This window comes from Nesterenkonia flava, from assembly GCF_031432335.1.
GTDB classification, from domain to species: Bacteria; Actinomycetota; Actinomycetes; order Actinomycetales; family Micrococcaceae; genus Nesterenkonia; species Nesterenkonia flava.
In genome coordinates this window covers 1-43,967 of record NZ_JAVKGT010000026.1, presented here as the reverse complement: position 1 = coordinate 43,967, position 43,967 = coordinate 1, and the positions used below count along the sequence as shown (strand labels likewise).

The 43,967-nt window shown below is 67.1% G+C and carries 38 protein-coding genes; 18 read left to right on the top strand and 20 right to left on the bottom strand.

What is annotated here, in order from left to right; all coding sequences use genetic code 11:
- Positions 1–163: 163 nt before the first annotated feature.
- On the bottom strand, positions 164–955 hold the full coding sequence (locus RH857_RS10185; protein ID WP_310537866.1) for a hypothetical protein: 792 nt from the start codon (positions 953–955) through the stop codon (positions 164–166).
- Positions 956–1,173: 218 nt separating this feature from the next.
- Here RH857_RS10185 and RH857_RS10180 point away from each other — a divergent pair, with 218 nt between their 5' ends.
- The 5 genes from RH857_RS10180 (at position 1,174) to RH857_RS10160 (ending at position 8,351) form a co-directional block, all read left to right on the top strand.
- The gene (locus RH857_RS10180; RefSeq protein ID WP_310537865.1) at positions 1,174–2,463 is read left to right on the top strand and encodes a hypothetical protein; all 1,290 of its coding nucleotides are present in this window, start codon (positions 1,174–1,176) and stop codon (positions 2,461–2,463) included.
- A 41-nt stretch (positions 2,464–2,504) separates the two neighbouring features.
- On the top strand, positions 2,505–5,153 hold the full coding sequence (locus RH857_RS10175) for an MMPL family transporter (protein ID WP_310537864.1): 2,649 nt from the start codon (positions 2,505–2,507) through the stop codon (positions 5,151–5,153).
- A complete protein-coding gene (locus RH857_RS10170) occupies positions 5,146–6,237 on the top strand; it encodes a flagellar basal body-associated FliL family protein (RefSeq protein ID WP_310537863.1) in 1,092 nt (363 codons plus the stop codon). The genes RH857_RS10175 and RH857_RS10170 overlap by 8 nt, the downstream gene beginning before the upstream one ends.
- Before the next feature lie 146 nt (positions 6,238–6,383).
- Positions 6,384–7,367 (top strand): hypothetical protein, encoded by a 984-nt coding sequence (locus RH857_RS10165; RefSeq protein ID WP_310537862.1) that lies wholly within the window; start codon positions 6,384–6,386, stop codon positions 7,365–7,367.
- A 3-nt stretch (positions 7,368–7,370) separates the two neighbouring features.
- A complete protein-coding gene (locus tag RH857_RS10160) occupies positions 7,371–8,351 on the top strand; it encodes an N-acetylmuramoyl-L-alanine amidase (RefSeq protein WP_310537861.1) in 981 nt (326 codons plus the stop codon).
- A gap of 6 nt (positions 8,352–8,357) precedes the next feature.
- Here the strand turns inward: RH857_RS10160 and RH857_RS10155 are convergent, their stop codons facing one another.
- Positions 8,358–9,938, bottom strand: coding sequence for a variant leucine-rich repeat-containing protein (locus RH857_RS10155; protein WP_310537860.1), 1,581 nt, complete (start codon positions 9,936–9,938; stop codon positions 8,358–8,360).
- Between the two features lie 358 nt (positions 9,939–10,296).
- Between RH857_RS10155 and RH857_RS10150 the strand changes: the two genes are divergently transcribed.
- From RH857_RS10150 to RH857_RS10125, 6 genes are all read left to right on the top strand, one after another.
- Positions 10,297–11,061 (top strand): hypothetical protein, encoded by a 765-nt coding sequence (locus tag RH857_RS10150; protein WP_310537859.1) that lies wholly within the window; start codon positions 10,297–10,299, stop codon positions 11,059–11,061.
- A gap of 290 nt (positions 11,062–11,351) precedes the next feature.
- Positions 11,352–11,978, top strand: coding sequence for a hypothetical protein (locus RH857_RS10145; RefSeq protein WP_310537858.1), 627 nt, complete (start codon positions 11,352–11,354; stop codon positions 11,976–11,978).
- 101 nt (positions 11,979–12,079) lie between these two features.
- Positions 12,080–12,916: a hypothetical protein gene (locus tag RH857_RS10140; RefSeq protein ID WP_310537857.1), complete on the top strand. Its 837-nt coding sequence runs from the start codon at positions 12,080–12,082 to the stop codon at positions 12,914–12,916.
- 81 nt (positions 12,917–12,997) lie between these two features.
- The gene (locus tag RH857_RS10135; protein ID WP_310537856.1) at positions 12,998–13,969 is read left to right on the top strand and encodes a hypothetical protein; all 972 of its coding nucleotides are present in this window, start codon (positions 12,998–13,000) and stop codon (positions 13,967–13,969) included.
- A gap of 17 nt (positions 13,970–13,986) precedes the next feature.
- Complete coding sequence (locus RH857_RS10130; protein ID WP_310537855.1) at positions 13,987–15,042, top strand: serine hydrolase domain-containing protein; 1,056 nt, start codon at positions 13,987–13,989, stop codon at positions 15,040–15,042.
- Between the two features lie 74 nt (positions 15,043–15,116).
- Positions 15,117–16,052 (top strand): DsbA family protein, encoded by a 936-nt coding sequence (locus RH857_RS10125; protein ID WP_310537854.1) that lies wholly within the window; start codon positions 15,117–15,119, stop codon positions 16,050–16,052.
- 86 nt (positions 16,053–16,138) lie between these two features.
- On the opposite strand, the gene pdxT is transcribed toward RH857_RS10125, so the two are convergent.
- From pdxT to RH857_RS10105, 4 genes are all read right to left on the bottom strand, one after another.
- Positions 16,139–16,738 carry a pyridoxal 5'-phosphate synthase glutaminase subunit PdxT gene (gene pdxT / locus RH857_RS10120; protein WP_310537853.1) on the bottom strand — a complete coding sequence of 200 codons (600 nt, stop codon included), beginning with the start codon at positions 16,736–16,738 and terminating at the stop codon, positions 16,139–16,141.
- Positions 16,739–16,850: 112 nt separating this feature from the next.
- Positions 16,851–17,768 carry a pyridoxal 5'-phosphate synthase lyase subunit PdxS gene (gene pdxS / locus RH857_RS10115; protein WP_310537852.1) on the bottom strand — a complete coding sequence of 306 codons (918 nt, stop codon included), beginning with the start codon at positions 17,766–17,768 and terminating at the stop codon, positions 16,851–16,853.
- A gap of 123 nt (positions 17,769–17,891) precedes the next feature.
- Positions 17,892–18,698 carry a PspA/IM30 family protein gene (locus tag RH857_RS10110; RefSeq protein ID WP_310537851.1) on the bottom strand — a complete coding sequence of 269 codons (807 nt, stop codon included), beginning with the start codon at positions 18,696–18,698 and terminating at the stop codon, positions 17,892–17,894.
- Between the two features lie 105 nt (positions 18,699–18,803).
- On the bottom strand, positions 18,804–20,411 hold the full coding sequence (locus tag RH857_RS10105; protein ID WP_310537850.1) for a TPM domain-containing protein: 1,608 nt from the start codon (positions 20,409–20,411) through the stop codon (positions 18,804–18,806).
- A 109-nt stretch (positions 20,412–20,520) separates the two neighbouring features.
- Between RH857_RS10105 and RH857_RS10100 the strand changes: the two genes are divergently transcribed.
- Together RH857_RS10100 and RH857_RS10095 are read left to right on the top strand one after the other, a co-directional pair.
- Entirely contained in the window at positions 20,521–22,641 is a 2,121-nt protein-coding gene (locus RH857_RS10100; protein ID WP_310537849.1) for a trypsin-like peptidase domain-containing protein, read from the top strand.
- The gene (locus tag RH857_RS10095; RefSeq protein WP_310537848.1) at positions 22,638–23,459 is read left to right on the top strand and encodes a PIG-L deacetylase family protein; all 822 of its coding nucleotides are present in this window, start codon (positions 22,638–22,640) and stop codon (positions 23,457–23,459) included. Before RH857_RS10100 ends, RH857_RS10095 begins: the two co-directional genes overlap by 4 nt.
- Positions 23,460–23,580: 121 nt before the next feature.
- On the opposite strand, the gene rraA is transcribed toward RH857_RS10095, so the two are convergent.
- From rraA to RH857_RS10075, 4 genes are all read right to left on the bottom strand, one after another.
- Entirely contained in the window at positions 23,581–24,057 is a 477-nt protein-coding gene (gene rraA / locus RH857_RS10090) for a ribonuclease E activity regulator RraA (RefSeq protein ID WP_310537847.1), read from the bottom strand.
- A gap of 31 nt (positions 24,058–24,088) precedes the next feature.
- Positions 24,089–26,065 (bottom strand): anti-sigma factor domain-containing protein, encoded by a 1,977-nt coding sequence (locus tag RH857_RS10085; protein WP_310537846.1) that lies wholly within the window; start codon positions 26,063–26,065, stop codon positions 24,089–24,091.
- 96 nt (positions 26,066–26,161) lie between these two features.
- Positions 26,162–26,671 (bottom strand): tRNA (cytidine(34)-2'-O)-methyltransferase, encoded by a 510-nt coding sequence (locus tag RH857_RS10080; protein WP_374761154.1) that lies wholly within the window; start codon positions 26,669–26,671, stop codon positions 26,162–26,164.
- Positions 26,668–27,732 carry a J domain-containing protein gene (locus RH857_RS10075; RefSeq protein ID WP_310537845.1) on the bottom strand — a complete coding sequence of 355 codons (1,065 nt, stop codon included), beginning with the start codon at positions 27,730–27,732 and terminating at the stop codon, positions 26,668–26,670. The genes RH857_RS10080 and RH857_RS10075 overlap by 4 nt, the downstream gene beginning before the upstream one ends.
- A 50-nt stretch (positions 27,733–27,782) precedes the next feature.
- Here RH857_RS10075 and RH857_RS10070 point away from each other — a divergent pair, with 50 nt between their 5' ends.
- Entirely contained in the window at positions 27,783–29,027 is a 1,245-nt protein-coding gene (locus RH857_RS10070; protein WP_310537844.1) for a cysteine desulfurase family protein, read from the top strand.
- Positions 29,028–29,044: 17 nt separating this feature from the next.
- Here the strand turns inward: RH857_RS10070 and RH857_RS10065 are convergent, their stop codons facing one another.
- From RH857_RS10065 to RH857_RS10020, 10 genes are all read right to left on the bottom strand, one after another.
- Positions 29,045–29,713: a flavin reductase family protein gene (locus RH857_RS10065; protein ID WP_310537843.1), complete on the bottom strand. Its 669-nt coding sequence runs from the start codon at positions 29,711–29,713 to the stop codon at positions 29,045–29,047.
- A complete protein-coding gene (locus RH857_RS10060) occupies positions 29,710–30,294 on the bottom strand; it encodes a mycothiol transferase (protein WP_310537842.1) in 585 nt (194 codons plus the stop codon). Before RH857_RS10060 ends, RH857_RS10065 begins: the two co-directional genes overlap by 4 nt.
- A 12-nt stretch (positions 30,295–30,306) precedes the next feature.
- Positions 30,307–31,425, bottom strand: coding sequence for a uroporphyrinogen decarboxylase/cobalamine-independent methonine synthase family protein (locus RH857_RS10055; RefSeq protein ID WP_310537841.1), 1,119 nt, complete (start codon positions 31,423–31,425; stop codon positions 30,307–30,309).
- Entirely contained in the window at positions 31,422–31,859 is a 438-nt protein-coding gene (locus RH857_RS10050; RefSeq protein ID WP_310537840.1) for a chorismate mutase, read from the bottom strand. Before RH857_RS10050 ends, RH857_RS10055 begins: the two co-directional genes overlap by 4 nt.
- Before the next feature lie 81 nt (positions 31,860–31,940).
- Positions 31,941–33,098, bottom strand: coding sequence for a tRNA 2-thiouridine(34) synthase MnmA (gene mnmA / locus RH857_RS10045; protein WP_310537839.1), 1,158 nt, complete (start codon positions 33,096–33,098; stop codon positions 31,941–31,943).
- A gap of 137 nt (positions 33,099–33,235) precedes the next feature.
- Positions 33,236–34,570, bottom strand: a complete 1,335-nt coding sequence (locus tag RH857_RS10040; RefSeq protein WP_310537838.1) for a DUF58 domain-containing protein — start codon at positions 34,568–34,570, stop codon at positions 33,236–33,238.
- Between the two features lie 21 nt (positions 34,571–34,591).
- Positions 34,592–35,608, bottom strand: coding sequence for an AAA family ATPase (locus RH857_RS10035; RefSeq protein WP_374761153.1), 1,017 nt, complete (start codon positions 35,606–35,608; stop codon positions 34,592–34,594).
- Positions 35,605–36,942 carry a DUF4350 domain-containing protein gene (locus RH857_RS10030; RefSeq protein WP_310537837.1) on the bottom strand — a complete coding sequence of 446 codons (1,338 nt, stop codon included), beginning with the start codon at positions 36,940–36,942 and terminating at the stop codon, positions 35,605–35,607. Before RH857_RS10030 ends, RH857_RS10035 begins: the two co-directional genes overlap by 4 nt.
- Positions 36,939–37,679, bottom strand: a complete 741-nt coding sequence (locus RH857_RS10025) for a DUF4129 domain-containing protein (protein WP_310537836.1) — start codon at positions 37,677–37,679, stop codon at positions 36,939–36,941. The genes RH857_RS10030 and RH857_RS10025 overlap by 4 nt, the downstream gene beginning before the upstream one ends.
- Complete coding sequence (locus RH857_RS10020) at positions 37,672–38,721, bottom strand: DUF7847 domain-containing protein (RefSeq protein ID WP_310537835.1); 1,050 nt, start codon at positions 38,719–38,721, stop codon at positions 37,672–37,674. The genes RH857_RS10025 and RH857_RS10020 overlap by 8 nt, the downstream gene beginning before the upstream one ends.
- Positions 38,722–38,788: 67 nt before the next feature.
- On the opposite strand from RH857_RS10020, the gene mtrA reads away from it, so the two are divergent.
- The 4 genes from mtrA to RH857_RS10000 all read left to right on the top strand — a co-directional run bounded on the left by mtrA (position 38,789) and on the right by RH857_RS10000 (position 43,867).
- Positions 38,789–39,475: an MtrAB system response regulator MtrA gene (mtrA, locus tag RH857_RS10015; RefSeq protein ID WP_310537834.1), complete on the top strand. Its 687-nt coding sequence runs from the start codon at positions 38,789–38,791 to the stop codon at positions 39,473–39,475.
- Between the two features lie 110 nt (positions 39,476–39,585).
- Positions 39,586–41,211 carry an MtrAB system histidine kinase MtrB gene (gene mtrB, locus RH857_RS10010; protein WP_374761152.1) on the top strand — a complete coding sequence of 542 codons (1,626 nt, stop codon included), beginning with the start codon at positions 39,586–39,588 and terminating at the stop codon, positions 41,209–41,211.
- Positions 41,208–42,986 carry an LpqB family beta-propeller domain-containing protein gene (locus RH857_RS10005; RefSeq protein ID WP_310537833.1) on the top strand — a complete coding sequence of 593 codons (1,779 nt, stop codon included), beginning with the start codon at positions 41,208–41,210 and terminating at the stop codon, positions 42,984–42,986. The genes mtrB and RH857_RS10005 overlap by 4 nt, the downstream gene beginning before the upstream one ends.
- A gap of 86 nt (positions 42,987–43,072) precedes the next feature.
- Positions 43,073–43,867 (top strand): ComF family protein, encoded by a 795-nt coding sequence (locus RH857_RS10000; protein ID WP_310537832.1) that lies wholly within the window; start codon positions 43,073–43,075, stop codon positions 43,865–43,867.
- Positions 43,868–43,967 lie beyond the last annotated feature (100 nt).

Below are 43,967 nucleotides of genomic sequence, written 5' to 3'. Positions count from 1 at the left end.
CCGCCACGCCGCTGCTCCCCGTCCCTGCCTCTACACCCTCAAATACGAAGAGCCGCATAACTCGATCATGATCTACCGGACGCACATCACTGAGCGCGAGATCGAGGACCTTATCGACGCTCAGCTGGAGAAGCTTGAGGCGGGCCTGGACTGACCAGCCTGCCTAGCGCCAGTGCTGGGCAGAGCGGACCCAGAGTCCGGCGTCGTCGCCGTCGGCGTCCTCAAACTCCACCCAGTGGAAGTAGGGGCGGGCTTCGTTTGCCTCTCCCTGAGTGATGGCGAAGTCGATCTGATAACAGGTCTGCTCTTCCCAGGGCACCCTCAGCTGCGTACCCTCGGGCGGGGCCAGACAAGGCGCAGCGTCCACTAACTCATAGCGGGACTCCAGCAGCCAGGCCGGCGTCTCGGTATCAGCCTCTGCCACGAGGTTCTCCAGCGGCGCTACGCCGGCGGGATCTACAGCCAGGGCCAGTTTGAGGGCGATGTCCTGACCACCGTGCTCTTCGGCCAGCAGCTCACCGAGCCGGTAGAGCTGCTGCAGGTACCAGTGCTGAAGCAGAATGTTGTCGGGCGAGTTCCCCCGGTGGGCCAGATTGGTGGGGTTGTAGGCGAACAGGCCTTCTTCATGGGAGAAGAGCTCTGCGTGCTCCTCCGAGAGCTCCGCGAAATGCCACAGCAGCTGGTAGCGCTGCTCGCGGGACACCTCTGCGGAGCGGAACTGTTCAAAGCTCATGTCCCGCAACTCCTCGAGCGTGTAGTCGTTCGGTGCAGAGGTCTCGGGAGCGGCCTCACGGCTCGCGTCAGCGGTTGCCTCAGCGGCGCGCTGGGCATCCAGTGAAGAGGCGCCTTGGGCACCGGTCTCCGCGCAGGCACTGAGGCTCAGAAGAACGATGCCGAGAGCCGCGCTCGCGCGGATCGTGCCCAGCCGCGGGGTCACGTGGGGGAAGAAAGACACGCCCACCACCGTAACAACCCCGAGGCACCCCCGCCGTCAACGCGGTCCGCGCGCCGCAGGCCGGAGCCGCAAACGGGGCAGCCGGTACGCTTCACGCTGGTGAGAAGGCGTTGTTCACGCAACGCCCAGGAACATGTCAGGACGATGCCAGAGTGATTCGTAAGGTGTGAAGCAAACCCCGCCACGGCGGCACGGAGTACAGAGCGAACGGAGCGTTGATGAGTGACGAACAGGGCCGCCCGCAGCCAGAGCAGGGGCAGCAGCCAGACCCCGAATCGCCGTCCTCCCAGGAGTGGCAGCCTCACTTCGGTCCGCAACAGCCTTACGGCGACCCTTACCAGCGCCAGGGAGAACACCCCTACGGGCATCCGGCGCCGCCGCCAGCGGGTTCACCCGCGCCGCCGCTGAACAGCAGTCACCGGGGTGGATTCGCCCCGCCGGAGGGCCAGCACCAACCGGGCCAGCCCAGTTACGTCCACCCTGGCCATGTGGCACCCACCCCGGGGGCAAACTGGCAGGTCGCCCAGACCGGACCGGCCGCGGGGGCGGGGTACCCCGGAGGTCCGGGAAGCCCCCAGGGCCCAGGTGGACCAGGGACGCCTGGCTATCCTCCCCCTCAGCATCCGCGGCCGCCCAAGAAAGGCGGCCACGGACCGCTCTATGCCATTCTGGGCATCGTGGGACTGGCCATCATCGGCGGCGTTGTCGCGGTGCTTGCTCTGACGGGCTTCTTTGACCGCAGCGGGGACAACACCGCCGAATCCGACACCTCCGATGCCGGTGCTCCCGCGGCGGACCCCTCGGAGAGCCCCGCCTCCGCCGAAGGGGAGGACCCTGACGATGACACCACCGCCGCCGCGGAGGCGCCCACCGAGGAGCCGGAAGAACCGCGAGTCAGCCTCGAAGAGGAGCTGAGCTCGGGGCAGATCCAGGACCTGCTCATCGATACGGTGGACCTTCCCTACGATCCCGACGACACGATCCGTGAGGCAGACGACTACCTCTTCCTCCAGTGGTCGGAGGAGTGGCCCACGGCCGATGAGATTCAAGAGATCGAAGACGAGGCCGACGAGTTCGGCTACACCTTCGAGGAAAGCGAGCAGCGCCTCATCGAGTGCTACCGGAGCCTGACCTATCTGGTGGAGCTGGATGAGACCAGCGATATTCTCAGCGCAGGAGCCTTCGGCGCCGACGTCAGCGACGGCCTGATCCTGACGCTGGGAATCGTCAGCTTTGATGCCGCGCCGGACACGGGCAGCATGTGGGACGAGATCGAAGCGGACTGTGACGGTGCAAGCGTCGACGGTGACGAGTTCGCCTACTTTGACCACGCCGGCTTCCGAGGCCTCTACATTCAGTCCTCGCCAGGATCGAACACGATCGACGCGGCCGTAGCGACCATGGACATGGGAACCAACCTCGTCTGGGTCGATGCTGCAGACATCGGACGTGAGGATTTCGAGCACGTGCTCGATGCCCAGGCGGAGAAGCTCGAGGCCGGCCTCTGAGCCCCGCTCGCCGCACCGCACCTCGGCTAGAGTCCAGAACTGTGTTCTACCGGCTGGGGGAGTTCTGCGCGCGTCACGCACGGCGTGTGCTCGTGAGCTGGGCGGTGGTGCTTCTTCTCGCGGTCACCGCAGCGGTGCTGCTGAGCCGTCCCACCGGTTCGGACTATCGCTTGCCCGGCGCTGAGTTCCAGGAGACGGCAGATCGCATCAACGAGCTGCTTCCTGAGGCCGGTGTGGGCGGGACCTCCATGGTCTTTCACACCGGGGGGCGCGAGTTCACTGCCGAGCAGCGCGCAGGCCTGGAGCGGATCGCCCAAGAGCTGGAGCAGCTGAGCACCGTCGTCTCTGTCTCTGACCCCTTTGAGCTCAGTCGCCAGCTCAGCGAGGCTGAGGCCGAGCGCACCCAAGCGTGGTACGCCGTGGGGCAGTTCCTTGACGAGGTCGAGACCGAACTGGACCTTCCCTACGAGCGGTACCTGATCTACGATCACCTCTTTAATCCCGAGAGCCTCTCAGAGGCCTACCGGACGGAGGATTTCGATGCCCAGCTCGACGTCATCGAACACGAACTCGAAGCCCTCGACGACGTACTCGTGGGCCCGGTCATGGAGCTCGTGGAGTCCATGGACCCCGAGGAGCCGCTGAGTATCTCCGAGCAGCTTCAGCTCTCTGAGGCGTACGTGAGCTCACTGCGCGCCGTGCAGGCCCTGTCCGAAGACTCCAGCGTCGCCATTCTGGGGGTTCAGCTGAAGGACCCCGCGCACCTGCTCAGCGCCGAGGAGCGGGAACAGCTCACCCACACGGTCATTACCGGCCTTCCGGAGGGCGTGGGCGCCGAGTTCGGTCTGGAGCTTGTGCAGGATCTGGGCGGACTGCTGGGGCCCAGCGAAATCCTCGGACTGGCGGTAGCCCTGCTAGTCCTGCTCGTGGTGCTAGGCCGCATCGCCGCCGCGGGTCTGCCCCTCCTGGTCACCCTCGTTGGCGCGGGCACCGGCATCGCCCTGATCTTCACCGCAAGTCGCTTCGTCGATATCGCCGACACCGACGTCGTCCTGGCTCTGATGCTCGGTCTGGCCGTCGGCATCGACTATGCCCTCCTCTACATTTATCGTTGGCAGCGAAGCTTCCCCGCAGTCCCGACACCTGAGGAACTGGGGCCGCGTCAGCTCCGTGCCTCTCTGGCACGCAGCTCTGCGGAGGCAGGCCGGACCATCTTCTTCGCCGCGGTGACCACCATGGTGGCTCTGGCGGCGCTCGCCGTTACCGGCGTGCCCTTCCTGGCGATCATGGGACTCTCTGCAGCCCTCACCATCGGGATCGTCGCGCTGGCGACCCTCACCGCGGTCCCGGCAGCACTGAGCCTGCTGGGGGTCAGGGCTCTGCGGGCACCGAGAACGACGACGCCGCCGCTGCGTGGGCTCCTCGCCGGCGTCGGCTCACGTATTCCTGGACTGGTCTCCAAGAATGAGGGGACGCCGGAGGAAACCTCCACGAAGCAGGTGAGCCTGGCCCTGCCTACACGGTTCCCGGTGCCCTCGCTCTTGGTGCCCCTGGGTCTGATGGTCATCCTCGCGTTGCCGGTGCTGGATATGCGTCTGGCTCTGCCCGCGGGCTCCTCCGAGCCTGAGGGCTCCACCGCTCACGAGGCGTATGTGCTGACCGCCGAGCACTTTGGTGACGGTGCTACCGCGCGCATTTACGCACTGGCCGAACTGGCCGAGAGTCCAGGAGATCAGGCCGATGAGGCCGCACAGCTGCAGGCGAGCCTGGGGTTGGCTCAGCACTTCGCCGCCGACTCCGCGGTGGCCCGTGCGGCCCCGGTGGCTGTCAGTGACGACGGACGAGTGCACCTGATCCAGCTGACCCCCCGCTTCGGGCCCTTGGACGACCAGACCGCCGCGATCCTGGCTGCCATGCAGGACGAGCGAGAAGCCACCATGGTTGAGTTCGGCCTGGACTCGTTGAGCTTCACCGGCAGAGTCGTCGCCGATGCAGATCTGGCGGCCGCGCTCTCCACCGCGGTGCCGCTCTACGTGGGCGTGGTGTTGCTGGTCTGCGTGGTGATCCTGTTCCTGCTGTTCCGCCGCCTCTGGATACCGCTGCTGACCTGTGCCGGCTATGTGCTGAGCCTGTTAGCAGGACTGGGTGCCGTCGTCGCCGTCTATCAGTGGGGGTGGGGCGCGGAGCTCTTCGGCGTGGTCGGGGACCAGGCGGACGACGGCGCTGTCGTGGCGTTCCTGCCGATGCTCATGGCCGGAGTGCTCTTCGGCCTGGCCATCGACTACCAGCTTTTCACCGCCTCCGGCATGCGCCAGGCTCGGGCTGAGTCAGTGCCCGGCTGGGCTGTGGTGACCGAGGGGCTGCGGCGCAGCCGCACCGTAGTGCTGGCCTGCGGCCTCATCATGGTTGCCGTTTTCATCGGCTTCGCCTACTCGGAGCTCACCGCGATCCGGCAGATCAGCTTTGCACTGGCCGTGGCGATCCTGCTCGAAGCGTTTGTGGTCCGAACGATCATGGTGCCGGCGGCGATCCAGCTGCTCGGCGAACGCGCCTGGCCGCGGTCCGAGAACCGGCGCGAAGGCGGGGGTCACGAAACTCAGAGCGAAGAATTTGACCACAACCCCAAGAAGTTTGCTACTGTAAACACAGTAAACGGAGTGCAGAACACGGAGGGAGTCACTCATGACTGACGGACCGAACAACTACCCCGGCGGGCAGCCCCCGCAGGGACCAGGACAGCCTCATCACCCCGGCCAGCCTCCCGCTGGCCCGCAGGGTCCGGGCTATCCCGGACAGCAGGGTGGCCCCGGGCACGGCGGACCACAGGGGCCGGGCTACGGCACCCCAGGCGGACCGCAGGGTCCCGGATACGGTGGTCCCGGTCAGGGTGGCCCCGGCTATGGCGGTCCTGGCGGCCCGGGGTACCCCGGCGGACAGCCGCACTATTCGCAGGAGCCCCCGAAGAAGAAGTCCAAGCTCGGGCTGATCATCGGCGCCGTCGTCGGCGTGGTGGCACTGGCAGGCATCGTCATCGCGGTGCTGTTCATGACCAACGTCTTTGGCAGCGATGAGACCCAGGAGACCCTGACTACTCGGGACATGGACCGGCTGCTGGTCCGCGAGGACGATTTCCCGATCGCGGCCGACAATGCTCAGCGCGAGATCGTGGACCCCCTGGATCACTGGGACGAGGAAGAAGTTCAGAACAACATCCGTGAGGCTCAGGACGAGGTCGCCCGGGCACTGGAGTCCGGCGAGATCGAAGAAGAGCTCGCCCGTGAAGACGTGGAGCTCACGGACCAGTGCCGTAACCACCTTCAGGACCTGGCTGATGACGAGAACCTGGCTGAAGAGCTGGCCGTGCGCCCCGTGACCGTGGGCTTCTCCATGGTTGACGGCGGGAACCTCGGCCTCGGCATGCCCAGCGGCATGGTGGCTGCAATGGTGAGCTACGAGGATGAGCTGCCGAACTTCCTGGAGATCTTCCATGACCTGCAGCAGGCCTGCCAGGATGAGATGGAAGCCATGGAGGAGGCTGACGGCGAGGCCAGCCAGGACGTAGAGGTCGACTTCGAGGAGTTCGAGCACCGCGGCTTTGAAGGCATGCACTTCTCGGGTGAGTCCGAGTTCGATGGCATGGAGATCGACATGTCCTACGCCTACCTGGACCATGGTAAGAACGCCATGATCCTGGTGCAGATGGGCCAGGACGAGGAGACCTTCATGGAGTTCATCGACGCTCAGGCTGACCTGCTGGAGGCTGGACTCGACTGAGTCCTCTCCACGCGTTGTCAGTAACGATGAAGAAGGCGGTCCCAACTATCGGGGCCGCCTTCTTCATTTGTCTTCTCCGCTCAGGCCCTGACCAGTTTCGATAGGCTGGCACGGACATCACCATCGCACCTCCGAGGAGCCGACGCATGACTCAGGGACCGCCGCCACCCCCGCCGGGTCCGAACCAGCCCCCTCGCGACCAGTCGTCCCCGGCTGACCCCGACGCCGGTCAGCCTGGAGCTCCGCAGCAGCCTCCTGCGCCGACGGGAAGCCAGTACGGCAGTCCGGCGGGTCCCGGCGGGCTCTCAGGCCCCGCCGACCCTGGCAGCGGCGGCCATTACCCCCACCAGCCGCAGCCCGCCGGAAGCGGGAAGAAGAGGCCGAGCAAGGTGGTGGTCATCGCAGCGGCCGCCGGTGCGGCGTTCGTCATCTTCGTTCTGGTGGCGACACTGGCACTGGCTGGAGTCTTCACCGATGAGACTCGCAATACCCTCACCGCCCGTGAAGCCCAGAGCGTGACGGTCGGTGAACGTGACCTCCCCTTCCGCACAGACAGCTACGGTGCCCTCAGCATTCAGCCGTCTGAATACCGCTCCCGCGCCGAGGAGTTCTTCCAGGTCGAGCTCCTCGCCAGCCTGGAAGATGGGTTCCGCAACGAGGACGTGGACTACAACGAAGCGTGCTTCGACGCGGTCTATGACCTTCAGCGCAATGACGACCTCGCAGAGATGCTTCGTGAGGAAGCCCCCGTTGCGGCGTCGTACCTGCAAGCCGAAAGCGGGAGCGAGACCACCCTCCGTGTGCTCCTGGGCAGCTACGAGGACTCTGTGAGCTTTGAGGACTACCTCAGCGACGTCCGCAGCGAGTGCGGAGGCGACTCGTTCGAGTTCGTGAACGATGACTACGAAGTCGAGGGTGAGTTTGACGCCTTCAGCCACGCCGGCTTCACGGGCATTGCGGTCAGGGGCACCTCCGAGTCATCGGACTTCGGCGAGGAGGATGCCTTCCTCGCCTATGCAGTCCGTGACCACGGCAACAACGTCATCCTCGTCTACTACGAGGGCACCGATCAGGAGGAGTTCGAAGAGTTCCTGGACGCCCAGGACGACGCTCTGAGCGCTGGGTTCTAGACCGTGAGCTCACGCAGCAAGGCCCGCGCGGATCACCGATCCGGGCGGGCCTTCTGTTCGACCGGGCTCCTGGGTCTGCTCGCCCTTTGCGCCTGCGGACTCATCGATCAGGAGGAGCCTGCCGCGCCCGCGGCGGAGGGAGAAGCCTCCTCGCCCGCTCCCGAGGTTTCCCCGCCCTCCACGGAGACCTCTTCCGGTGAGAAAAAAACGGCCGATTCGCAGCGCGACAGTGCCGAGGAGCAATCTGAGCAGGAGGCCTCCGATGAGGACGTTGCTGAGGAGGAGCCCGCCCTGGAGGGAGTACACATAGCCCTGGATCCAGGGCACGCCGGGGGTATTGGAGCCGACCCGGCGCGGGCCTTCACCCAGGTGCCGGACGGGCGCGGGGGATTCAAGGACTGCCAGGCCGTCGGAGCAGCAACCAACGCCGGATACCCGGAGCATGCGTTCAACTGGGACGTCTCCGTGCGGTTGGTCCCCCTGCTGGAGGCCGACGGCGCCGAGGTCAGCTTGACGCGACAGAATGACACCGATTTCGGTCCCTGTGTGGATGAACGGGGTCAGTTCCCCCAGAACGTCGGAGCAGACGTCTACGTCTCCATCCACGCCAACGGCAGCGACCCTTACTATGCCGGCTACTTTGCGATCATCTCGGATCCCCCGTTGAATCCAGCCCAGGGTGAGCCGTCGTCGGACCTGGCCTGGCACCTCATGGACGGTCTGGCGGAGGAGGGCTTCGCCCCGTCCAACCAGATCGCGGGCGGCGTGATGGCTCGGTCTGACATCGCTGGCCTGAACTGGGCCGAGGTGCCGGCGGTGATGATGGAACTCGGCGAGATGCGCAACGCAGAGGAAGCTGCCGTCATGGAGACGGAGGAAGGGCGCCAGCGCTATGCTGAGGCCCTTCACGCAGGCCTGGTCTCCTGGTCCCAGGCGCAGTCCCAGGAGCAATCGGCCGCCGAGGCTGAGGAACCACCGGCCTGATCCCGCTTAGAAGAGGTCGTAGCTTTCCCGGGCCATGAAGAAGCCATTGCCGGTCTGGGTGGACCAGCATTCGATGCCGTCCATGTCAGAGGTGCAGGCGAAGTCATCGTTGGTGATGGCGTCCCCGTAGTCCAGTGCCCGGGACTGCTGGCTGACCTCATCGCTGCAGGAGGTCTCAGAATCACCCTCGCGAGTCACGCGCAGCGTGACGCCGTTGCTGCATCCCGACGGCGCGTCGAAGTCATGCTCATTGATGGTGCACAGCGCCTCATCGCCGCTGATCTCGCAGTGGATGTTGCCGCTGGGCGCAGAGAAGGAGGTCGCAAGAATCGCGTTGTCCGGAGCAGGACGCTCGGGATCCTCGTCGTCCTCCTCCTCAGCGGCCTCGAAGGTCAGGCGGGTCTGAGTGCCGGAGGGGAACTCATAGCCTTCCTCGGGCTCCACCGTCACGGTGACGGACTGACCCGGATCAACCTCGTAGACGCCGGTAATCTCTTCGCCGTCGATCAGGTAGATCACGCCGTCGATCGAGGGGATGGTCAGTTCGCCGGTCTCCTCGTCGAACTCGGGAGCTTCAGGAGTCACCTCAATGAGCTCCTCCTCGTCCTCCTCCTCATCCGTGGTGGCCTCCTCCGTGGGGCTCGGGCTGGGAGTGGGCTCCTGGTCCTCATCCTCTTCGGCGCCCGGCTGCTGGTCCTCGGCGGCCGAGGTGTCCTCGCGGCGGTCAAAGGGGTCGAGGATGAAGTAGGCGGCGGTGAGGCCGCCGGCCACCAGAAGCAGCAGCAGGAAGATCAGCACGCCCGCGCCGCCGCGCTTCTTCTGCTCCTGCTGCTCTTCAGGCTGCTGGTAGTAGCCGTAGCCCGAGGACTGGTCATAGCCGGGCCACTGATGCTGTTCCTGATAGTCATAACCGGGCACGGGGGCCGTGGGGTAGTACCCCTGCTGACCTTGCTGGATCGGATGGCCGTACTGGTAATATCCCGAGGGTGCGTAGCCCTGCGGATCGTGTCCGTAGGCGGCCGCGGTGCCGGCTGCGGCGGACGAGTCGCCAGCGCCGAAGTGCTCCTGCGAACCCTGCTGCGGCTCCTGCGAGGCGGAGAATTCTTCGGTCTCGTGGTACCCGTGCTGCTGCTCCCCGTAGGCCGGGAATGCCTGGGTCGGCTGCTCGCCGGCGGGCTGCGCGGACTGCGCTGACGGAGCGGTGCCTGCATAGGGCATGATCTGGGTCTGCTGGTCATCCGCCGGCTGTGCTGACTCTGCCGAGGGTGCTGAGGTCTCAGCGCCGGGGGTCTGGGGCTCAAAGGCCTGTGTGGGCTGGTCCTCCGCGGAATCAGCGGCTGGTTCTGCGCCGGCGTCTCCGCGCTGGGCCAGCGCCGCATCGACGGCCGGATCCCCGAGGCTGCCGAGCCATTCGAGGAGCCCCTCGTAGGTATTGGGATTGCCAGCGATGATCGGACGCAGCTGCGGATGGTGCGCTGCCAGCTCGTAGAGCTCCGCGTGCGGCGTGGCCGGATCTGCTGCCCGGGCCCCCGGATCCTGAGGCTGCTGGCCGCCGTTCTGGCCGTCAGTGTTCCATCCGTCCGTCATGCTGCCCCTTGAATAATGGTGTTGTGTGCCAGGCGGCACGTCCCGTCAATGCTCCTGCCATCACATCATGCCCGACACAGGCCCTCAAGCGAGGACTGTGACCCCGTTGCGGGGACAGGGCCGCAAGCTCACACCTGTCGGATGGACCTGTCACCCGCTAGGTTAAACAGCACGGATACAGACGACGGCGTATACATAAGGGGATCACGTGAGTACACCACCGCCACCCCAGGGCCCGGCCCCGGGGACACCTGCACCCGGTTCTCCAGCACCGGGCTACCCTCCACCGGGGTTTCCACCACCCGGCCACGGCCAGTACCCGCCACCCCCGCACCCCAGAAGGCGCCGCCGCGGGCTGATGATCGGAGGAGTCCTGGGGCTGGTAGTGCTCCTGGGTGGCGGTGCCGTCGTCATTCTCCTCCTCACGGGCGTTCTGGGAGGCGACCGGACGCAGGAGACCTTGGAGACCACGCGAGAGGCGCAAGAGCTTCTGGTTCGTGAACAGGACTTTCCCTTCGAGGTCTCCGAATCCGGTGTGGAGACTATCGACACGGACGACTTCGAGGACCTCACTGGTGACTTGTACTTCCCGTTCCACCAGGACACGGTCGGATTCGACCTGGACGCCCTCCGCGAGGACCTGGAGGACGCCGATGTGGAGGACGCCGACGCCTGCCTGCAGCCCTGGATGGATCTTGAAGACCATGAGGAGCTGAACGCCTTCCTGCGGACGGAACCTGAAGTGGGCGTCTACCGGTACGCCGACGCGGACCGTGAGGCGGGACCGTATGCTGCGGATGTGATGCTCCTGAGCTACACCGAGCCGGTGAACGCTCTCGGGTACCTGCGCCCTGCCTATGAAGCGTGTGCAGACATGACCTGGCAGCTCCAGTCTCCCAGCGGGAGCGCGGCTGAGATTCGGCTCAGCCACATTGACCACCACGGCTTTGAGGGCCAGAGCCTGCTCATGACCTCCGAGGGACAACCGGATCACTACACCGCCGTGGTTCTGAAAGAGCACGGCAACAACCTCCTCGAGGTGTACTACACCGGTCCAGGTGAACAGGAGCTCTTTGAGCTTCTGGACGCCCAGAACGAGCGGCTCGAGGCAGGGTTGGACTGAGTGTCGGGTCTGATTCCGGGCGCTCGGAAAACGCCCGGAAAATCCCGCTTCCCGGTCCGCTGTTGGGGGACAGGATTCCGTGATCTCTTTCCGTAGGGTGGTGGAGTCCCTAAGCCGACCCGCGCGGGAAGCCGCGGAAGGATTCGTTGATGCACCAACCCCCGACACCTCCGCGACCGCCCCAACCGCCCGTGTCCCCGCCCGGTGTACCAGATGCGCACTGGCACGGCTCGCCGCCCGGGGTCCCGGGACAGGCTGCGCCGGGGCACCGTGCCTCCGGGAGGCGGCCTGTGTATCTGGTTCTGTTGGTACTGGCGGGTGCACTCGTAGGAGCCGGGGCGGTGGCCGTTCTGGCGCTGATGGCTGTGCTGGGCGACGACGACCAGCGGGAGGGGGCCTCCGCTGCCAGTGATGCTCAGCCACGTGCCGAACGCGGCGATGACGGCGACTCTGCTGCTGCCGCCGAGGAGCCCGAAGTCAGTGTTGAAGACCCGACGTCCGCGGGTGCGCTGGAGCTGGAGTTCGGGCGGCTCGGCAGCGGAGCTGTCTCACCGGGAGAGGAACTGATCTACGAAATCCGGGTGGATAACCAGGGTCCTGACGACCAGCCGAACACGTTCCTGAGTGCGACATTTCCTCCGGGATTCGAGTTCATCCCCGATCCGGTGGTCGGAGAGGTCCTCGGCCACGAGTGGACCGCCGAGCTCGGGATCGAGAGCGGGGAACTGGTCATCATTCACCTGCATGTCCATGCGCCGAGTTCACTGGCCGAGGGCCTGGTCCAGGTCGATCAGGAGGCACGTCCTCCGCATGCCGATCTCGGGGTGACCGCATGCACAGCCTTGGGGCGGGGCCAGGAGGCCGTTGAGTGTGTCACCGCCTGGGATGCGTGGGACCCCCAGGTCGGGTCCTCCTGAGCCGAGGATCCCCAGGAGCTGGGGGCGGGCTGGGAGCGCTGAGCCGCCCCGGCGATAATTAGGAACGCATCACGAGGGATACGAGGGAGGTGCACTCTGCCATGGTTTTTTCCGCGCATCGGCGCACGATCAAAGCAGCCATCACGGCGTGGTCAACCGCCGCGCTGTCCGCCGTCCTGCTTCTTACAGGGTGCAGCGCCCAGACGGTGACTGGAGACGGCCACCCGGGGCAGCCGCGGCCCGGCGCCCCAGACGCTGAACCGCTGACCGCCGAGACTGTTCCTCTTGAGGAGACCGTGCCGGTTCCCCAGGCCGACACGGCTGCAGACCCCTCACCGGTGGCCGGCCCGCGCGCTGAGACCTATGGCATCCTCAGGCCCCTGCAGATCCGCAGCCTGCTGGCCGACCCAGCCGAGGTCTTCGCCACCGACTTCGAGACCGACTACCAGGAGGCCGTTGCGGTCGTCGAACTGCTCGACCTGCCGCGGCGGGTTCATGAGAGCAACGACGACGGGGAAAGTCAGTCCGCTGCCTGTCTCACCCTGCTGGGCACCTTCACCCACGACTCCCTGGAGACGACCAAGGAGTCCTACGTGAGTCTGCATGCCGCCGAAGTCCGTGGGACCGCCGAGGTCACACTGGGGATCATCAGCTACCGGAGGCTCTCACAGCTCCAGCCTCTCTGGGAGCAGACGGCTCTGACCTGCGATGACGCTCACCTGGCGGATGAGGAGGGCACGCTCCACAGGGTGGAGCACATCGCCTACGACGACGTCGACGTCCTGCAGATCACGCCTGAGGGCAAGGGCCCGGCCAGCACCTATCTGACCTCACTGGACCACGGCCACAACACTCTGACCGTGAGCGCCTCGGGCATTGACGAGCAGACGTTCGCCGAGCTCGTCGACCGGCAGAAGGAGCATCTGGGCCTGCCGTAACACTTCAGCCGTCACCCCCGCCGTCTTCCGTAGGGTGTTGGTGAGGACATGCACGCGTACGAGGTACACGAGGGGAACAGAATGAGCACCCAGCCGCCGTCAGATCCGTCTCACCACCAGCCATCGCATCAGGTGCCGCCGGCTCCCGGAGGGGGATCGGCTCCTGCGGGACAGGGACCCGGCCCCGGGGGCTACCCGGGACAGGGTCCGGCGGGGCCCGGCGGCCCTGGACTGCCCCCGCACGGCCCCTACGGTGCGCCGCAGGGCCCTCAGGGGGCACCGCAGGGCCGCCCCGGGAAGAGACGCACGGGGCTGATTGCGGGACTCATCGCCGTCGTCGTGCTCTTCGTGGCCTTTGTGGTGATCGCAGTCCTCTTCCTATCCGGGAGGCTGGGAAGCGCCTATCCGGACGAGCCCCTGAGCGCGTCCGACCTGGAGCAGGTGTTGCCTGGCGAGGACTCCGAGGACCTGCCCTCAGGAGTGGAGGTGCTCGGCGAGAGCGAGGCCAGAAGCGCCGAACACGCGGAAATCGAGGAGATCCTCAGCTACCAGGAGGAGCAGGTGGAATGGGCCGAGGACCTGGTGGGGGACGTCGACGGGGCTGAGGAGTGCCTGGCTGCCCTGGAGGACTACTCCGACTACCTGCGGGATGACCTCTACGACGACGTCAGCTCTCATCCCGCAGAGCGATCAGCCTCCAACCGCTATGAGCTGAGCACCGGAGATGAAGCTCAGGGCTACACCATTACCTACTCGGAGCCCCAGAACTGGGACGGCGAATGGGAGCGGCAGTACGTGGCCTGCACGCCGGTTCGCGGCGAGGAGGAGGGACGTGACCTTCAAGCCCGAGTGGTGGAAGAGGGCGACGTGCACGGCGTCGTCCTCATCGAGGACGGCGAGACCATCAACAATCTCCGTCTGAGTCGTGAATTCGGCACGGTGGCGGTGGAATTCACGGTCTACGGGGCCGATGCTGCGGACGAGGACGCATTGATCGAGGAGATGCTCCAGCTTCTGGAGATCTCCGAGCAGCAGATCCGGGACCTCGACTAAACGCGGTGCCGAGAAGGATGTCGACAACGACGGCGCCCGGCCGTGGCCTGACGATCGCGGGGATCTGCTGTCTCCTGGCGCTCACCGCGTGCCAGCAGCCGGAGACTCTGCCGGAACGCGGTGAGGGAACCCGAGAGGAACAACTGCAGAGCTTTCTGGAGGACAACAGCCGGGAGTTTCGTCACAGCGCCGCCGTAGCGGTGATTGAGGACGGGGACATCCACATCGCCACCAGCGGGGAGGCGCGGACCGACAGCGTCTTTGAGATCGCTTCGCTTTCCAAACCGCTGACCGGCATGCTGCTGGCCGATGCAGTGGATCGCGGAGAGGTACAGCTCGAAGACCCGGTGGCAGACCTGCTGCCTGAGCTTTCCGGTACCGAAGTGGGTGAGGTGTCGCTGGAGGAACTGGCAACTCACACGTCGGGGCTGCCGCTTGTGCCGGAGGCCGAAGGCTTCTCGGACGAGTCTGACGCGCTACGGCGCGAGGGCAGAAACCCCTATCCGATAGATGCCGAGGAGCTGGTACGGCTGGCCGGGCAGCAGCAGCTCAGCGGCCGGGGCAGCTACCTGTACTCGAACTTCGGCATCTCGCTGCTGGGGCACGCGCTCGCGGCGCGAGCAGGGATCCCATACGAGGACCTGCTGGTCGAACGCCTCACGGGGCCGTTGGAGATGGAGCACACCTTCGCCTCCCGCCTCGACGGGCACCCCTCGGACGAGCTACTGCTGCCGGGCCACGGGGTGGGAGAGGAAGAGACCTTCGCGTCCGAGGCGTTCAGTCCCTCCTCCTCCCTGCGTTCCAGCATTGCCGACTATTCGACGTTCGCTCTGGCAGTCCTGGAGGATGAGGCCCCCGGGATGAGCGCCGCGGACCCCAGCAGTCTTCATCCCCGCATGGGACTGGGGTGGCACCTCGACGATGAGACCACGCTGTGGCACAACGGAATGTCCCACGGCTTCGGCACGATCGTGTGGATCGACCGTGCCGAGGAGACGGCTGTGGTGATCTTCTCCAACGAGGCCAATGACCTTACCGACATCGGGCAGCGGCTGCTGCGCGACCTGGACTGACCTGCCGATTGTTCTCCGGAGAGGCGGAGCGGGCTCGATAGTCTGATGACAGCACACACGAAAGGACACCAACCGTGACCCAGCCTCCGCACTACTCGCCCCAGCTGCAACCCCCGCACCACGAGTCCCAGTACCCGGCCCAGCCCGGGGGCAATGGCCTCTCCGGCGGAGCCATTGCCGGAATCGTCGTCGGTGCGCTCCTCGTGGCGGGGCTCGTGGGCCTGCTGCTCTGGTGGCTGCTGGCCGGCGACGATAACGAGGAGGGTGAGGCTCAGCAGGGTCAGGAGACCAGTGCTGAAGAGACCGAAGGGACCTCCGCCGGGGATCCGGATGGCGAGGGTGAGGGCGAGCCGGGAGCGGATCAGACAGAAGCGGACGAGGCGGGTGCGCAGATTCCCGCCTCGGCGACCGCCCAGGGCGGATTTGTCCTGACAGCGCCCGATGCGCTCGCCGATTCTGACTCCCCGCAGCTCGAGGAGGCGAACCCCGACAATCTGCCGTCCGACCTCGACCAGGGACTCAGCCCCGCGGACCATGAGGCTCCGGTGCACGTGGTGATCTATACCGATGCCGGGTGCCCGGCATGCGGAAACTTCGAGTCGATGTTCGGCGAGCAGTTCGAGCAGTGGCTGGAGGCCGGGGAAATTTCCCTGGAGTACCGCTCGGTGAGTTTCGTGCGCCCACCGTACTCGGCTCAGGCCGCCAACGCGTTCGCCTGCATGGCGGAGGAATCTCCGGAGAACTACCTGGGCTATCTTCACGAGGTGACTGAGGCACGCGCGGACATGACCGAGCTGGATGAGGACGACCTCATCACGATCGCCCAGAGCTACGGCGCAGACCTGGGTACCTGCATCGAGGAGGAACGCTTCGCAGAGTTTGTGGAATACACCAATGCTCTGAGCAGCGAACACGGTGTAGCTGGTACCCCGACGGTCTTTGTCAACGGCGAGGAGGTCCCGCCGGAGGAACTCGCTGCCCTTCCTGAGCACATCGAAGCTGCCAGCTGAGCGTCGAGCTCGTCAGCGCGCTGCTCTCGATGCGCAGCTGGAGCGGCTTGGAGAAGGCCTATGACCGTGCCGGCCCGTTCACTCGATCAGCCCGCAGAGAGATCCACGAAGTGGGCGTGCAGGCGGTGATCCTGCGTCAGCTCAGGATGGAAGCTGGCGGCCAGCACATTTCCCTGGCGCACCGCCACGGGTGAGCCCTGAGCCTCGGCTAGAACCTCCACGTCAGCTCCGGCCACGTCCTCAATCACGGGCGCCCGGATGAACATGGCGTCCAGGGGGCGCTCCTGCTCGGGGATCCCCTGCACGTCGAGGGCTGTGGTGAAGGAGTCCAGCTGGGACCCGTAGGCGTTGCGGCGCACGACGACGTCAAGTCCCCGGATTCGTTCGAAGCCCTCGAGAGCCTCGGCATCGGAGACCCGCTCGGCCATGAGGATCAGCCCCGCGCAAGTTCCGAACAGCGCCAGGCCTTCTTGCTGATGCTTCTCGCGAACGGCCTCAAACATCTTCACCGGGGCCGCCAGCCGCGCCATGGCGGTGGATTCCCCACCGGGTACCACCAGGCCGTCCAGACCCTGCAGTTCAGCGGGACGGCGGACGCTGGTGACCTCAGCGCCGGCAGCCTGCAGTGCTCGCGCATGCTCGGCTACGGCACCCTGCAGCGCCAGAACACCAATCCTGGGAGACATCATTACCTCATTTCACACCACGAGCAGAAACAGCACCGCACCGCCCGCGCTCATGGAAGGAGCCGCGGACGGTGCGATGCCGTCGAAAAATCAGACAGAGTTCTTGCGCAACTTACCAGCCACGCTCGGCCAAGCGGTGGGGTGCGGGAACGTCGGCCACATTGATGCCCACCATCGCTTCGCCCAGCCCCTTGGAGACCTCGGCGATGACTGCCGGATCGTCGTAGTAGGTGGTCGCCTTCACGATGGCTGCGGCACGAGCCTCAGGGTTGCCGGACTTGAAGATGCCTGAGCCCACGAAGACGCCGTCGGCGCCCATCTGCATCATCATGGCCGCATCAGCGGGAGTGGCCACACCGCCGGCCACGAACAGCACCACGGGCAGGCGCCCGTCGCGCGCCACCTGCTTGACGAGGTCGTAGGGGGCCTGAAGCTCCTTGGCCGCCACGTAGAGCTCATCCTCGGCCAGTGACGTTAGGTGGGCGATCTCGGCGTTGATGGTGCGGATGTGCTTCATCGCCTCGGAGACGTCACCGGTACCGGCCTCGCCCTTGGAGCGGATCATCGACGCACCCTCGGTAATGCGGCGCAGCGCTTCACCCAGGTTGGTGGCGCCACAGACGAACGGCACCTTGAACTTGGACTTATCGATGTGGTGGATGTAGTCCGCGGGGGAGAGCACCTCGGACTCGTCGATGTAGTCCACCTTCAGGTGCTCCAGCACCTGAGCCTCCACAAAGTGGCCGATGCGGGCCTTGGCCATCACAGGAATCGAAACGGCCTCGATGATGCCGGAGATCAGGTCCGGATCAGACATGCGGGCCACGCCACCGGTGGCGCGGATATCAGCGGGAACGCGCTCCAGAGCCATGACCGCCACGGCACCGGCCTCCTCGGCGATCTTCGCCTGCTCCGGGGTGACCACGTCCATGATCACACCGCCCTTGAGCATGTGCGCCAGGCCGGTGTTGACCGCGGTGGGTCCGGTGGAGGTGGGAGTGCCGTTGGTGGAATCTGCAGTCGTGGTCACGGGAAGGGTCTCCTAGAAACAACAATGGGGGTGCGAGAACTATGCTCGCCCCCCATTGTCTCAGATCGGGCCAAATTAGGCCGATCCGCTGTCATAGTTCGGTACTGACCAGGCCGATCAGGTTCAGGCCTTGTCCCGCTCGGTCTCCAGCGCGGCGAAGTCAGCTTCGCTCACTCCGGAGGTGGACTCGCTGCCGGTGCCGATGGCAGCGGGGGAGGAGGAGCCGGACTTCAGGGCCGCCAGGCGAGCCTCGATCTCGGCCTGCTCACCCAGATCCTCCAGAGACTCGAACTGGGCGTCCAGGGACGACGCCGCCAGCTCGGCCTGCCCGCGCACGCGGGCTTCCTCGCGGCGGATCTTCTCCTCGAAGCGACCCACCTCCGAGGTGGGGTCCATGACGTCGATGGACTTAACCGCGTCGTGCACCTGGGCCTGTGCGTGGGCTGCCTTGGAGCGTGCCACAAGCTCATCCCGCTTGGTGATGAGCTGCTGACGCTTGGTCTTCATCTGCTCAAGACCGGTGCGCAACCGCTCCACGATCTCCCGCTGGGACTGGATGGTGGGCTCGGCGGACTTGGCGGAGTTCTCGGCGTCCATCTGCCGCTGGATGGCGACCTTGGCGAGGTTGTCGAACTTTGCCGCGTTCTCGGAGTTGCCCTCGTTGCGGAAGTCATCGGCCTTGCGCGAGGCCGCGAGCGCCTTCTGTCCCCAAGAGCGCGCGGTCTCCAGGTCCTCGTTGTAGTCGTCCTCCATCATGCGCAGGTTGCCGATGGTCTGGGCGACGGCTTCCTCGGCCTCGCGGATGTTGTTGGTGAAGTCCCGGACCATCTGGTCCAGCATCTTCTCCGGGTCCTCGGCACGATCCAGCATGGCGTTGACGTTGGCGCGGATCAGCTGGGACATCCTGCCGAAAATGGACTGCTTGCTCACGGTGATCACCTTTCCTTGGAAGCCTGTGGTCCGATCACTTTCCTGATACTAGAGCCCCCGGCTGTGTGACGCATCAGCCTTGCGGAGGAGATTTCGTCAGGCGGTTCAGAAGAGCCCCCGACGACGACGGCTCCCGTAGCCGGCCATGCGCATCCCGGTCCTGATAGCCCGATTCGCTGTGGTGCGGCGGGCATAGCTTCCTGAGCCCACCCCTCCGATGCCTCCGCCGAACCCACCGCCGCCGAATCCGCCGAATCCGCCACCGGTGCCGTAGCCTCCATAACCGCCCCCGAGGCCCAGGGGTGTACGGCTGCCGCCGCCGTAACCTCCCATGGCCTGCATGTTCGATTCGGCGGCCTCGCGCTCGGCGATCTGGGCCGCCTGCACGCCGAGAGTCTTCGCCTGGGTGGCCAGTTCCAGCGCTCGAGCTGGTGAGGAGTCCGCGAGCTTCTGCGCTTCTGCCAGCGACCGCTCGGCTTCGGCGATACGGGTGCGGGCGGTGGAGGAGATGCCGTAGCGGCGGGACCGCAGGTAGTCGATGGAGGACTGCACCTGGGTACGTGCCGCCAGGAGCTCGGCGTCCAGGGACTCGCGGGCGCGGCGGTCACGCGCCTGACGGTCCCGCACAGCGTTGAGGGGGTCATCCAGCTCCCGGTGTGCCATCTCCAGCGAGGTCAGCAGCTCAAGCGGATCGATCCTTCGACCGGAGTTCAGCTCACGCGTGACCCGAGCCACGGCTGCCTCGGCCGCAGCGATCGGTCCCGCCAGTTCTGGTGCCTGCCCGGCGTCGAGAGTGGCTTTGGCCTGGGCGATGTCCTGCTCGGTCTGGGCCACGCCGATATCCAGGTTCTTCCGCGCCTGTTCCATACGGTCACGTGTGGACTCCATGGAATCGAGAAGCTCCCCGGCATCAGCCGCCGCCTGCTCGGCTGAGTGCAGGGCCAGGACGGCGGCGGAGGTCTCGCCGGCCTGAATGGCACGGTCGGCCGAGGATGCGGCCTCCTCAGCGGCGTGCAGGGCCTGGTTGGCCTGGGTGAGGTTGTCCCGGTACTGGCTCAGAGCGGCCTCATCGTACTCCTGGGCCAGGGAGTCAAGCGACTGCTGGGCTCGGTCGCGGCGGGGAGTGAGCTCCTGCAGCAGGCTGCGGACCTGCTCGACGGCGGGGCGCGGGTCGCGTTCCAGGTTGCGGAGGCTGTCGAACTCCTGCTGATGGGCCTGGAGGGTGCTATCCAGAGACTCGCAGCTGCGGATGATCTCCTTCAGCCAGCCGCGGATCCGCGTCTCTTCATCGGCGGGGCGATCTGTCTCGCGCAGCGTGTCATCGATCTTCTGCTGAAGGCGGAAGGCCTGCGAGAGTTGGTCACGGGCCTTCTCCAGATCCTCCTGGAAGGGCTTGATCTTCTCGTCTCCGTAGGAGGCGGAGGCGAAGAGAAGCTCCTGCTCCGAAGCGCGAACCGCGTTGTCAGCAGCCACCAGCATGCCGCCGGCCTCTTGGCGGAGACGCTCGGTGTCGAACTCGTCCAGCGGGTCAGTCTCCTGCTCCGCTTCGGGGAGCCCGGCGCGGCGGGACGCGGCCAGGCGCCGCGACTGCTTCCTGCCTCCGGAGAGATACACTGCTCCCACACCGATGAGTGCCAGAATGGCCGCACCGATCAGAAGCGGCCCCGTGAGCATCGCCCCCACGGGCAGCAGAGTTGAGAGTATTCCAGGCAAATTTTCAGTAGCCTCTGGCACCATTCTTAGGAGTCTATTAGGAAGGTATGACATCGTCTACGGACTGACTGTCCGCCTCATTCCTTCGATGTAGGAGCAGCACCACCGCATGTCACAGGAACCTCAGGGCCCTTGGCAGGACCCCCAGTCACAGGATCCGGCCGCGGAAGATCCGCAGCAGAACCCCACCTTCTCCCAGGGTCACGACGAGTCTCCCTCGCCCGGTGCTCCCGAGTCGCCGCCCGCTCGCGATGAGTCATTCCAGCATGAGCCACCCCAGCGCGAGGACTCAGCTGATCAGAGTTCCCCCGAAGAAAGCTCCGCAGAGGGGACCCCCGACGGGCAGTCCGACGACTCTGCGCACGCGCCAGACGGCGACCCGGAACCAAAGCCGGAGCCAAACGGTCCCCAGCAGGATCTGGGTCCTCAGGAGGATCCCGCTCCTTCCCAGGATCCACCTGTGCAGCCGGCCCCAGGGGCGCAGCCCCATCCCGTGGCGCAAGCCGGCTCAGCGGAACAGCCCGGTCCGGAGGCGCAGTCCGGTCCGGTAGCGCTGCCCGATCCGGCGGCGCAGCCCGATTCAGCTCCACAACTCGATCCGGCAGCTCCGCGAGATCCGTCTCCTCAGCCTCCTGCATCGGTGCCGGCGTCAGACCAGTACACCGCCCCTCAACAGCACACTGCCCCCACCCAGCATCTGCCTCATCAGCAAGCGCCCGGGCAGGCGTTCCCCGATGACCAGTCTGCGGTGCACGAGCAGCACGGCTTCGCCGCCGGAAACCCCGCTGACTCCGCGCGGCAGGAGCCGCAGGCGCAGCACCACGCGGGAGCCGCCGATCAGCCCGCGCCCTACGGCTGGGGTTCCCCCAGTGGCGGCGGCGATCACAACCTGCCGTGGGAGCTGCGGCCCGCACCCGCTGGCATGGACCCGGCCCATCTGCGTCCGGCCCACCACCACGACGACGGCCGCAGCATCTTCGAGGCGCCCCCGCGGAAGAAGGAGCGCCGCGGCATCGGAGCCGGAGGATTCCTCGCCGGCGTGCTCATCGCCGGTCTGATCGGCGGAGGCATCGGTGCTTTCGGGTACGGGTACCTGCAGGATGAGGGACCGGAACAGTCCGTCCAGCAGGCCAACACCGGCCCCGGGATCGAGATCAACACCCCGGAGGACGCCACGGTCATCACTGCGGCGGCCGCTAAGGCCGCGCCCTCCGTGGTCACCCTGGGAGTCAGCGACGGCAACAACGCAGGCTCCGGCTCAGGAATCATTCTTGATGATCAGGGCCACGTGCTCACCAATACGCATGTCGTCACGCTCGGAGGCGCCACGGGCGACCCGGACATCCAGGTGCGGCTGAATGACGGACGCGTGACCACCGCCGAACTGGTCGGCACGGATCCGCTCAGCGACCTCGCCGTCGTGCGTCTGGCCGAGACGGAGAACATCACTCCCGCCGAGCTGGGATCCTCCGGAGATCTCAACGTCGGCGACCAGACGATCGCCATCGGCGCGCCGCTGGGCCTGCCCGACACCGTCACCACGGGCATCGTCTCCACCCTGAACCGCACCATCCAGGTGGCTTCCGCCGCGGTGGATGAAGAGGAGACGGGCGACGTCGTCGAGCCCGAAGAGCCCGAGGATCAGGACCCGGGCGAGCCGGAGGGCTTCGAGTTCTACTTCCCTGACCAGCCTGATCAGCCGGCTCAGAGCAGCATCGCCCTGAACGTGATTCAGACCGACGCCGCGATCAACCAGGGCAACTCCGGCGGTGCGCTGGTGGACACCGAGGGCAATATCATCGGTGTCAACGTGGCCATCGCCTCCAGCGGAGGGATGTTCGGTGCCGATCAGGCCGGCAACATCGGCGTAGGGTTTGCGATCCCCATCGACTATGCCCAGCGCATCGCGCAGGAGCTCATTGACACGGGCGAGGCCACGCACGGCCTCCTGGGCGTGCAGGTCACGCTCCCGGACGCTCAGTCGGCCGGCCAGGGCGGAGCCAGCGCCGCCGCCGGTGCGCTGGTGCAGGACGTCTCCGCGCAGTCGCCCGCGGCAGAGGGCGGGCTGCAGGATGGTGACGTGATCACCGAGGTTGAAGGGCGCCGCATCGAGGATCCGGTCGCGCTGACGGCGACCATCCGTGAGTACGCTCCCGGTGAGACCATTACGGTGACCTACCTGCGAGACGGCGAGGCCGCCGAGGCAGAAGTCACCCTCAGCGGAATGTGAGCTCGCTGAAGATGACTCAGCCGACGACGACGGGCCTCCTCACGCCCAAAGGCCTCATCGACTCCCTGGGCCTGCAGCGTGTGCTGGCCATCGGGGCCCACCCTGACGACATGGACTTCGGCGCTGCCGCGACTCTGGCGGGGCTGACAGCCGGCGGCGTCCACGTGACGCTGGCCCTGCTCACCGCGGGCGACGCCGGCGGTTTCGACACCGAGCGCGACCCTGAGGAGACCGCGAGGCTGCGACACGTGGAGCAGCAGGAGGCGGCCGAGGTTCTCGGCATCGATGACGTCGTGCTGCTCGGCGAGAAGGACGGGTTCGTGGAGCCCAGCTATGAACTGATCGGCAAGATCGTCAAGCTCATGCGCCAGACGCGTCCGGACGCGGTCGTCTCCATGCACCCCGAGCGGGCCTGGGATCGGCTCCAGAAGTCGCATCCGGACCATCTGGCCTGCGGGGAGGCGGTGGTGCGCGCCAGTTACCCGGCTGTGGAGAACCCGTTCGCCTACTCGGAGCTGCACGCAGCAGGGCTCGAGGCCTTCAAGATCAAGCATCTGCTGCTCGCCGGAGCCCCGCAGCACCTCGTGACCACACGAGTTGACGTCACGGAGACGGCCGAGAAGAAGATCCAGGCACTGCGCAGGCACTTCAGCCAGATGCGGGACCCTCAGAAGATGGAGCAGTACGTGCTAGAGCAGATGCGCGGCATCTACGCGGCGGGTCTCGCCGACGCCTCGGCGACGACGGCGCCCTCGGGGTACGCCGAGGAGTTCCATCACGTGGTGGTCAACGACCCGGCCACGATCTCAGGGTTCTGAGCTGGTTCCGCAGGCGGGGAAACCCCGCCGCTCTCGGTCGGCTCATGCCGACCATCACGCCTGAAGCGCTGGTTCCGCGGGCGGGGAAACCCCGCCCGCGGCTGTCAGGCAGGCCCGCAGCTCAGGGTTCGACGACGATGCCGTCCTCGTCGCTCCACAGTCGTTTACCGGGGGTGAAGGTCACGCCTCCGAAGTCCACCACGACGTCGACTTCGCCCTTGCCGTCCTTCACCGACTTCCGCGGGTTGGTGCCCAGCGCCTTGACACCGAGCTGCAGCTGGCCCACCTCGACTCGGTCACGAATGGCGCCGTTGATCACCACGCCTGCCCAGCCGTTCTCCACGGCCGCGGCGGCAATGAGGTCGCCCATCAGAGCAGAGTCCAGAGAACCCTCGCCGTCGATCACAAGCACCGCACCCTCACCGGGGGAATTCAGCAGATCCTTGACCAGTCCGTTGTCCCGGTAGCACTTCACGGTGCGGATGGGGCCGGTGAAACGGGCCAGTCCGCCGAAGTTGGTCAGCTGCAGGGACAGCGACTGCAGGGACTCGTTCTCGTCGTAGAGGTCGCAGGTGGTGAAGTCCGTGGTCGTCGTCATTGACACTCCTTGTGATCAGGTGATTTCGGTCTTACTGGCTGGCCTGGGTCATATCAGTTTCCGCGGAGTCGGAAGCGCCTTCGGCCCCGGCGTCGTCGCCCGATTCAATCTCGGTCACACGCTCATCCAGGGGTATGAGGGCGACCTCGTCGCCGATCGGGCGTTCCTCACCTCGGTGGGGTGCCTGCATGATCTGCAGGTTCTGGTAACGGGCCAGCTGCCGGATCGGCAGCACCTCTTCCTCGAGCTCATCGGCGGTGAAGTTGCCGAGACTCGACGGGGTCTGGCCGTCCACCGGCAGCAGCCAGATCTGGTACGTGGCATTGCCCTCCAGTTCGGGGACGTTGGTGAACTCCAGGTACCCGATGTCCTCGGCAGGGGAGAGGACGGCCCGAATCTCGCCGCCCTGGGTCATCTCGATTCCCTCGGCCTGATACGCGTCGGGGTCACTGTCGGCGATGGCCTGGACGTTCTGCCCCGCCGTCACCTGCCAGATGACGATGACGCCGACGGCGACGATGAGGAGGAACCCGACGATGAACATCCACTTCTTCATCACCGGATTGCGCTTCTCCGTCTCCTCGGTGCGCTCGGTGAACTCCTCGACCATGCCCATGCCGATGTCCTGCTGGGAGTCGGCCAGGCTGTCGAGCAGCTCTTCCAGAAGATGGCTGGGAGGCACCACGGAGTGCGCGGCGAAGATCTCTGCCAGGGTGCGCCGGGCGGCCAGCACCCGGGTGTCCCACTGCTGGGCCAGGTCCGGTTCGGCGGTCAGGGCGGACTCGTCGAGCAGTGCGCGCTCCTGATCATCGAGGGCGTCCAGGGCGTAGAGCTCAGCGAGCTCCACCAGCAGGCCCTTCTCCAGATCCGCAGCAATCTCATTGGTGAAGTTGCGATTGACCGCACCCGAGCGCTGAACATCCTTCTTGGTGACGGCCGCGCGCAGGATCGGATCGGGCTCGGTCTCCCGTTCGGTGCGCTGGGTGTGCAGACGGGTCATCGCATCCCGCAGCCGCGATTTGATGGACGGGATGGCGGCGCCGGTCTGTTCGGCAATGCGCTGGTGGGGCAGGCCCACCAGGTAACTCAGGGCCAGCGACTGGGCCTGGGAGTCCGACAGGGGCATGAGGTCCCCGAGGATCTCCTCGGGCAGCCCTGCCACCCCTCCGCCCTGCTCCTTGGGCACCGCGGCCAGCGGGATGGGCTCGGCGAGCCGTTCACGGAACCGCTCCACGAAGATCCGGTGTGCCAACGGAACCAGCCACTCCAGGACCAGCTCATACTCACTGGGCCTGAACGAGGTACTGGTGGAGGTGACGTCGTCGTCGGCACCCTCCTGCGGGGAGGTCTCCGGGGTGAAATCGGCATACTCGTCAGTGAGCAGCTGGGAGGCCTGGGCCTGCACGCGAAGATCGCGGGCGCGGGCGTCAGCTTGGTCCCACAGGTGGCGGTAGACCGCGATAGTGGAGGCATGCGCCCCCTCGGCATCGGCATGCATCAGCAGCGCCAGGCCGTAGACCACATCCGAGGTGGACTCGAAGAACGCGGAGAAGGAGGCCTGGTCTCCGCGGGCGGTGCCGGTGAGCAGCTCAGTCAGCGTGGGCTCGGCCGAGGTCTCGGACTCACCGTCCCCACCGTCCGTCTCGAGGTCCTGACCGTCCTCTGCGGCAGAGCCCTCCGGATCGGTGGCCAGCTCAGCCCTGTCGAGGTCCACGTCATCCAGCGCGCCGGTCTCCTCGGCAGCGACAGCGTCGGCGTCCCCGGTGCCCTCGGAGGTCGAGGATTCTGCGACATCGGCTGACCCGCTCTGCTCCGAGGGGTCATGGCGCGGCGCGTCGTCGGGATGGACATGGTCCTCAGCCTGGTGCGGGTAATCCTCCACGTAGGCCTCGGCCTCCTCCCGGGCAGAGTCAGCGGGGGTGTGCGCTCGATCGTCCTGCCACGCCTGGCCGTCGCGCGGTGGCTGGGGAAGGTTCTCGTTCGGCTCGTCCGTTCCGCTCGTGCTCATGAGTCCTGAGTCTAGCCATGCGGGCCGAACAGCAACTGAATCAACCCGCCCATCCGCCGGTCCGGGTGGAGTCGGCCCTGTGCACGAGGGGCTCGCTCAGACTGCACCGGGGAACCCGTGCTGGCGCCACGCCTCGTAGACGGCGATAGACACGGAGTTCGCCAGATTCAGGCTGCGCCTGCCCGGCAGCATGGGAATGCGAACCTTGTCGGTCACGCGAGGATCATTCTTCACGTGGTCGTCCAAGCCGGTGGACTCGCGGCCGAAGAGCAGCACGTCGCCCTCCTGGTACGTCACCGCTGTGTGGCGGGTGCTGGCCTCTCCGGTGAAGGCGAAGATGCGCTGCGGGGCCAGCGCGGCATAGGCGGCCTCGAGGTTTTCATGCATGGTGAGCACAGCCAGATCGTGGTAATCCAATCCGGCGCGCCGCAGCTTGGCGTCACTGAACTCGAAGAGCGTGGGACCGGCGATATGCAGTTCGAAGCCGGTGACCGCGGCGAGCCGGATCATGTTTCCGGTGTTGCCGGGAATCTCCGGCTGGTCCACCAGCACGCGCAGCGGCAGCCCGGCCCCCGGCGAGCCTGCCCGGACGTCAGGAACGGTCACAAATCCTCCTCGGGAGACGAGAGCTGAGCACGCAGCGCAGCCATGAGATGACGGTCCACCAGCGCAGGCTCCGGATCGCTCAGCAGCACATTGGCCAGATGGCCGAAGGCTCGTCCGGCGGCCAGGGGTGCACCGGTGGTGCTTGCACCGGCCACGGTCTGGACCACCGGGGTGAAGAGGTCGCCCTGGGGGGAGAGCAGGATAGTCTGCTGCTCGATGCGCAGCGCCGGCGAGGTGCCGACGCCGGCCCGCAGTGCCTCCTGCAGGGTGGTGCGCAGCTGCCTGGCTTCGGCGACGAGACTCGGGACCGTGATGCGCCGCCCCCGTGCTCGAAGGTCGCGTCCGTCCCAGGAGACGGTCTCTCCCGGAATCTCCACAGCGCTCACCAGCACCATAGTGCGTCCTGTCAGCAGCACGTGGGGCACCCGACCCGCGCCGGAGCCACCCAGGCGCGCCTTGAACCCTGAGCTTGCAGGGCCGGTCCGGACGGCGTTGAAGAGCCGGGCGGTGGGCACCACGCTCAGCACGTGCTTCTCCAGCAGCGCGGCCAGCTGCGCGCCGCGGCGGACTGCGCCTCCGCCTCCGAGGATGCCCGGGCGGCCAAATCCGCCGTGAACCTTCTGACTGGTCAGAGCCAGGGAGAGAGGCTCGGGAGAGGACAGTGCGGGCTCGTAGACCGGGGTCAGGTCAGCGCGTCGGGGAGAGTCCCGGCGGGCCCCCGAGGAGGAGGCCGTGCGGCTTGCCGGCCCCCGGGTCGAAGCGGTGAAGGAGGTGGGGGAGTAGACCCCGGAGCCGGCGTCGTCGTCCGATGCGCGTTCTGCGCTCTGAGAGGATCCGCCCGCACCCTGACCGCCGCCGTGCCGCCGGCTGTCGTAAGAGGCCCGGGACTGCTCGTTGCCGAGTGTCTCCCAGGCCTGCTGCACGCGGTGGAACGCCTCGGCGTCACCCCCGTGGTCGGGGTGATTCAGGCGTGCCTGCTTCCGGTAGGCGGCGCGGATGGTCTTCGCGTCGGCATCAGGGCTCACGCCCAGCACGCTGTAGAAGTCTCCCCGCTCGCTCATCGTGAATACGATACCGCCGTCCGGGTCGGCTCTTTAGACTGAGTAGCACGATGACGCCCTCTCGATACTTCGATCACGCCGCCACCACGCCGGTGAAGCCCACTGCAGTGCGTGTGCTCACCGAGTCCTACGGAGCAGGCACCGGGGAGGTGCTGGTGCCCAGCGCGGGGTTGGCGAACCCATCCTCGCTGCACGGGGCCGGCCGCCGCGCCCGCCTGGCCGTGGACTCGGCGCGCGCGCAGCTGGCCCAGGCAGTGGGCGCCCATCCCTCCGAAGTAATCTTCACCTCGGGAGGTACTGAGGCGGACAACCTGGCGCTGAAGGGGTTGTGGTGGCAGCGGAGGGCAGAAGACCCCCGACGACGCCGGATTCTGCTGCCGGGGATTGAACACCATGCGGTACTGGACACCGCCGAGTGGCTGGAGACCCACGAGGGCGCAGAACTGGAGATCATTCCCGTGGACCGCGACGGTGTCGTGGAACTGGACGCGGTGGGGCGGCTGCTGGCCGAAGCGCCCGAGACGATCGCGCTGGCCACCGTCATGTGGGCGAACAACGAGACCGGCGCGATCCAGCCCGTGCCGGAGATCGCCCAGCTCTGCGCCGAGGCCGGAGTGCCGTTCCACACCGATGCGGTGCAGGCCTTCGCGAACGAACCGCCGGGTGCAGCACCGGTGCGGTTTGCCGACTCGGGTGCCTCGACCATGGCCATCAGCGGGCACAAGATCGGCGCCCCCGTGGGCGTGGGTGCACTGCTGGTCCGTCGCGACGTGAAGCTCACCCCGGTTCTTCACGGTGGCGGACAGGAACGCGATATCCGTTCCGGGACGCTGGACGCCGCAGGCATTCGTGCCTTCGCCGCGGTGGCCGAGGAGACCGTGGCGGCTCACCCCCAGGAGGCCCGGCGAGTGGCGCAGATGCGGGACCGGCTGCTGGAGGCCGTGATTGGGGTTGACGGTGTCACTCTGCGCGGACCTGACCCCCGCGTGGAGCCCACCCGCCGGCTGCCGAATAATCTGCACCTGACGGTGGATGAGGCCGAGGGCGATTCGCTGCTGTTTATGCTGGACATGGCCGGTTTCGACACGGCCACCGGCTCGGCGTGCACCGCGGGAGTGCCGCGGCCCTCCCATGTACTGCTGGCTATGGGCCTCAGCGAGGCGGAGGCGCGCGGTGCACAGCGTTTCACCCTGGGGTGGACCACTACCGACGACGACGTCACCGCGCTCGCTCAGGCGTTGCCGGACGTGATCGCGCAGGCCCGCTCTGCGGGCCTGGCCGCCGACCGCCGCTGACGAGCCGCGGGTACCGGTCAGGCCCTCGGGGGGACGCCCAGGTCCTCCGGCAGGGGGCGGCGCATATGGCTGCGCTGGGCCTCACCGATGGTGAAGTAGGTGGTGGGCCCGCCCCCTCGCAGCATCGGCTGAGCGGCCACGGTGTCGTAGATTCCGTCCTTCAGCAGCGCCTGATCAATGTGGACCCCGACCACCTCCCCGAAGACGACCCGACGGTCGGTCAGCTCTCCTGAGGCGTCCTTCAGCTGCAGCACCTCGGTGGTGCGGCACTCAAAGACCGTGCGGGCCTGAGCCACATGGGGCGCCGAGACCACCTGTGAGTCCGCCGGGGTCAGTCCCGCCACGGCGAACTCATCGATCTCCGGGGTGGTCTCCACGGCGCTGAGGTTCATGGCCGCGGCCAAGTCCGCGCTGACCAGATTCCAGCAGAACTCCCCGGTGGCTTCGGCGTTGACCACACTGTCCTTGAGGCCGCTGCTGGAGAATCCGATGATCGGTGGCGAGTCGCTGACGGCGTTGAAGAAGCTGTAGGGCGCAAGATTCAGCACCCCGGCGGCGTCGCGCGTGGAGATCCACCCGATGGGACGGGGAGCGATGATGGCTTTGAAGGGAGAGTGCGGCAGGCCGTGCCCGGCCGCGGGCTCGTAGAAGTATCGGGAAGGCTGGCGGGGTGTGGTCTCGCTCATAAGATCTCCTTACCGTGCTGATTCCTGGGGGAGTCCTCGCGGCTCCTCCGGGTGAGCTTAGCCTCGCCGTCACGGCCGAGGGCGAGAAGATCCCGGGTGATCTCGGCGTGGCCGAGGTGCTGGGAGACTTCCTCGAGCACGTGCAGCAGCACGCCGCGGCAGCTGCCCGTCCAGAAGTCCGCCCGGTCCTCGGGGAGAGCCACCGGCGCTGCATCAAAGGACGTGACCGCGGTGTCGGCGAGAAAGAGCGCCCGGGTCTGCTCCGCAATCTCCAGCGCCTGGTGCACCGGCATCCGAACGTGGAACTCTGACTCCCGGTCTCGGGGCACCGTGACCCCGAGGTTCACCGTCGAGGACCAACGACGCATGGCCCCGCAGCAGTGGATCAGGAGCTGGACGGGGGAATTGGAGCCGGGGACGTGCAGCTCGGTGTTGGCGGCTGCGTCATCCAGCTCCTGGACGATGCTGGTGAGCTGGTCGAACTTGTGAAGAATGAACTCCACGAGCACCTGATCGTCCCTGAAGGCTCCGGTGTCTGCGACTCCGCTATCTGGGGGCTCAGGTGCTGGCGGTGGCGTCATGGGACTCTGGGCCTACTGGCTGCGAATGTGATCCGTCAGGGCTTCGGCGGCATCACGCACGCGGGTCACCAGGCGCATCGCGTGCACCTCGCCCAGCCGCTGTGTGACCTCACGGTCGGCGACGCGCCATGGGGTCAGCACCCAGGACTCCAGGCTCGCCGGAGGCATACCCAGTGCCCGCCACGGGTCACCGAGGCGGGCCACCAGCTGGGAGACCTCGGGGAGCTCCTGGAGGCTGGACTCTGCCTCGGCGGAGGGTCCGGAGAGCATCCCGGCGCGCAGCACCGCTCCCGCCTCCACGAGTTCTGCTGCGCGCTCCCAGTCCCGGGCATCCAGGGTGGGCAGCGGCAGACCGAAACCATCGACGCCGGAGGCCGCCGCCGCGCTCCTGGCAGTGGTGGAGGAGCTGCCGAAGAAGTCCTCCACGTGCTCAGCGCCCACGGCCGAACCCGTGTCCAGCAGCACCTCGTGGGCCCCGGCGGCCCGCATGGCCCCCACCACGGCGTGGATCAGCTGACGGGTCTCCTCACGCGGGAGCGCCCGAATGCTGCGATACCCGCTGACGGTGGCGACCTCACCGGCGCGCACTCGCGCATAGTCGGGCTCCAGCAGCACCACGGTGAGCCGCTGCGGGCCGGCAGTTCGCAGCACATGGGCGACATGTTCAGCCGCGCCCAGGGCCAGTGACTGAGCCAGATCGCGCCGGGCGCCGTGGTCGATCAGCACCTTCTCCCCGCTGGGCACGGCCAGGCGTGCCGCCAGGCTCACGGGACCGAGCATTTCCAGGCTGAGAGCACCGGCAACGGCAAGACCGGCCTCGGACCGGGTCCCACGCGCATCGGCCAGCGCGTCAACGTCGCCGCGCAGCAGCGCTCGGGCCCGGAGATGGTCGGCGCCGGGGCGCTGGACCAGGCGCCAGCCGTAGGAGGTCAGTTCGGCGTAGAGCTCAGTGAGCTGGGCGGCGGCCCGGCCGAGTAGAGAGGCGTGGTGGCCGCGGGCCGGCAGCTCCGGCAGCGCGGGGGAGTGGGGTGCCGCGAGCTCGGACTCCAGCAGGCTGGCCGCGCGCAGCGGATCGCTGCCGGGCATGACGGCGCCGGCGGCGAAGCGTACCCCTGTGGGCTGGTCACTCATGCGCTGCGGTCGGTGGAGGAGCCGGCCTCGGGCCGGGCCCGAGCTGCGGGAGAGACGGCGGATCCAGAAGAGACGGTCGCGGAGGAGCCGGAAGCCTGCTGTGAGGTGGAGTCCGAGATCGCCTGGTGGTGACGGATGACCTCATCGATGATGAAGTTCAGAAACTTCTCGGCGAACTCCGGGTCCAGCTGGGCGTCTTCGGCAAGGCGCTTGAGGCGGGCGATCTGGTTCTTCTCGCGCGCGGGATCTGCCGGAGGCAGCTGGTGGGCCGCTTTGAGCACTCCGACGCGCTGCGTGGCCTTGAACCGCTCAGCGAGCAGATACACGAGCGTGGCGTCGATGTTGTCGATGCTCGCGCGCATCGACAGCAGTTCCTCAAGGACCTCCGGGTCAACGTACTCGGCAGCTTCGCCGGCGCGGGGATCAGTGCTCATGCAAGCAGTGTATGCGGGGTGCGGTGCCGAGTCCCACAGGGCGGGCCAAGTGAGGTGTGGGGCGGAGTCCCACAGGGCGCTTCAGGCGGGGTGTGGGGCGGAGTCCCACAGGGCACTGCGAGCCGTATCAATCGTGGCCTGTCCCAGCACACGAGTCCCCTGGTACATCACGGCGGTCTGACCGGGCGCGACTCCCTGCAGCGGCTCGTCAAGCTCGACCACCAGAACAGGCGCGACGACGTCGTGGTCAGTCGGCTCCTGCTGGGGCTCCTCCACGCGGGCGCGTGCGGGCACGGGGTCGGCGTGGGCGCGGATCTGCAGCTGAATCTCGAACCACTCTCCGGTGGCGGCCTCGGGCACTGGCTTCCCAGCCCAGGAGAGACGGATGCCGGTGATGCGGTCGATGTTCAGCAGCTCCTTGGGACCGGCCACCACGGTGTTCTCCTTAGGGCGGATCTCCAGCACAAAACGAGGCTTGCCGTCGGGCGCGGGACGGCCGAGCTTCAGTCCGCGGCGCTGCCCCACGGTGTAGGCCTGGGAACCCTCGTGCTCACCGATCTGATTGCCCTCGGCGTCCAGGATGGGGCCGGACTCCATCTCGATCTGCTCAGCGAGCCACCCGCGGGTATCGCCGTCGGGAATGAAGCAGATGTCGTGGGAGTCGGGTTTCTGCGCCACTGACAGGCCGCGATCGGCTGCTTCCGCGCGGACCAGGTCCTTCGAGGGGGTATCGCCCAGAGGGAAGTAGCAGTGTGCCAGTTGCTGTTCGTTCAGCACGCCCAGCACATAGGACTGGTCCTTGGTCCAGGTGGCTGCACGGTGCAGCTCCCGGCCGTTCTCGGTCTCGATGATCTTGGCGTAGTGGCCGGTCGCCACGGCGTCGAAGCCCAGGGCGATGGCCTTGTCTAACAGCGCTTCGAACTTGATCTTCTCGTTGCAGCGCATACACGGGTTGGGGGTGCGGCCGGCGGCGTATTCGGAGATGAAGTCATCGACGACGTCGGCCTTGAACCGCTCCGAGAAATCCCAGACATAGAACGGGATGCCCAGTTTCTCGCAGGCGCGCCAGGCATCGGAGGAGTCCTCGATGGTGCAGCACCCGCGCGAACCGGTGCGCAGGGTTCCGGGCATGCGGGAGAGCGCCAGATGCACCCCGACCACTTCGTGGCCGGCGTCCACGGCGCGCGCGGCGGCAACGGCGGAGTCGACTCCGCCGGACATGGCGGCGAGGACCTTCATGCGGCAAGGACTTTCATGACTGACCCTTCATCACTTCTACGGTAGGGGCTGGCGCGGGCGGACACCAAGCAGGCCGGGCCATCACAACGACGACGACGTTCCTGTCATTCCTCAGGCCCGGAATGCAGGTGCGCGGTCTAGAGCTTCCCGGAGGCCTTGAGCCGGATATAGGCATCTGCCAGGGCTGGGGGGAGATTCTCGGGAGTCTCCTCGACCACGTCGACCTGCAGGGCACTCAGCTCGGCGATGAGCGCCTCGGACTCGATGAGCGAGCGCTCGGCGGCGGCCGCCGAATAGACGTCAGCCACCGTCTGGCGGGCCGTGATGCGTCGGGTGAGCTCCGGGTCCTGCACGGAGGCGATGAGTACCCGATGCTTGGCTGTCAGGGCGGGAAGGACCGGCAGCAAGCCTTCCTGCAGCGAGGCCGATCCCAAGGAGGTGAGAATCACCACCAGCGAGCGCTGAGAGGAGATCGCAGCCACCTCGGCCGGCAGCTGGGAGAAGTCGGCCTCCATCATCACCGGGGAGACCTGGGACATGGCATGGGCCATCGAATGCAGGAAGTCCCCTGCCGAGCGGGAGGAGGCCTGGGAGACCAGGTCTCGGTGGAAGGCCAGGAAGTCCACACGATCTCCCGCGGAGGAGGCCAGCGCTCCCAGCAGCAGAGCCGCCTCCATGGAGGTGTCCAGCCGCGGCTGGTCCGCCGCGCCGGTCTGGTCGTCAGGAGAGACGCCGCCGATGCGCGCCGCTGAGGTGCGGGAGGCGTCCAGGCACAGGATGACTCGCCGATCACGCTCGGGACGCCAGGTGCGCACCACCAGGTGCTGCCCGGCGCTGGAGTGGCGGCGCGCGGTGGCACGCCAGTCGATGGAGCGGACGTCGTCGCCGTGCACGTAGTCACGCAGAGAGTCGAACTCGGTGCCTGCTCCGCGGCGCTGCACAGCGGTGGCCCCGTCCAACTCGCGCAGCCGCTGCAGCTTCGAAGGCAGGTGCTTCCGCGAGCTGAACGGCGGCAGGACCCGCTGGGCGTGGGGCACTCGGTGGACCACCTGGCGTCCGGCCATGCCCAGGGGCCCTACGGAGCGGACGGTCAGGTGCTCGCTGCGCAGATTCCCGCGCCGCTGCGGCCTCAGAGGCACCTCGACGAGCTGACGCTCCCCAGCAGGAATCGTCACGTCCTGGACCGGGCGCCGGGCTCCTGCGCTGGGCTGCCAGCCGTCCTTGACCTGTCCGCGCAGTGTGCGGGAGCCGACGTTCTCCACCAGCGTGCGCGCCGTCACGGGCTCACCAGCACGCACGGCGGGGGTGTCTTCCCGGACCACTCGCACCCGGCGCGGTGAGGCGGCCAGCAGAACATCAGCGATCACGAGGAGCATCACCGCCGCGGCGCACACCCATACCGTGGCAGGCAGCACGAGGATCACCACGCTCAGAGCGAGCGCGGTGATCAGCAGGCGGCGGGTCAGCACCATGGAAGAGGTCCGGTTCCTCTCTCAGCGCGGGACCGGTACGGCGGCGAGCAGACCGTGGAGCACATCGTCAGCGCTGACCCCGTCCATGGCGGCTTCGGGAGTCAGTGCCACGCGGTGGCGCAGTGCGGGCAAGGTGAGGGCCTTGACGTCGTCGGGCGTCACAAAGTCGCGGCCGGAGAGCCATGCCCAGGCTTTGGAGGCATTCATCAGGGCCGTGGCGCCGCGGGGCGAGACGCCCAGCTGGAAGCTCGGAGCCTCGCGGGTGGCGCGGGCGATGTCCACGATGTATCCGACCACCTCGGGGGCCACCGAGACACGGCCCACCGCCTGACGTGCGGCAATGATGTCCTCGGCGGCGGCCACAGGCTGAACTCCGGCGGCGGCGAGGTCGGAGGGGTTGAAGCCGCTCGCATGGCGGCGAATCACCTCGACCTCCTCGTGCCGGGCGGGCAGCGCGAGGTTGACCTTGAGCAGGAACCGGTCCAGCTGGGCTTCCGGCAGTGGGTAGGTGCCCTCATACTCGACCGGGTTCTGCGTGGCGGCCACCAGGAAGGGGTCGGGAAGCCTGCGCCCGACGCCGTCAACTGAGACCTGCCGCTCCTCCATCGCTTCCAGCAGGGAGGCCTGGGTCTTGGGCGGGGTGCGGTTGATCTCGTCGGCGAGCATCAGATTGGTGAACACCGGGCCCTCGCGGAAGGCGAAGTCACCGGTGGTGGAGTCATAGACCAGGGAGCCGGTCACGTCGCCGGGCATGAGGTCCGGGGTGAACTGCACGCGTGCCGTGTCCAGGCTCAAGGAGGCGGAGATAGCGCGCACCAGCAGAGTCTTGGCGACACCCGGCACGCCCTCGAGCAGGACATGGCCGCGAACCAGAAGCCCGATGATCACACTGGTGACGGCGGCGTCCTGGCCCACCACAGCCTTGGCCACCTCGGCGCGGACCTGCGCCAGACGGTCCCGCAGCTGCTCGTCTGAGAGCACGGGGTGCTGATCCCCGTTCTCGGCACTGTCCCTCTGATTGACACTCACCTGGTTCATGCTCCTTCGTGTGGGGCGGTTGGTTCGACGCCCGTGCGTCCCGTGTCCCGCTGGTGCTGGTTGTCGGCTGCGCCCTCGGCCGGGGAGGCCTCAGAGAACAGCGGGGGCCGGCCCAGTCGTCGTCGGACGTCGTTCTCGAGCCCCGCGAGGTCCTGGGCGTAGCGCGTGAGCCGACGATTGTTGGTGATTCGGTCACAGGCTCCGTCACCCAGCAGCGCGGCGACCCGCTCGGATGAGGCGCCGGTGTGCCGGGCTACTGCTTCCACAATACTGGCCGGCTCAGCTACCCGTCCCAGCCGCAGCAGCCGTCCCAGCCGCAACAGGTGCGCGCTGCGCAGGGTCTGTGCGGCACGGCCGAACGCGTTGGCCTGGCGGTACATGCGGCCGCGTCCCTGGGCGGTTTCGCTGGCAGGAACCTCCACCGGCAGGGGCTCGACCACCACGGGGCCGCTGCGCCGGCCCTGGACCAGCAGGAACAGCAGGCCGCAGCCCAGCAGCCACCCGCTCAGGGGCCAGAACCAGTCGGGAAGAAAGTCCCAGGGGGAGGCCCACTCCTCGGCGGCATAGCTGTCCGCCCCGGCCGGTGTGTACCAGATGAGGTCTTCGGTCTGGCCGAAGAGCCACAGCGCCAGGGCGGCGTTGCCCTCGCTGCGGATGTGCTGATTGGTGAACGCATCAGGGGCGCCGAAGACGGTGCCTGCCTCGGTCTGCACCAGAGCGTAGTAGTCGGAGTCCCCTCCGGGCAGGGGGAAGCACCCGTCCTGCTGCCCAGGCTGCAGAGCATGGCCTGGGGCCTGAATCGTCTCAGCGGTCTGTGCCGCCTCGAGCCTGCACTCTGCGCCGGCTTCCAGGACCTGTGCTGTGCCGGCAACGCCTTCGGGAATCGGGGTGGAGGAGAGCACCTGGGGGGAGGCGGCGGCGTCATTGACGATGCCGCTGAGCATGAAGGGATCGGAGCTCATCCACACCACCGCGGTCTCGCTTGCGGCGAGTTCGCGGGCGTAGCTCTCATCGGGCTGGAAGTAATCGGCCATGACGACGACGGCGGCTTCGGGATGCTCCTGCTGAAGCTGCGCGGCGGCGGTGGCGGAATAGGTGCGGTGGATCTCCACACCTTCGTGCTCCAGCACGCGCGCCAGAGCCCCGTAGCCGTCCAGGTCCGTGTTGCCCAGGCCGTAGCGGTCGGTATCCTCGGCGCCGAAGAGCTGCAGGACCAGGGACGCCGCCAGCCCCAGGGCCAGCAGCAGAATCCAGAACTGCCAGCGGGAGATCAGCGAGCGCAGCGCCGTCCCGGTGCTCTCCACCGTGCTGCCCTGTGTGGTCGACCCGCTCATCGGGGATCTCCCAGCGACGTGGAGAAGGCGCCCGGATGCTCCTCAGACTCGGCGACGGGCTGCTCCTGACCCGGGGAGTGGCGGTCCGGGGAGTAGCGCGGCGGGCTCTGCCGCAGGGATTCGTCCAGCTCCACCATCTCTCGGTAGTCGGTCAGGGTAAGCGTCGCGCCGCCGTAGACCGAGAGGTTGAAGCGATCTGCTGCCTCGCTCAGCGGTGCCTGATGATCCGGGTGCCCTGCGGCAATGGCGTGCGCGGCTTCGGTGGCGGTGAGCCCTTTGTGGAGACGGACCAGAGCGCGCTCCTCGGCGGTGCGCACTACAGCCCGGAACCGGTCTCTGAAGGCGGCGGAATAGTCGCCGCTGCGGGCGCTCTCCTCCGCGCGCTCCCGCAGCGCTGCAGAGCTGAGTCCGGTGTCCAGATCCAGGGCCTCCCTGGCGCTGCGTGCGACCTGAACCCGCGGACGTACCAGGACTAGGCACAGCACGGCTGCGAGTATTACCAGGAGCACCGCCAGCACCGCGCCGAAGGGCACATGCACCGGGCCCAGGTCGGCCCCCGAGCTGGCCAGCCAGGCCAGGAACCGGTCCAGGGCTTCGCGGAGAGGACCGCTGAACTCACGCTGGTACCTGGCGTCGTGGAGCTCGCGGTCCAACAGCTCGTAGGCCTCGTCGCGGCTCGGCCGTAGGTGCGCCACCGGCAGCCGGTTCAGCGGCAGCCATCCTGAGGGTTCAGCCACGCGCGCTCCCAGCGTGGAAGGCCGCCACGTGCTCCGGTGAGCCCGGAATCAGGGAGGCGGTATCAGCGGCGGGGGAGGCGACGTCGTCGTTCTGGGCATCCCGCCGGCCGGCCGGCGTCTCCAGACGTGCGGTGTGCAGCACCACGTCGAGCGCTTCCTGCCGGATGCGGCAGTTGAGGTACATGGCCGTGATGATAGCGCCCACCAGCCCCACGCTGAGGGCCATGAGCACGGCGTCGTAGAGCTGGGCCAGGACCAGGACAATCGTCAGCCACGAACTCGCCTGCGGGTCCAGCCAACCCATGCCCTCGCCCATGCCCATCAGGACCCCGGCGGGCAGGGACGCGATCATCACAAAGAGGAAGACCATGAGATAGAGCAGGGCGACCATGCCCATGTTCCGCCACCAGAGTCCACGGTTCAGCTGCCAGGACCGGGCCAGGGCCAGGAAGGCGTTCTTCCGCTCGACGACGACGACGATGGGGGCGAAGACCACCGCGGCGCTCGCCCAGCACAGGAGCAGCAGCAGGGCGGGAATCACCACGATGAGGCCGATGAAGAAGGTCACCAGAGCGATGACGAGCCCGAGCATCAGTGCGATACCGGCGACGGTGCTCACGAGCATAGCGATCAGCACGACGTTCAGCAGCAGCCAGCCGAGCTGCCCGGCTCGCAGCTTCAGGGTCTGACCGAGCGTGGTGGGCAGACCGTAGGCTGAGCGGAGCACAGGAATGGAGACGAGCGCCATGGCCATCGTCAGCAGCAGAGTGCCTAGTGTGGTGGAGACGGTGCTCAGCAGCAGCACCCAGAGGTCGCCCAGCGCTGCCATGAGCATCTCCGAATCCTCCATGCTCACCGGATCGCTCATGAAGCGGAGCAGAGACTGGCTGGGAAAGATCGCCAGCAGCACCATGAACAGCAGAAAGTTCACAAGCCCGGCGAGGAACGGGACGCCCAGTACGGCCCGGGGAGAGTGCCTGATCGCTGCGAAGGCTGCGCCGAAGACCTCGTCCTGGGCCAGCCGCCGCACCGGATAGATCATTCTCCTAGCGTATCTGCATATATCCTGGGATTCCTTCACCGAGCAGCCCACCGTGACAAGGAGCATCATGAAAGCCAGGATCCTGGTTGTCGACGATGACGAAGCTCTGGCCGAGATGATCGGCATCGTGCTGCGCAACGACGGCTTCGAGCCGACCTTCTGCGCCACCGGAGACGCCGCGCTGGAAGCCTTCCGCTCGTCCAAACCCGACCTGGTGCTGCTGGATCTCATGCTCCCCGGCAAGGACGGCATTGAAGTCTGCCGTGAGATCCGTGACGAGGCAGACACTCCCGTCATCATGCTCACCGCCAAGTCCGACACCGCCGATGTGGTGCGCGGCCTCGAGGCGGGCGCTGACGATTACGTGCCCAAGCCCTTCAAACCAGCGGAGCTTGTGGCCCGTGTGCGCGCCCGCCTGCGTCCCAGTGACCACACCTCCGGCCGGCAGGACGCCGACACCCTGACGATCGGTGACCTGACCATCGACGTGGCCGGACACGAGGTGCGCCGCGGAGACACCAAGATCCCGCTGACCCCCCTGGAGTTCGACCTGCTCTCGACTCTGGCCAAGAAGCCCTGGCAGGTCTGGAACCGCGAGATGCTGCTCGAAGAGGTCTGGGGCTACCGGCACCAGGCGGACACGCGCCTGGTCAACGTCCACGTGCAGCGGCTGCGCTCCAAGGTCGAGCGCGATCCGGAGAACCCTGAAATCATCCAGACCGTGCGCGGTGTGGGCTATAAGGCCGGAGGGTAGGGACAGCCATCCCTGGGAAGAAGGAACGCTCAGCGGAAGTCAGCCGCTACCCGCTGACCACCTATTCGCGACGCATCGGCAGGCTGCCGCGCATCTGGGCGCGCTCGCTGATGTTTCGCGCGGTGTTCTTCACCGGCCTGCTCACCCTGCTGGGCACCGGTCTGGTGGCCTATTTCCTCGTCCAGCAGGTGACCTCCGGGCTGTTCCAGGAGCGCTTCGAACAGGTGGAGATGGAGGCGACTCAGGAGCTCATCAGCACCCGCGCGGCGCTGACGGCCGGACAGGCCACCGACAGCTCGGAGACCTCCACCCTGGTGCACGACACCGTCAACTCCCTGGAGAGCCAGGCGGCCCAGTTGCCGCGCGTAACGACGATCATGCCGTTGGAGGAGGCCGGAAGCCTCTACCTGCCCACCCAGAGCACCACCACCGGCAGCCAGATGGGCGCCGAGGTGATCTCCGAGGAGCTGAAGGAGGCTGTCCTCAACGGCACCGAGCAGTACTGGCAGCCGGTGGGCATCATGCAGGACGGCCAGGAGATTCCGGGTGTGGCCTTCGGCACTCAGGTGCAGCTGCCCCCGGGCCATGCCTACGGCATCTTCTTCGTCTACGACTTCTCCTCGGTGCAGGAGAACGTGAACTTCGTCTTCCGGGTCTTCCTCGTGGCGGCGGGCGTGATCCTGGTGATGAACATGCTCATTGCCGCGTGGGTCTCCCGCTCCGTGGTGCAGCCGGTCTCCCAGGCGGCCCAGGTCTCGGAACGCATCGCCAGCGGCCAGCTGGACCAGCGCCTGGCCGTCGTCGGCGAGGATGAGATCGCCCGCCTGGGGGTCTCCTTCAACCGCATGGCCTCCACGCTGCAGGAGCAGATCACCCAGCTGGCCAATCTCTCCAAGATGCAGCAGCGCTTCGTCTCCGACGTCTCCCACGAGCTGCGCACCCCGCTGACCACCATCAGCATGGCCGCAGACATGCTGCACGAATCCCGCCACGACTTCGACCCCATCAGCCGCCGTTCTGCGGAGTTGCTGCACCATCAGGTGGAGCGTTTCCAGGCCCTGCTGGCCGATCTGCTGGAGATGTCGAGGTTCGACGCCGGCGCGGCCGAGCTGGCTCTGGGCAACGTGGATCTGCTGGATCTCTCCCGGGAGGTGCTGGTCGCCGCCCAGCCGTTGGCCGACCAGTCAGGCACCGAACTCTCCATTGTGGTCCAGGGCGGGAGCGAGGCCTCGTTCATTGCGGAGGTGGACCGGCGTCGTATCGACCGCATCCTGCGCAACCTGGTCAACAACGCCATCGAGCACTCCGAGGGCCGTCCGGTGGACCTGGTGATTGCCGCCAGCCCCACCGCGGTAGGCATCGCAGTGCGCGATCACGGCATCGGGATGACGCCCGCCGAGGTGGCTCACGTCTTTGACCGTTTCTGGCGCGCCGATCCGGCCCGTGCCCGCACCACGGGCGGCTCCGGGCTCGGCCTCTCTATCGCCACCGAGGACACCCGTCTGCATCAGGGAACCCTGGATGCGTGGGGGCAGAAGGGCCAGGGGGCGTGCTTCAGGCTCGTGGTCCCGCGACGCCAGGACACTCCCTATGGGGCCTCACCCCTGGCGCTGCCGCCGGTCTACCAGTCCACCGACCGTGAGAACGTGGACTCTGAGACCATCATCACCGGCGAGATCGCCTATGACCGTGTCCAAGAGCAGGCCCTGGTCCAGCAGAAGGAGGGACGGTCGTGAAGCAGACGAGGCCGACTCCCTCCGCCCGCGCGCTGACCCTGCTGGCGGCGATGATCGCAGCGGTCTTCGCGGTGACTTCCTGCGCCCCGAGCCTGCCCACCGACGGCCCTGTGGGCACCTCAGAGATCGACGCTCTCGGAGAGCCGGAGACCTACTTCCAGCCTGACCCTCCCGTCCCCGGCGCCGAGCCCGAAGAGATTATCCGGGGGTTCATGCAGGCTCATGCCGGTCACAGCAACGACTACGCCGTCGCCCGGGAGTACATGACTGAGTCCGCCGCTCAGAACTGGCAGCCCGGCGGGCGCACAACCATCTACCAGCAGGAGCCCAGCTTCCTGCCCGGGGGCGATCCTGAGTCCGATGAAGCGCACTACCAGGTGCAGCTGCAGGTCCACGCGGTGATCAACCCGGACGGGACCATGACGACCATGGGCGGAACCACCAACGAGCAGTTCGACATCCAGTTGGAGGAGGTCGACGGCGAGTGGCGCATCAGCGAGGCGCCCAACGGGAAGATGCTCGACATCAGCATCTTCAATCAGGTCTACTCGGCCCAGACGCTCTACTTCTACGACCCGCAGCTGCGCTATGCGGTGCCTGACCTGCGGTTCTTCGTCCGACGCCCGGGCATGCCTGCGGAGATCGTCAGCAGGATGCTGGAGGGCCCGGCGCCCTGGCTCGAGCCGGCAGTCGTCTCGGCGTTCCCCGAGGGTGCCTCCCTGAGCCGTTCCGCTGTTCCGATCGATAACCAGGTCGCCACGGTGGACCTCGACGCCGCAGTCCAGGAGGCTTCTCCCCGGGAGCGTCTGCTCATGTCGCACCAGCTGAATATGGCGCTGAGTCAGCTTCCCGACGTACGCGAAGTGGAGCTGACCGTGGGGGACAGCGAGCTGGAGGTGCCGGCTCCCGACGAGCTGCCCGAGGACCAGCAGCTGAACATCGAGTCCAATCCCTCCACCACCAGCATTCAGGTCGGCATTCAGGATGACCAGCTGGTGCGGCAGAACGGCATCACCACCCTGTCGATCGGCGGACTTCCGGATCTCTCAAGCTTCCAGCCCCAGGCGCCGGCGGCTCCGCGCGAGACCACCGAGGAGGTCTTCGCCTTCCTCAACGGCAGCGCCGACGAGCTCTACCTGGTGCGACCGAACGAGAACGCCGAACTCGTCCTGGAGGCCGAGGGGCTCATCCGCCCCTCCATGGACAACTTCGGGTGGACCTGGACCGCCTCCCATGACGAGGACCAGGGAGCCACGATTCAGGTGGTCGCTCACGATGAGACGGTTCACCTCAGCGCCACCCAGGTGCCGGCGGACTGGCTGGAGCAGCGCTCCGTCTCCTCACTGCGCATCGCCCAGGACGGCACGCGCGCGGTCCTGGTGGTCGACGACGCCGGTCAGCAGACCCTCTACCTCGCCTCCGTCATCCGCGACTCCGACGGCACTCCGCGGGGACTGGGTCAGCCCGTGCCGCTGGAGTCCTCCCAGGGGATGGAGGAAGTCCGCTGGTCCAACAGCAACGAAGTCATCGTGTGGGACAGCTACGACGGAGCCGAGGACACCTCCGACCCGCAGCGCTACCCGCTGCGCATCGGTTTCAACGGCGAGCGGGAGTTCATCGAACCGGCCATCTCCTGGCTGCTGAACATCTCTGCAGGCGAAGGCCAGAGCAACATCTACGCGGAGACGGTCGATGTCCCGTTCTGGAACCTCTCCGGCTCCGACTGGGAGTCCAGTGAGGACGTCGAGGTCCGCGATCTCGCCTTCCCCGGCTAGCAGGAGAACACCGCAACACTCCCGGTGATCCACAGGTTCTGTCCCTGAATGTCGGGGCGGGCCGAGTCTGCTTCACCCTGGGTTCCATGGAGCTGTTGCGCACACTGGACGCCCTCTGGTTCTCCCGCACGGGACGGTTCATCAGCAGCGCCCTCAGCGCTACGGCATCGTTGGCGGCCCCGACATGGTGCGTCGGTTGCGGGGCTGACCACGCGGACCTGTGCCCGCCCTGCCGAGCGGACCTGCGGCACCTGACTCGGCGCCCCTTCCGCGCCGAGGAGTCTGCGGAGGCGCTGCCAATCGTCGCTGCCCCGCGTGATGCGGACCCGGTGGTGCTGCCGGTGATCGCCGCCGGGCGGTACGAGAAGCTCCTGGCCGACGTCGTCGTCGCCTTCAAGGACCACGAGCGTGTGGGACTGTCTCAGGTGCTGGCGCCCGCGCTGGTTCGTGCCCTGGCGGTAGCCTCCGCCCAGCTACTCCCTGACGGTCACGGGGTGCTGGTTCATCCTCCGGGCTCGCTGAAGTCGCGTCTGGGCCGCAGCTATGAGCCGGTGCCGCACCTTCTGGGGTCCATGACGCTGCCGTCCACCCTGGGGCTGGTCCCGGGGCCGCTGCGGTACCGCTTCTCCTACGACGTCCTCGGTGCGTTACCGGGGCGGGGCGGGCAGAAGACCAAGACGGCGCAGGCCCGACGCCGGCGCGGTCAGTCCCCGTTGCGAATGACGGCCGGGGCCCCGGACCTGTTGCGGGGTGCGGACGTGCTGTTAGTTGACGATGTCCTCACCACGGGGGCCACTCTGGCTCGGCTGTACCGCCTGCTCACCGCCAGCGGCGTGCGGGTGCGCGGCGCCGCCGTGCTGGCCGCGGCCGCCCCGCGCTGAGCTACGCTCCCCAGGTGCTGATCAGCGGAGAATTTGCACCAGCCCCCGTGATGCCTCACGGTCAAGTCCCCGGGAAGTGATCCCCCGTGCCTCATGTAAA

Bases quoted from the DNA above. Each gene is read 5' to 3' on its own strand.
- RH857_RS10180 (WP_310537865.1), top strand. From the start codon at position 1,174: ATGAGTGACGAACAGGGCCGCCCGCAGCCAGAGCAGGGGCAGCAGCCA.
- RH857_RS10170 (WP_310537863.1), top strand. From the start codon at position 5,146: ATGACTGACGGACCGAACAACTACCCCGGCGGGCAGCCCCCGCAGGGA.
- RH857_RS10165 (WP_310537862.1), top strand. From the start codon at position 6,384: ATGACTCAGGGACCGCCGCCACCCCCGCCGGGTCCGAACCAGCCCCCT.
- RH857_RS10155 (WP_310537860.1), bottom strand. From the start codon at position 9,938: ATGACGGACGGATGGAACACTGACGGCCAGAACGGCGGCCAGCAGCCT.
- RH857_RS10150 (WP_310537859.1), top strand. From the start codon at position 10,297: ATGATCGGAGGAGTCCTGGGGCTGGTAGTGCTCCTGGGTGGCGGTGCC.
- RH857_RS10140 (WP_310537857.1), top strand. From the start codon at position 12,080: ATGGTTTTTTCCGCGCATCGGCGCACGATCAAAGCAGCCATCACGGCG.
- RH857_RS10135 (WP_310537856.1), top strand. From the start codon at position 12,998: ATGAGCACCCAGCCGCCGTCAGATCCGTCTCACCACCAGCCATCGCAT.
- RH857_RS10130 (WP_310537855.1), top strand. From the start codon at position 13,987: ATGTCGACAACGACGGCGCCCGGCCGTGGCCTGACGATCGCGGGGATC.
- pdxT (WP_310537853.1), bottom strand. From the start codon at position 16,738: ATGTCTCCCAGGATTGGTGTTCTGGCGCTGCAGGGTGCCGTAGCCGAG.
- RH857_RS10100 (WP_310537849.1), top strand. From the start codon at position 20,521: ATGTCACAGGAACCTCAGGGCCCTTGGCAGGACCCCCAGTCACAGGAT.
- rraA (WP_310537847.1), bottom strand. From the start codon at position 24,057: ATGACGACGACCACGGACTTCACCACCTGCGACCTCTACGACGAGAAC.
- RH857_RS10085 (WP_310537846.1), bottom strand. From the start codon at position 26,065: ATGAGCACGAGCGGAACGGACGAGCCGAACGAGAACCTTCCCCAGCCA.
- RH857_RS10075 (WP_310537845.1), bottom strand. From the start codon at position 27,732: ATGAGCGAGCGGGGAGACTTCTACAGCGTGCTGGGCGTGAGCCCTGAT.
- RH857_RS10070 (WP_310537844.1), top strand. From the start codon at position 27,783: ATGACGCCCTCTCGATACTTCGATCACGCCGCCACCACGCCGGTGAAG.
- RH857_RS10065 (WP_310537843.1), bottom strand. From the start codon at position 29,713: ATGAGCGAGACCACACCCCGCCAGCCTTCCCGATACTTCTACGAGCCC.
- RH857_RS10060 (WP_310537842.1), bottom strand. From the start codon at position 30,294: ATGACGCCACCGCCAGCACCTGAGCCCCCAGATAGCGGAGTCGCAGAC.
- RH857_RS10055 (WP_310537841.1), bottom strand. From the start codon at position 31,425: ATGAGTGACCAGCCCACAGGGGTACGCTTCGCCGCCGGCGCCGTCATG.
- RH857_RS10050 (WP_310537840.1), bottom strand. From the start codon at position 31,859: ATGAGCACTGATCCCCGCGCCGGCGAAGCTGCCGAGTACGTTGACCCG.
- mnmA (WP_310537839.1), bottom strand. From the start codon at position 33,098: ATGAAGGTCCTCGCCGCCATGTCCGGCGGAGTCGACTCCGCCGTTGCC.
- RH857_RS10040 (WP_310537838.1), bottom strand. From the start codon at position 34,570: ATGGTGCTGACCCGCCGCCTGCTGATCACCGCGCTCGCTCTGAGCGTG.
- RH857_RS10035 (WP_374761153.1), bottom strand. From the start codon at position 35,608: ATGAACCAGGTGAGTGTCAATCAGAGGGACAGTGCCGAGAACGGGGAT.
- RH857_RS10030 (WP_310537837.1), bottom strand. From the start codon at position 36,942: ATGAGCGGGTCGACCACACAGGGCAGCACGGTGGAGAGCACCGGGACG.
- RH857_RS10020 (WP_310537835.1), bottom strand. From the start codon at position 38,721: ATGATCTATCCGGTGCGGCGGCTGGCCCAGGACGAGGTCTTCGGCGCA.
- mtrA (WP_310537834.1), top strand. From the start codon at position 38,789: ATGAAAGCCAGGATCCTGGTTGTCGACGATGACGAAGCTCTGGCCGAG.
- mtrB (WP_374761152.1), top strand. From the start codon at position 39,586: ATGTTTCGCGCGGTGTTCTTCACCGGCCTGCTCACCCTGCTGGGCACC.
- RH857_RS10000 (WP_310537832.1), top strand. From the start codon at position 43,073: ATGGAGCTGTTGCGCACACTGGACGCCCTCTGGTTCTCCCGCACGGGA.